The organism is Methylorubrum rhodinum, from assembly GCF_014199935.1.
Taxonomy (GTDB): Bacteria; Pseudomonadota; Alphaproteobacteria; order Rhizobiales; family Beijerinckiaceae; genus Methylobacterium; species Methylobacterium rhodinum.
This window is the reverse complement of sequence record NZ_JACHOP010000009.1, coordinates 1-56,832: the sequence shown is the minus strand read 5'-3', so window position 1 is coordinate 56,832 and position 56,832 is coordinate 1. Positions and strand designations below refer to the sequence as shown.

The following is a 56,832-nucleotide window of genomic DNA, read 5'->3' as shown; positions in this document are numbered from 1 at the left end:
AAGCCACCCCGCTTGGCGACGCGCCGAGGCCTCCCCCGCACAGAAGATCGCTCCACCGGCGGGCGACCCGTCCTGCCGCCAAGTGATCGGCGGCTTTCGGTCGCGTGAAACCGGTAGAGCCAGCTCACCTTTCGCCGAGATTTCTTCCGCTGATCGCTGTACCTCCCGCTCGGTGCGGTATCGAACCGCGCGGGGGCCGCGATAGCCCGAGAAACGGCGAAAGGCCGGCGATTCTCCGCGGCCGAGGGGCGATCCATGGACGACGACCTGCTCGAACTGATGCCCGACGAGGCGCCGCCTTCGGGTCCCCGTGCCGGCACCTGGACCATCGCGCTCGTCGACGACGACCCGGCGGTGCACGAGGGCACCCGCTACGCGCTCTCGGGCTACGAACTCGACGGGCGGGGCCTCGAGATCCTGTCCGCCCACTCCGCGACGGAAGCCCGTAAGCTGTTGGCGGAACGAAGGGATATCGCCATCGTCCTGCTCGACGTGGTGATGGAGACGGACGATGCGGGCCTGCGGCTCGTCGACTACATCCGGCGCGAGCTGAAGGACGAGACGGTGCGCATCATCCTGCGCACCGGGCAGCCGGGGCAGGCGCCGGAGCGGCGGGTGATCGTCGATTACGACATCAACGACTACAAGGCGAAGACCGAGCTGACCGCCGACCGGCTGTTCACCAGCCTGACCGCGGCACTCCGGGCCTACCAGCAGCTCAAGCGGCTGGACGAGACCCGGCGCGGGCTCGAGATCATCATCGACGCGGCCCCGATGCTGCTCGATCAGAAGTCGATGCAACGCCTCGCCGAAGGGGTGCTGACGCAGGTCGCCTCGCTGCTGAACGCCGAATGCGCCGGAATCCTGGTGTTGCGCGAGGGCAACGCAGACGCGACCGGGGGCGCGTTCAGCGTGCTGGCCGGATCGGGGCTCTACGGCTCCACCCCCGAATCACTTGACCCGAAAATTCGCCCCGTGGTCGAGGCCGCCTTCGCGGCGCGTCAACACAATTTCGGCGAGCACTTTTCCACGCTCTACGTCCGGACCGCGAGCGGCCGCGAGATCGTCGCGCTGATCGACGCCGACCGCCCGCTCTCCGACACCGACCGGGCGCTGATCACGCTGCTGACCGGGCGGCTGTCGATCGCCTTCGACAACGTGATTCTCTACGAGCAATTGCAGCGGGCCAACGTCACCCTGGAGCAGCGGGTGACGGAGCGCACCGCCGAGCTGATCCGGGCGAACCGGCGCCTCGCCCTGCAGCGCTCGGACCTGCGCCGGGCCAACAGCCTCAAGACCGAGATTTTGGGAACGATCGCCCACGATCTCAAAAACCCGCTGGCGGTGATCCTGGGCCGCTCCGAGATGCTGGCCGACCTGATCGGCCTGGAGCCCGAGGAAAAACCCGATTCGGGGGAGCGGTCGCCGCGGGCCGCGATGAACACCCAGGTCGAGCACGTGCGCGCCTCCGCCACCCGGCTGATCGGCATGATCGACAGCCTGATGGCGGATGCGATGAACGACGCCCTCGACATCACCCTGCGGCGCGAGGCCGTGGACCTCGCGGGGCTGGCCCGCGAGGTGTGCGAGGCCAACCGCCCGCTGGCCGAGGCAAAGGGGCAAAGCCTGACGACGCAGCTCCCCGACGCCCTCACGATGAGCGGCGACGCCGAGCGCCTGCGCGAGGCGCTCGACAACCTCGTCTCGAACGCGATCAAGTATTCGCAGCCCGGCGGCGCGATCGCGGTGTCGGTGCGCCGCGAGGACGGCGCGACCGTGATCGCCGTCACCGACGACGGCCCCGGCCTCTCCCCGGAGGACGCCGCCCGCCTGTTCGGCCGCTTCCAACGCCTCTCCGCCAAACCCACCGGCGGCGAGGGCTCGACGGGCTTGGGCCTCTCCATCGTCAAGCGCATCGCCGAACTGCATGGCGGCCGGGCCGAAGCGTTTTCCGACGGGCCGGGGACGGGGGCGACGTTTTTGATGCGGTTTCCGGAGGAGGCGGTGGGGGTGGTGTGAGAGCCATGACCTAGGGTGTATTGTCTTCGGCCCTCGTTCAGCCATTCTGCTATGGCGACTTCAAGAGCTGTTTCGTCGGATTAGACCAAAAAGCAAGCGAGATTTACGCATACTTTTTGATAGGGCTAGCACTAGATTAATTCTATGGCGCGGCGATGCCCTCGGCATCGACGTTGTGTCAACCTAGACAATATTCAGTTCACCAGCCTCTCAAACGCTGAAGCCGCTCTGCACCCCAGCAAAAGACAATTGTGCGAGGAGACAATCCCGTGAAAAATGCGCCCGCTGACTACGCCGGAACACAAAGGCGCCGCGTTGCCGGCGATAGGGGTAACCATGAAACGGACAACCGCGCTCATAGATTATGACAATATAATGAGCGTGAAAGAACGCAGTATTACCGATGTAATCACCAATCTTTCTGAAATGATACCACACCTTGTTTTTAAGATACAGGCATTAGTGCCCGACGTAGAGGAAGTTAATTTTCGGCTTTACGGCGGATGGTCTCTAAGAGATGGCCAGTCATCGCAACAGTGCGTCTGGCTCCTGAGCGAAATGGGAAGGTTCAATCGGCGACACGGATCAGTTCGCGCGAAATGCCGATTAGCGAGAGAATTGATTGCACAGACTGATTTGTCTTTGGTCGGAACATATCGCGATGGAGGGCAGAAGATGGTCGATGGCATGATCACAGCTGACTTAATTCACCTATCTAATGACGAGGAAATTTCACTCGTATTGGTTTCGGATGACGACGATTTTGTTCCGGGAGTAATCACAGGCTCTTGCCTAAGATCGTCCAAAAGCCCATTGATCGTTCTCCGGCCCAAAAGAAAGAAAGCCGAACCTCTAAATGATCATCATTATAAAGTTTGTCGTGTAGTCACCGCTGAGTTGTGAGGATGTCATGAGCGACTGGAAAGATAAAATACGAAAAGACCTTGTGCCTTTTGCAAATTCGAACACGAAGCTCGATTGTTTGGAAAATGGCGACGAATTCATAGTTACTTGGGTAGCAAGAAATAAGAAGCTCACTGCGTCGTTTAGAATTGTTGAAGAAAAAATAAATGTTACATTTGAATCGGTATCTATGAGCTATTCATCGTTCCTTGCGTCGCCATCGATGAGCGATATGCTTGGTATTGCGGGCATGATATTGCAAATGCACGAAGAGTCTTTCTTTGTCGATACAAAGGCTAAGAATCCGGAGTCCGTAGACAATTCTCGGTCTGCAATTCGGTTGCTAAGTGATGAAGTTATTAATCAAGAACAGGGGTCAACAAACGTACTATTCGTAAACGCTGATGCTGGCGCTGGCAAGACTGAGGTTCTTAAGCAACTCGTTTTCGATCAGGCAGACAAGTACATAAAGGGAGATGCGAATTTCTTGTACTTGTATGTAAATGCGCAAGGGCGTGCACTTGCAAAACTTGATGAGGCGCTTGCGACAGAAATACAAGATCTTCGTGCTTCAAACCTTACATATCACGTTGTGCCGACATTAACTCGTAACAACATTATAGTGCCCATCATTGATGGATTTGACGAACTGCTCGGCGTGATGGGTTACGAGGATTCGTTCAGCTCACTACGTCGTTTCCTCGCAGAGCTGCATGGGCAGGGATGCCTTATAGCATCGGCAAGAAGTACATACTTCCAACAGGAATTTCTTTCAAGAGCAAACAGGCCATCATCCGGGTTAGGTGGAATAACGATTAGTCAGATCGATATCCAGCCATGGCAGGATGAAGAATTGGATGACTTTTTAGATAAACGTTTTCACCAAGAACCTAATCCTCAATTAAAGCTTGAACCATTCAAGTCGGCGATGGTTAGGATTTTTTCTGCTGACAAAAATGCAATGCTTAAAACAAAACCGTTCTTTTTGTCTGCTGCTGCGGCACTCCTCTTGAGTGGTGTAAGCATAAATGAAGATGATCTCCTCGAGCAGCTCGTGGGAGGGTTTATTGAAAGAGAGCGGTCGGAAAAATTATTGGATAAGCACGGGAAGTCTCTGCTTTCAGTCGACCAGATTCGCCAATTTTTGCAGTTGGTAAGTGAAGAAATGTGGGCGGGAGAGGTTCGGTCCCTCGACCGAGAAACAATCAAAGAAATAGCAGATCTTGCTTTCGATGCAAATAAAATTGGCCCGGATGTGTCGCGAATCTTGCAGGAGCGGGCTAGCACCATGGCGTTCTTCACGAATAGTACCCACCGGGATGGTGTCGAGTTTGAGCATCAATTATTTTTTTCATACTTTCTTGGTGAAAGTATTGCTGCATTGGCAATTTCAAATTCGGACGAACTGTTTCGGACACTTGTTCGAGCGACGCTACCTGATGGAGTAGCATCTTCTGCCGCACGGAGGCTGGTGGCGACCGGTAGAGCAGCAGCTGATATTGTCAACGAGTGCAATGGCGTGGCTAGACGAGGCAGTATACGTCCTTTACATCTTAGGGAGAACGCCGGTGCTTTGATTGCCGAGTTTATACGAGAAGATGGAGTTGACGAACAATGTAATGAATATGAAGGCCTTCGATTCAGTGGAATCGTTTTTGCTGGGATCGTATTTCCACAAGTTGCCATAGTGAATTCGAGTTTTTTGGATGTTGAGTTTAGGCGATCTGATTTATCCAAGTGCGAAATAAAAAACTGTGTAGGCAAAGATCTTATATTGCAAGACATCACTGTAAATCCAAGTTATACTTCGCTAGACATAAATGGAGTTTCTCTAGACTCTAACGTGTTTGGACTGCGGGTACGTCAGGAAGGGCGCATTCGACCTATCTTCAGGCTGAGCGAAGTAAGGAAGGTTCTGTCGCAATGCTCGTTTCCCGGTATCAACGATGCTGAACCGATAAGAATTGACGATAACATATTGGCTTTAGTTGAAAAACTGTTTAGAAAGTTTGATAGATCGAACGTATTTTGGCCGACTGATGATGTAAATAGAAACATAACACAGGACGAAAATTGGGATAAGCTAATGGGTATTTTGATATCGTCCGGTCTGGTCGTTCAGGAAAGAGTTTCGGCTCAATCTGGTGCACCTAGGCCGCATCTCCGACTAACTGTTCCTTCGGAGGTGGTTGTTATGGGGCAAATTCAAAGTGGAAAAGTGCCAGAGCAAGTTCAGAATTTTTGGGACGATTTGAAATCCGAGTGGCCAGCTAACTAACCTAGAGGCATTGTCTCTGTTGAAATCTAGATAGCAGGTTCTCGGCGCCGGCCTTAAGCTGGCGCCGAGAACCTGAGATTAGGCGCCGTACACTGTGACGCCAACTCGTGACTTCCCAGCGATCTTACAAAGTCGGTAGGAAAACGATCTGTATCGAAAGTATACGGGATAGGAAAATATCCTTGACATTGCGCCGCTCCTCCGCCTAAACTCAACACCATCCCAAAAATCCAAACTCCGAAGAGGGCCAAAAAAGATGGCCTGGGCTCCCCGTCATGGTCCGGCCCAGCGCCGCGACGTGGCCGATCTTATGCGCGGCAGCGATCTGACCCCGCAGGAGATCGCGGCGCGCACCGGCGTGCCCTATTCCACCGTGTGCCGGTGGAACCTCGTGCAGAACTGGCGGCCGGCGGTGCTGCGGGCGCGCGAAGCGCATCGGCCCCAGAAATGGTCGAACGCGCGGGTCGCCGCGCTCGCGCGGGTGGCGCGGGTGCCCGGCGTCGATCCGGGCGACCTCGCCGAGGCGTTGGGCGCGCGGCGCGACCGGGCCGAGTCCCTGTTTCGCGCCTGCGGCCTGTCGGAGACGGTCGCGCCGCAGACCGCGCTCGGGCGGGCGCAGCGCGAGGGGGGCTTGCGGGCGGCGTTGCGCGTCCACGTCGCCCGGCAGATCGGCGAACTCGACGCCCTGCTCACCGCCCGCGGGCGCCAGGATGTTCTGATCCGGCTGGAGCGGGCGGGCCGGCTCGACACCGCCAAGATGCTGCGCAACCTCGTCGGCCTGAAAAAGCTCCTGGACGAGATCGAGCCGCCCTCCGAGGCGTCCTCCGAGGACGGCGCCGCGCCCGGCGCCGCGCCGCTCGACCTCGTGGCGATCCGCGCCGACATCGCCCGGCGCTACGAGATGTTCGCGGCGCAGGCCGAAGCGGAGGACGCGGCGCAGGAGCGGGCTCACGGCCGCGTGGAAAAGGGCGATCCGTGGGGCGAGGGGATCGCCGGACCCGAGCCGGCGGCGCCAGCGGCCGTGGGGGAGGTGGTGCGAGGGGCCGGGGACGACGCCGGGGACGGGGCCGGGCGAGGGAGTGGGCAAGGAGGGGCGTTCGAGGCGGCCTTCGAAGAGAGGTTCGCGCCGGCGCGGGAGGCGCCGGGGCCCCGCATCCGTGTGCCGTAGCAGCCCCCGCGCCGCGCGCCCGGATCGTCGGCGCCCCGCCCTATCCGACGCCGGCCCTCTCGCACGCACGGCGCTCCCGAACCATTGCGGCTCGACGGCGTGCTCGACAGCGTCGGCGCGTCCCGCGGCGAGGGCCGGACGCGCTAGCCGTCGGCGCGCGCGCGGGTTAGACCGGGCACCCGACCGTCCCGAGAGGCGAGGGACGGGGCGAGAGCAGGGACCTGAGATGGCCGACAAGGGCGTTCCGCACTTCCACAACCAGCCCGGCCTGCGGGTGGTCGCGGTGGGTTCGAAGGAGTTCATGTGCATCGGCGCGCTGCCGCCGTTCGACCATCCGCACGTCTTCCTCGACATGGGCGCCGACACCGAGATCATCTGCCAGTACTGCTCGACGCTGTTCCGCTTCGACGCCCGGCTGAAGCCCGGCGCGGCCGAGCCGGCTAGTTGCGTCTGGACCGAGGCGGCGGACGGCGTCGGCCGGGGCACGCAGGCCGCCTGACCGGCCCGTGGGCGGCCTTTCCGTCACGATCGTCGGCGCCGGCATCGGCGGGCTCACCGCGGCGCTGGCGCTCGCGGGCGCGGGACACGCCGTGACGCTGATCGAGCGGCGCACCGGCTTTTCCGAGGTGGGGGCGGGGCTCCAGCTCTCGCCGAACGCCAGCGCGGTGCTGATCGGGCTCGGCCTCGGCGCGGCCCTGCGCCGGGCCGCCGACGAGCCCCCCGGCGTGCGGGTGCGGGCGCTCAGTACCGGCCGGACCATCGGCGGCATTCGGCTGGGCGCCTCGATCCGCCAGCGGCACGGCGCGCCCTACTACGTCATCCACCGGGCCGACCTGCAGACGCTGCTGCTCGACGCCGTGCGCGGGCGCCCCGGCATCCGGCTCGGCGTCGGGCGCGAGATCACCGATCTGACGGAAACAGCGGACGGGATCGATCTCACCGTCTCCGGCATCGACGGGGGCCGGAGCGAGCGCCTGCGGGCCGACCTCGTCGTCGGGGCCGACGGGGTGCGCTCGAAACTGCGGGCCCGCTTCGACGCGCGGCCGCTGCGGCTGCACCGGCAGGCGGCGTGGCGCGCCCTGATCCCGCGCGAGGCGGCGCCCGACGCCTTCCAGGGCGACGAAACCGGGCTCTGGCTCGGGGCCGGGCGGCACGTGGTGCATTATCCGGTCGGCGGGGGAAAACGCCTCAACGTCGTCGCCATCGCCCCCGAGCGGGACGGCGACGAGGATTGGGGCCGCATCGGCGACCCGGCGGCTCTGCGCGACCACTTCCCCGACGCCGCCGCGCCGCTCGCCGAGCTGCTGGGCACGCCGGATGCCTGGGTGGTGTGGTCGCTGGTCGATCGCCCCGCCGCCCGGCCGATGGCGCGGGGGCGGATCGCGCTCCTGGGCGACGCCGCCCACCCGGTCCTGCCGTTCCTGGCGCAAGGCGCCGCGCTCGCCATCGAGGACGCGGCGGTGCTGGCCGCGCAGCTCGCCGCGCATCCGGACGTGCCGGTTGCGCTGTCCGCCTACGCCGGCCTCCGTGCGAACCGCGTCGCGGCGGTGCAGCGGGCGGCGCGGGGCAACGGCCGCGTCTACCACGCCGGCCGCCTCGTCGGCCTCGCCCGCGACGCGGTGATGGCGCGCCTCGGCCCCGAGGGCATGGCCGCGCGCTACGGCTGGCTCTACGGCTGGACCCCGCCCGCGGCTTGATCTGCCCCGCTCGCCCCGCTACCGCTGGCGACACGCGGACGTGGCGGAACCGGTAGACGCACGAGACTTAAAATCTTGCGGCCCCACGGCCATGCGGGTTCGAGTCCCGCCGTCCGCACCAATCCCTTGAAATTGCAAGGGCCGTCAGTAACATGCTGGCCGCACGGTGTTTTTCGGCGCCCTTCGCTGCAAAGGGCGTTACAAAGTGGCTGTTCCGATGACCTCCCTGAGCCGCGCCACGAACGGCGACTGGTTCGCCCGCAAGGGCGTCCCGAAAGACGTGCGTGCCGCCTACAAGACGGCCTTCGGTGTCGCTCAGGAGGAGCGTTTCCGTCGCCCTGGGAGCTTGTCCACAGGCGCTGCGAAGGCCGAGCTACGGGACTGGGACGCGACCGTAACGGGCCATTTTGACCCTCGGCCGCCCTCTGCATTGTCAAGCTGATTTGGATTGATCCTAGAGCACCGTCCTGGATATCGGATCCAGGACGGTGCTCTATGTTTCTGTGCCGCATCGTCTTTTTCCGAAAGCCGGAAACCACCTTTCGGAACGATGCTCTAGCGCTTCACAAAGCCTACATCGGCGGCCACGGCCTTGAGCCGGTCCGGCTCTCGCTCTTTACGTTCGCTGTACCGATCCACCAAGTAGTCGGCCCTCTCACGGGTCAGCAACGTGAACTTCACAAGCTCCTCGCACACGTCCACTACGCGCTCGTAGAGCGGTCCCGGCTTCATACGGCCAGCGTCGTCAAACGCCTTGAACGCCATCGGCACGGACGACTGGTTCGGGATCGTGATCATCCGCATCCAGCGGCCGAGCACGCGCAGGGCGTTCACGGCGTTGAAGCTCTGCGATCCGCCGGACACCTGCATCACGGCGAGGGTGCGGCCCTGGGTCGGGCGCACGCTGCCCTCGCTGAGCGGTAGCCAGTCAATCTGGCTCTTCATCACGCCGGTCAGGTTTCCGTGCCGCTCCGGCGAGACCCACACCTGACCCTCGGACCAGATCGAGAGCTGCCGTAACTCCTGCACCTTCGGGTGGTCCGCCGTCGTGTCGTCGGGCAGAGGCAGACCGTGGGCGTCGTAGATGCGAACTTCGCCGCCCATGGCTTCAAGGAGCCGGGCAGCTTCGTAGGCGAGGAAGCGGCTGAACGAACGCTCGCGCAGGGAGCCGTAGAGGATCAGGAACCGGGGGGCGTGTGCAAACGGCGTAGCCGTGCGCAGCCGCTCCGCTGTCGGCATCTCGAAGTGCACCTCTGAGAGGTTCGGCAGGCCGTCGGCGAACGGTTGCTGAGGCTTGTCCAAGACCGCATTTTCCTCTACGTTTCAATAAACGTTGAGATACTGCATCAATGATAGACAGCCTGCAAGCCGTGGAGGCCTTCGCCGCCCTCGGACAGGAACACCGTCTGCGCATCGTCCGGGCGCTCGTCACAGCTGGGCCGGATGGTCTGGCGGCCGGAGCGCTGGCCGGCGAAGTCGGCGTGTCCGGCACCAACCTATCGTTTCACGCGAAAGAGCTGAGCCACGCTGGGCTGATCCAGTCCCGGCGGGAAGGGCGCTCGGTCATCTACACCGCTGCCTATCCGGCTCTGTCCAACCTGATCGAGTTCCTGATGCGCGACTGCTGCCAGGGAAGGCCGGAGGTCTGCGCCCCGGCCGTGGCTGCGCTCGCACTCTGCTGCAGCCCCCCTGGAGACACCGATCATGTCTGAGCCGTTCGAGGTCGTGATCTACCACAACCCGGCCTGCGGCACCTCCCGCAACACCCTGGCGATGATCCGCAACGCCGGCATCGAGCCGCACGTGATCGAGTACCTGAAAGCCCCACCATCGCGGGCGTTGCTGGTCACGCTGCTTGATCGTGCCGGCCTGTCGGTGCGCGACGTGCTGCGCGAGAAGGGCACACCCTACGCTGAGCTGAACCTGAGCGACCCGACGCTGACGGACGCGCAGCTCCTCGATGCCGTCGAGGCGCACCCGGTCCTGCTCAATCGCCCGCTGGTGGTCACGCCCAGGGGCGTGCGTCTGTGCCGGCCGTCCGAAGCCGTGCTGGATCTCCTACCGGCGCAACAGGGCGAGTTCGTCAAGGAAGACGGCGAGCGGGTCGTGGACGAACACGGGCGCCGCGTCGCCACCGCCTGAGCCTCTTTCTCGACCAAAACAAGAAACGATCCCGATGCTCGCGCTCGCCATTTTCCTCGTCACCCTCGTGTGCGTCATCTGGCAGCCCAAGGGCCTCGGGATCGGGTGGAGCGCCCTGGCCGGCGCGGCGGTTGCCCTCGCCACGGGCGTGATCCACCCCGGTGACATTCCGGTGGTCTGGCGGATCGTCTGGGACGCCACGTTCACGTTCGTGGCGCTCATCATCATCTCGCTGCTGCTCGACGAGGCCGGGTTCTTCCACTGGGCGGCCCTGCACATCGCCCGCTGGGGCGGCGGCCGGGGCCGGCTCCTCTTCCCGCTGGTGATCCTGCTCGGCGCGGCCATCGCGGCGGTGTTCGCCAACGACGGCGCGGCGTTGCTGCTGACCCCGATTGTCCTGGCGATCCTGCTGCGCCTCAAGTTCCCTCCGGCGGCGGCGCTGGCGTTCATCGTCGCCTGCGGGTTCGTGGCCGACTCGACCTCCCTGCCGCTGGTGATCTCCAACCTGGTCAACATCGTCTCGGCCAACTTCTTCGACGTGAGCTTTGGCCGGTACGCCGCCGTGATGGTGCCGGTGAACCTCGTCTCGCTCCTCGCCACGCTGGTGGTGCTGTGGGTGTTTTACCGCCGCGATCTGCCGGCGTCGTACCCGGTCGGCGAGTTGGAACCGCCCTACCACGCAATCCGCGACCCGGTGGTGTTCCGGGCGGCCTTTCCGCTGCTCGGCGTGCTGCTGCTCGCCTACTTCGTCACCGCGCCGTTCGGCGTGCCGGTCTCGGTCGTCACTTGCGCTGGCGCGGCGGTGCTGCTCGGCTTGGCGCTGCGTGGGCGGGTCATCCCGATCCGCAAGGTGCTGACCGGTGCGCCCTGGCAGATCGTGCTGTTCAGCCTCGGCATGTACCTCGTGGTCTACGGCCTGCGGAACGCCGGCCTGACCGACGAGCTGGCCAAGGGCTTGGTCTGGCTCGGCGGGCAAGGGCCGTGGGTGGCGACCGTCGGCACTGGCATTGCCGCCGCGCTGCTGTCCTCGGTGATGAACAACATGCCGTCCGTGCTGATCGGGGCGCTGTCGATCCAGCAGGCCCCGGACGTCACACCGCTGACCCGCGAGCTGATGGTCTACGCCAACGTGATCGGTTGCGATCTCGGGCCGAAGTTCACGCCGATCGGCAGCCTCGCGACCCTGCTCTGGCTGCATGTGCTGGCCAGCAAGGGCCAGCGCATCACCTGGGGCCAGTACATGAAGGTGGGGCTGGTCATCACGCCGCCCGTGCTGCTGGTCACGCTGCTGGCGCTGGCGGCCTGGCTGCCCGTGCTCGGGACGCAGTAGCCCCGTGGACCAGGCGAAACGCTGGCCGGTGATCTCTGCCCTGGGCGTGGTGCAGATCCTCGCCTGGGGCTCGTCGTTCTACCTCCTCGGCGTGCTTGCCGCCCCCATCGCGGCGGACACGGGTTGGCCGCTCGCCTGGGTGTTCGGCGGCCTGACCCTCGGCCTGCTGGTCGCCGGTCTGGTGTCGCCACAGGTCGGACGCATCATCGGCGAACGCGGCGGCCGGCCGGTTCTGGCGGTCTCGGCTCTCCTGCTCGCGGCAGGGCTCCTCGTGCTCGGGCTCGCGCCGTCCCTGCCGGTCTACCTTGCGGCTTGGCTGCTGATCGGCCTCGGCATGGGGTGCGGCCTGTATGACCCGGCATTCGCCACGCTCGGCCGGCTCTACGGCGCCGAGGCGCGGCCGGCGATCACGACCCTGACCCTGTGGGGCGGGTTCGCCAGCACCGTGAGTTGGCCGCTGTCGGCGTTCCTGCTCGATCATGGCGGCTGGCGCTGGGCCTGCTTCGTCTACGCCGGCCTGCAGCTCGTGATGTCGCTGCCGCTGATCCTCGGCCTGATCCCGCCGGCACCTGCCCGGGCGGCTGGGACGAACGTCGGCCCTGCGTCCGTGGTCACTCTAGCGCCAGCGGAGCGCCGGCCGTTCCTTCTGATGGCCGGTGTGCTGATCCTCGGCGGCGGGGTGATGAGCCTGCTCTCGGCGCACGTGCTCACGCTGTTGCAGGCGCGGGGTGTGCCGCTCGCCTCGGCCGTCACCTTCGGCGCCCTGATCGGGCCGTCCCAGGTCGCGGCCCGCATCGTGGAAATGTCGTTGAAGGGTCGGCATCACCCGTTGTGGACCCTGACGGCGGCAATGAGCCTGGTCGCGCTCGGCGTGACGCTGCTGGCCCTCGGCCTGCCGCTGATCGCCCTGGCGCTGATCCTCTACGGCGCCGGCAACGGCATCTACTCGATTGCGCGGGGCACCGTGCCCCTCACGCTGTTTGGCCCAGAGCGCTACGCGCCCTTGCTCGGCCGGCTTGCGCGGCCGGGTCTGGTCGCCCAGGCGCTGGCCCCACCGCTCGGAGCCTACGCCCTCGCCCATGGGGGCGCGCATGCGACGTTCATCCTGCTCGCCGGCTTGGCCCTGCTCAACGTCGCCCTGGTCGGAGCATTGTGGCGGACACATTCTCGCTCGTGCTTCGGAGCGTGAAGGCAGCCTCATCGACGCTCGCGGCCCAGTCACTCAGACCGGCCCTCATCAACGATCATCCGGAGGGGTCTCGAAAGGGGCTCCTCCTTTTTCGTTCAAGCAACCATGACCATGACAATCGAACGCACCAGAGAAATCACCATCGCCTTCGACGGCGCCTGTCGCGGCAACCCTGGCCCAGGCGGCTAGGGGCCATCCTCAACACTCGCACGAACGCAGAGAAAATCGTTCAGGGCCGCGAGGCATCGACCACCAACAACCGGATGGAACTGTCCGCCGCCATCGCAGGGTTCAACACTCTCCGTCCCGGTGCCCTCGTGACCATGATCGGAGACAGCCAGTACGTCATCAAGGCCTTCACCGAGTGGCTCCCCGGCTGGAAGGCCAAAGGCTGGGAGGCATCGAACAAGAAGCCCGTCCTGAACGTCGAGCCGTGGCAGGCTCTGGAACTGGCCGTAGCGCGGCACCTGTCGGTGACATGGCAGTGGGTGCGGGGGCACCGATGCCACCGAAGACAGCGTTCAAGCTCCCCGAGCGACCGCCCATCTTGGGCGTTCAGGCCGTGAACCGGGCACGTTAAAAAAGTCGCTTATCCATCGTCACCCACACTTCGTCATTCATGAATTTGGATTGAATTGAAGACGCCTTCATCGATCTCAATCGCACTATCGGTCAATCACCAAGCTAGCCGCCCAAAATCCGAGCCCTGTCATTACGATCACACCCGCAAGCATCAAAGAGTTATTTCTTTGCGGACTTTCGTCAGCTCGTCGCGCGCGTAGTGCCAGCAATAACCCACCGACGACTAGAAAAAACCCGTACAACACCAACGAATCCTGCGAAAAAGCCAACTTGAAACTCCTTCTTTCCGTTCGGACCAGACGTCCACGCAAATTCGTAATGCTATGCGCTCCGAAAGGCGAGCCTACCGGCCGCCGACCTCCCTGCCCCTCGTCAACCGCTCCAAAAGCCGCTACAAAGCCCTCCGTTCGCGCTTGAAAAACGCGAGCAGAATCAACGGAATGTGCGGGTACGATGGGTCTCCCGCCGTCCGCACCGATGCCTTGAAACTACAGACGATGTCTCGGCGCCTTGCACCCGTGAGAACGCCAAGTCCGGCCGGCGGGGCCCGACCGCCGCCGATCGCCAAGGCGCGCGCTCTGCTCGACGAATTCGACGCGTGGCGATGGGTTCTCGCGATCGTCACGCTGACGCTCACGCTCACGACCTTCGCGCTTGCGCTCAATACCGGGCAGGCACATCTGAGGCACGCCTCGCAGCAGCGGCTCATCATCGCCGAGGCCGTGCTGCGCGCCGCGGTCGAGCGCGACCAGTATCTCCCCGCCGTCCTCGCCCTCGACACGGAGGTGCGCGCCCTGCTCGGCGATCTCGAGGCGCCTCATCGCGTGGCCGCCGTCAACGCGAAGTTCGAGGCGATCGCGCGGACGTCGCACGTCGCCGCCATCGACCTCCTCGTCACCGGGCACGGCGACGTGCCGATGGCGGCGGTGGCCTTCGCGGCCTCGCTCTGGATGCCGGACACCCGCAGGTACGGCTACCTCGACGGGAACGGCCGGATGAGCGGCTGACGTCGGCGCATCCGGCGGACGGCCGCCGCGGCGCCCTCGCGCGGGCAGGCGGCCACGGGTTTCACTCCGCGCCGTCTGGTACCAGAGCCGTTCGACCGGCCTGGAAAAATCGTCGGATGTGCAGGATCAGAGACGCGTGGTTTCGACAGGTCGAGACCTTTCGCGGATTCAAGATAGGGCCCCGGACAGGTCTTCGGGGTCCCGCCCCGAAGTCACTCCAAGGGGCACAGCCCTCCGGAAACCCGGAATCTTTCTCAGTCGAACAGTCCCTGAACGACCCTTCCGACACGCGAGCCCGGCCGACAGTCGGGCTCCGCCCCCGATCGGCGGCGCCCGGCGCGACCGCCCCGACCCTCGCCCGACCCTCGCCCGACCGACCGCAAACAGGAGCAGACCATGCCCAAAGGATCCGATCTTCTCGTCCGCGCACTGGAAGACGAAGGCGTCGAGCGCATCTTCGGCATCCCCGGAGAGGAGAACCTCGACGTCGTCGAGAGCCTTCGCACCTCGAAGATCGAACTGGTCCTCACGCGCCACGAGCAGGCCGCGGCCTTCATGGCGGCGACCTACGGCCGGCTCACCGGCAAGCCCGGCGTCTGCCTCTCCACGCTCGGGCCGGGCGCGCTCAACTTCACGACCGGCGCCGCCTACGCCCATCTCGGCGCCATGCCGATGATCATCATCACCGGCCAGAAGGGCATCCTGAAGGCCCGCCAAGCCCGCTTCCAGATCGTCGACGTGATCGCCTCGATGAAGCCGATCACCAAGATGGCCCGCCAGATCGTCTCCGCCTCCTCGATCCCGACCATCGTGCGCGACGCCTTCCGCGTCGCCATGGAGGAGCGGCCCGGCCCGGTGCTGCTGGAACTGCCCGAGGACATCGCGGCGGAGGAGGCGGAGGCCTTCGCCGTGCCCTCGCACCCCATCGACATCCCGGTCGCGCATCCGCGGTCCATCGAGCATGCGGCGCGCATGATCCTGGCGGCCGAGCGCCCGCTGATCATGCTCGGGGCCGCCGCCAGCCGGCCCCGCGCCACGGGCGAGCTCGCGGGCTTCGTGCAGCGCACCCAGATCCCGTTCTTCACCACCCAGATGGGCAAGGGCACCGTGGCGGGCGGCGCCCACCTCTACATGGGCACCGCCGCCCTGTCGGAGCGCGACTACGTCCACGAGGCGATCGACCAGGCCGACCTCATCATCGCCATCGGCCACGACACGGTCGAGAAGCCGCCCTTCTTCATGGGCCAGAGCGGCCAGAAGGTGCTGCACGTCAGCTACATCCCGGCCAATGTCGAGGAGGTCTACTATCCCGACGCCGAGGTGGTGGGCGATCTCGGGCCGAGCCTGAAGCTCATCGCCGAGCGGGTCGAGGGCCGGCTGGAGAACGCGGGCGCGCTGCTGCCGCTGCGCCAGCGCATCCTCGACCACATCACCGACCGGGCCGGCGAGGACCGCTTCCCCGTCACCCCGCAGCGGCTGGTGCGCGACGTGCGCCGGGTCATCCCCGAGGACGGCATCGTCTGCCTCGACAACGGGATGTACAAGATCTGGTTCGCGCGCAACTACCGCACCTACGTCGCCAACACGCTGCTCCTCGACAACGCGCTCGCCACCATGGGCGCGGGCCTGCCCTCGGCGATGATGGCGGCCCTGCTGTATCCGCAGCGCCGCGTCATGGCGGTCTGCGGCGACGGCGGTTTCATGATGAACAGCCAGGAGCTGGAGACCGCCGTGCGGCTCAAGCTCAATCTCGTGGTGCTGATCCTCGACGATTCCGCCTACGGCATGATCCGCTGGAAGCAGGCGGTGGACCAGTTCCCCGATTATGGCATGACCTTCAACAATCCGGATTTCGTGCTGTACGCCAAGGCCTACGGCGCCACCGGGCACAGGGTCGAGGCCGTGGACGATCTCGTGCCGACCCTCGACCGGGCCTTCGCCGCCGGCGGCGTCCACCTCGTGGCCGTGCCGATCGACTACTCGGAGAACACCCGCGTGCTCGTCGACGAGCTGAGCGAGAAGGTCAGGGACCTCACCCCGGCCGCCTAGAGCATCGGCCCGAAAGGTGGGAACCGGCTTTCGGAAAAAGCCGATACGGCACAACAACATAGAGAATCGTCTTGGATCCGAGATCCAGGACGATTCTCTAGGGCGCCGTCCGACGAAGGGAGACCGGTTCGTCGAAGGAAGGCGCGGCAAGACAGGAAACCGGAGACGCCGACCCGACGCGATCCGGTCGGAGCCCATCTCCGGATCATCGTTCCGCCGCTGCCTTCTTCGCCGAGCCGGCTCCGCTTCGGCTCCGGGCCGAGACCGACCGCCGACCGCCCCGGGAGCGACCCCGGGGCATGGACCCGCACGAATTGCGCTCAGGGGACCGTGCCATGACCTCGCTGAATCCGTTCACCTTCCAGACCACGCCCAACGTCCTGTTCGAGCCGGGCGCCTCGAAGAAGATCCCGGACATCGTGGCCGGCTTCGACGCGCGCCGGATCATGCTGGTGACCGACGCCGGCGTGCGCGGCGCGGGTCTCACCGGGGTCGCCGAGGACGCGCTGGCCGCCGCCGGGATCGCGGTCGACATCTACGACGCGGTCGTGGCCGACCCGCCCTCGACCGTGATCGAGGCCGCCGCCCGGCGCGCGCGCGAAGCCGGCGCCGACCTCGTGCTCGCGATCGGCGGCGGCTCGGCCCTGGATACGGCCAAGCTCGTGGCCTATCTCGCCAAATCCGACGAACCGCTCGACGCCCTCTACGGCGTCGGGCTGGCCAAGGGAGCCCGCCTGCCGCTGGTGCTCGTGCCGACCACGAGCGGCACCGGCTCGGAGGTGACGCCGATCTCGATCGTCACCACGCCGACCACCGAGAAGAAGGGCGTGGTCTCGGCCCGGCTCCTGCCCGACTGGGCGGTGCTCGATCCGGAACTGACGCTCGGCCTGCCGGCGCACGTGACCGCGGCGACGGGCATCGACGCGATGGTGCACGCGATCGAGGCCTTCACCAGCCGGCACCGGAAGAACCCGATCTCCGACCAGCTCGCCAAGCAGGCGCTGGCGCTGCTCTCGGCCAACATCCGCACCGCCTGCGTCGACGGCGCGAACCTGGAGGCGCGCTCCGGCATGCTGCTCGGCTCGATGCTCGCGGGCATGGCCTTCGCCAACGCGCCGGTGGCGGCGGTGCACGCGCTGGCCTACCCCGTCGGCGCGCTCTTCCACGTCCCGCACGGGCTCTCGAACGCGCTCGTGCTGACCGGCGTGATGCGCTTCAACCTCTCCCACGCCGAGGCGCTCTACGCCGAACTGGCGCCGATCCTCGATCCGCGGGCGTCCGAGCTGCCGGGGCCGGACGCCGCCGCGTCCTTCGTCCGCGCGCTCGAAGCCCTCTGCCGGGACTGCAAGGTGCCGGCGACGCTGGCCGAGGTCGGCGTGGGCGAGGGCGACCTCGAACGCCTCGCCACGGATGCGATGAAGCAGACGCGGCTGCTCGTGAACAACCCGCGCGAGGTGACCTACGCGGATGCCCTCGCGATCTATTCCGAGGCCTTGGGCGGAAAGGATCGCCAAGCCGCCTGATCGGCCGAGGATCGCCAAACCGCGGATCGCCAAGCCGTGCAGACCTTTCACGAACCGGACGGGAGATGACGGGGATGGACCCCTTCGAGACGATGCGGGCGATGGGAGACCTCTGGGGACGCGGTGCCCAGTCCTTCTGGGAAGCCCAGCGCAACATGGCGGGCGCGATGAACACGGCGATGCCGGGCAACCTCGCGATGCCCGACCTCGCCGCGATGCAGAAGGCGCAGGCCGCCTTCGAGCAGAGCTGGGCGAGCGCGCAGGCGATCGCCGCGAACGTCACCAAGGGATTCGACGCGGCCGGACAGGTCGCGCGCGAGCGGGCGGACCCGATCGCCGCCGAGGTGCTCGCCAAGGTCTTCGACCCGCGCGGCTGGCTCTCGGCCTCGAACGAGATCGACGAGGCCCTGAACCGGATGGCGCAGGGCCCTCAACTCGCCGACCTCTGGACCAACGAGCGCAAGTTCGCGGCCCTGTTCGCCGCCTGGACGGCCCTGCGGCGGGGCAACCTCGAGCACAACACGATCATGCTGGAGGCCTGGACCCGGGCGACCGGCGCCTTCGCCCGGGCGGTCAACGCCCGGGCCGAGGCCGGCCAGCCGCTCGAATCGGCGCGCGCCCTGATGACGCTCTGGATCGAGACGGCCAACGACGTGCTCGTGGAGACGCAGCGCTCGGACGCCTTCCTCAGGAGCCAGCGCGAGACCCTCAAGGCCGCGACCGACCTGCGGCTGGCGCAGCAGGCGGTCGCGGAGGTCTTCGCGGAGATGTACGGCGCGCCCTCCCGCTCCGAGATCGACGACGTGCATCGCAGCCTGACCGATCTGCGCCGCGAGGTGCGCGCCCTCAAACGCGCGGAGCGTACCCGCAGGACCACCGAGAACAGGACCGCCGAGAACGGGACCGACGGCGGCGGGAGGGCCGACACCCGGGCGAGCGCGAAGCCGGTGGGCGGGGGCGACGCGGCGACCACGACGGAAGGGACAGCGGAATGAGCAAGCCGACCAGCCCGCCGGCGAGCCCGGTCGCCATCACCCCCATCGACGCGCTGGCCGAGGTCTCGGCGCTCGGCAAGCGCATCGCCGAGGGCACCAAGCTGTTCGGCGAGGTGCGCGACGAGGCGGTGCAGATCGGCACGACGCCGAAGGACCTCGTGTGGAGCCAGGACAAGGTCCGGCTCTACCGCTACCGCCCGCTCGCCGAATCGAGGGGGCTGCCCCCCGTCCTGATCGTCTACGGGCTGATCGGACGCTACACGATGGCCGACCTCCAGGAAGACCGCTCGCTGGTGCGCAACCTGCTCAACCTCGGGCTCGACCTCTACGTGGTCGATTGGGGCCATCCGGGCCGGGCCGAGCGCTTCGTCACCATGGACGACTACGTCGACGGCTATGTCGGCGCCTGCGTGGATGTCGTCAGCGAGCTTTCGGGCCGCGAGACGATCTCGCTGCTCGGCATCTGCGAGGGCGGCGTCTTCACCACCTGCTACGCGGCGCTCTATCCCGAGCGCGTGAGCGCGATGGTGCTGACCATCACCCCGATCGACTTCCACGCCGACAAGGATTCGGACCGGCCGGGCCACGGCTTCATCAACGTCTGGACGCGCGCGCTGGCGCCCGAGGACGTCGACCGCCTGATCGAGGCGCAGGGGTCGCTGCCCGGCGCCCTCATGGGCTCGATCTTCTCGCAGATGACGCCGATGCGCACCCTGACGAAGTACAATCTCGACCTGCTCGACGCCCTCGACGACAAGAAGAAGTTCCTGAACTTCCTGCGCATGGAGAAGTGGATCGCCGACCGGCCCGACCATCCGGGCGAGGCGGCCAAGCAGTGGCTCAAGGACCTGTACCAGGAGAACAAGCTCGTCGCGAACCGCTTCGAGCTGGGCGGGCGCACGGTCAGGCTGTCCGACATCACCTGCCCCGTCCTGAACGTGTTCGCGCAGGACGACCACATCATCCCGCCCGAGACCTCGAAGGCGCTCAAGGGCCGGCTCGGCACCGACGACTACACCGAACTCGGCCTGCCCGGCGGCCATGTCGGCGTCTTCGTCGGCGGCAAGGCACAGAAGCTGCTCGGCTCCGGCATCGCCGACTGGCTGAGCCGCCGCGGATGACCCCGATCACGACGGCGAGGCGCATGCGATGGTCAGCCTGAAGAACAAGATCGTCAGCGCCGACGAGGCCGTGGCGATCATCCACGACGGCGACATGGTCGCCGTCTCCGGCTTCGTCGGGATCGGCACGCCCGACGAGCTGATCCTGGCGCTCGCCCGCCGCTTCGAGGCGGGCGGCGCGCCGAAGGATCTCGGCCTGATGTTCGCCGCCGCGCCCGGCGACGGCCGCGAGCGCGGCCTCAACCGCCTCGCCCTGCCCGGCCTCGTCCGGCGCGTGGTCGGCGGCCACTGGTCGCTCGTGCCGAAGCTCGGCGCCATGGCGCTGGAGGGGCAGATCGAGGCCTACAACCTGCCGCTCGGGGTCGTCTCGCATCTCTATCGGGAGATCGCGGGCAGGACGGCCGGCCACGTCACCAAGGTCGGGCTCAGAACCTTCGTCGACCCGCGGCTCGGCGGGGGCAAGCTGAACGCGCGGACCACGGAGGATCTCGTCGCCCTGGTCGAGCTGAACGGCGAGCCCTGGCTGCACTACCGGCCCTTCCCCGTGAACGTCGCGCTGGTGCGCGGGACCACGGCCGATCCCCACGGCAACGTCACGATGGAACGCGAGGCGCTGACGCTGGACAACCTCGCCGCCGCCATGGCCGCGCACAATTCCGGCGGCTTCGTCATCGCCCAGGTCGAGCGCATCGCCGAGGCCGGCTCGCTCAACCCGCGCGAGGTCCAGATCCCCGGCGTGCTCGTCGACTGCGTCGTGCTGAGCGAGCCCGAGAACCACCGCCAGACCTACGGCACGGCCTACAACCACGCCTATACGGGCCGCCAGCGCGTGCCGCTCGACCGGATCGCGCCGATGGCCCTCGACGCCCGCAAGGTCATCGCCCGCCGCTGCGCCTTCGAGCTGCCGCCCGGCGGCGTGGTCAATCTCGGCATCGGCATGCCGGAGGGCGTCGCGGCGGTCGCGGCCGAGGAGCAGGTGCTCAAGTATCTCACCCTCACGGCCGAGCCCGGCGTGATCGGCGGCCTGCCCCAGGGCGGCCTCGATTTCGGCGCGGCGCTGAACCCGGCCGCGGTGCTGCACCAGAACCAGCAGTTCGACTTCTACGACGGCGGCGGCCTCGATCTCGCCTGCCTCGGCCTCGCGCAGGTCGACGCGGAGGGCAACGTCAACGTCAGCCGCTTCGGCAAGCGGCTCGCGGGGGCGGGCGGCTTCATCAACATTTCGCAGAACGCCAAGGCGCTCGTCTTCGCGGGCACCTTCACCGCCGACGGCCTCGACGTGGCGATCCGGGACGGCGAGGTCCGCATCCTGCGCGAGGGCCGCTCGCGCAAGTTCGTCCCCGCCGTCGAGCAGATCACCTTCTCCGGCGCCTACGCGGCCGAGCGCGGCCAGCCGGTGCTCTACGTGACCGAGCGCTGCGTCTTCCGGCGCACGGCCGCCGGCATGGAACTCGTCGAGGTCGCGCCCGGCATCGACATCGCGCGCGACATCCTCGGCCAGATGGCGTTCGCGCCGATCGTGAGCGATCCGCGGCCGATGGACGCCCGCCTGTTCCGCGACGTCGCGATGGGGCTGGAGCCGATGCTTCTCGGGCTGAGCCTCGCCGAGCGGATCGCCTACGACCCCGATCGGAACACGCTGTTCGCCAATTTCGAGGGCTTCCGGGTCCGCGGCATCGAGGACGTCGAGCTGGTCCGCCGCGAGTTCGAGCGCACCTGCCGCGAGATCGGCCGCAAGGTGCACCTGATCGTCAACTACGACGGCTTCGAGGTCGATCCGGGCGTCAGCGACGCCTACTTCTCGACCATCGCCTATCTCGAGGGCCGGTACTACGAGACCGCCTCGCGCTACACGACGAGCGCCTTCCTGCGGCTGAAGCTCGGTGCCTCGCTGCAGATGCGCGACCTCGCCCCCCACGTCTTCGAGACGCGCGCCGAGGCGCAGGCCCGCAGTACGGCCGCGACCCGCCGCGACGCGGCCTCGCCGAAGGAACCGCTGGATGTCTGACACGGCCCTGTCCCTGAAGAACCCGAAGCTCTTGGTCGAGGCCTGCCGCATCGGCGGCGCGTGGTCGCGATCCGGCGACGGCGTCATCGCCGTGACCGACCCGGCGACGGGCGCGCGCATCGCCCGCGTTCCGAACGCGGGCGGCGCGGAGGCGCGGGCCGCGATCCATGCGGCGTACGCCGCCTTTCCGGCGTGGCGGGACAGGACCGCCGCCGACCGGGCCGCGATCCTGCGCCGGCTCAGCGCGCTCGTCAGCGAGAACCAGGAGGATCTCGCCCGCCTCGTCACCTGCGAGCAGGGCAAGTCGCTGGCCGAGGCCCGCGCCGAGGTCGCCATGTCGGCGGCCTACGTGCTGTGGTTCGCCGAAGAGGCGCGGCGCGTCTACGGCGAGACGATCCCCTCGCCCTGGCCGGACCGGCGCATCCTGGTGACGAAGGAGCCGGTCGGCGTCGTGGCGGCGATCACGCCCTGGAACTTCCCGTCCTCGATGATCGCGCGCAAGCTGGCGCCGGCGCTCGCGGCCGGCTGCACCATCGTGATCAAGCCCTCCGACCTGACGCCGCTTTCGGGTCTGGCCTGGGGCGTCCTCTGCGAGGAGGCCGGCGTGCCCGACGGCGTGGTCAACGTCGTGACCGGCGACGCCAAGGCCATCGGGGCCGAGATGACCGGCGATCCGCGCGTCCGGAAGGTGACCTTCACCGGCTCGACGGCGGTGGGCAAGCTGCTGCTCGGCCAGGCCGCCGGGACGGTCAAGAAGGTCTCGATGGAGCTTGGCGGCAACGCCCCCTTCATCGTCTTCGACGACGCCGACCTCGATCGCGCCGTGGCCGGCGCCATGCTCGCCAAGTATCGCAACTCGGGCCAGACCTGCGTCTGCACCAACCGCTTCCTGGTCCAGGACGGCATCCACGACGCCTTCGCCGAGCGATTGGCCGCGGCGGCGGCGAGCCTCAAGGTCGGCAACGGCCTCGACGAGGGCGTGATGCAGGGCCCCCTCATCACCATGGCGGCGATCGAGAAGACCGAGGCCCATATCCGCGATGCCACCGACAAGGGCGCGCGGATCGTCGCGGGCGGCCGGCGGCACGCGCGCGGCGGCCTCTTCTTCGAGCCGACCGTCCTCACCGGGGCGACGCCCGACATGGCGGTGGCGCGCGAGGAGACCTTCGGCCCGCTCTCGGCGCTGTTCCGGTTCGAGGACGAGGCCGAGGCGGTGCGGATGGCCAACGACACCGCGTTCGGGCTCGCCTGCTACTTCTACACGCGCGACCTCGGCCGCGCCTTCCGGGTCTCGCGGGCGCTCGAATACGGCATGGTCGGCGTCAACGAGGGCATCATCACGACGGAGGTGGCGCCGTTCGGCGGCGTCAAGGAATCGGGCCTCGGCCGCGAAGGCGGCCGCCAGGGCATCGAGGACTATCTCGACACCAAATACATCTCGCTGGGCGGCCTGTGAGGAACACCGAAACCGGCTCCGCGCGACGACGGAGCGTGGACCGGCCTCACCGCGTTCGAACGCGATCGCGCGAGCGATCCGTCGTCGTCAAGTGATCGTTCTCGTGATGGTTTTTGGGGAAAGTCGGGGATGGCGGAGCAGATCGAGGTCGGTTCGGGCGAGGACCGGCCCTACGTCCTGGCCGAACGCGGCATCGCGGAGGCGCGCGCCGCCTACGAGCGCTCGCTCACCCTGGGCCAGGAGAGCCTGGCTCATTGGGAGAGCCTGACGGCGCAGTGGCTGCTGGGCCTGCGCGAGATCGGTTACCGGCTCTGCCAGGACTCGGACGTGAACATCCGCGCGATCTTCGACCTCGCCGAGCAGCAGGTGCGGGCCCGATCGGCATCGGAGATCTGCGCCCTTCAGGTCCGGTTCGTTCAGGAGCAGTCGGAGCGCCTCGTCCATCAGGCGAAGGAGGTCGAGACCCTCGTGAGCGCCCTGATGCGGTCGTTCCACGACGAGATCCGGCAAGGGCCGAGGAGATAGGCCGGACGATGCGATCCTCGCCAGCCGTTTTCCGACAGGGGGACTTTCTCAGCTACGCCGAGCAACAGTTCCACCGGATCGCCTATACCGAGTGGGGAGACCGGAGCAGCACGCACGTCGTCGTCTGCGTCCACGGCCTGAGCCGCCAGGGGCGCGACTTCGACGCGCTGGCCGCGGTGCTCGCGGAACGCGGCTGCCGGGTCGTCTGCCCCGACCTCGTCGGCCGGGGCCGCAGCGGACGCCTGGAGAACCCGGACCACTACGCCCTGCCGCAATACGCGGCCGACATGGCCACGCTCATCGCGCATCTGGGCGTGCGGCAGATCGACTGGATCGGAACCTCGCTCGGCGCGCTGATCGGGATGGTGCTCGCCGCCACACGCGACACGCCGATCCGGCGTCTCGTGGTCAACGACATCGGCCCGTTTCTCCCCTGGAGCGCCCTGCGCCGCATCGGCAACGACCTGCTCCACGCGCCGAGGGCCTTTCCGAACCTGGACGCTGCCGAAGCCTATCTGCGCACGATCCATGCGCCGTTCGGCCGGTTGACGGACGCGCAGTGGCGTCACATGGCGGTTCACAGCTTCGTGTCCGATCCGGCCGGCGGAGTCCGCCCCCATTACGATCCCGCGATCGCGCACAACTTCCGTCCGGGGCTGGTCTACAATGTCGGCCTGTGGCGATACTGGGATCGGATTCGTTGTCCGGCCTTGCTTCTTCGCGGCGAGCGATCGGATCTCCTGTCACCGCAGACTGCCAACGAAATGACGCGCCGAGGCCCGGGCGCGACGCTCGTCGAGATCGCCGGATGTGGCCACGCCCCGGCCTTGATGGACGAGCAGCAGATCGACCTGGTGTCGAACTGGATCGTCTGAACGGCAACGCCCCGGACCCGATCACGCTTGCGCACTGCCGCACTCGCTCGGCAGCGAGGGCGTGCGATCCGTCGAGCCAAACGACGGCGGCTGCGGGGTGGATGGCTGCGAGGCGGTTTCGTGCGGTTTTCGGCGATCCGCGGCACGGTATCGTCATTCGCCGCTCGATGCTGCGCCCCTGCGCTTGACATCGCCCGGGTCTCGGCCGCTTGAGGCGCCATGTCCGAGAGCCTCGACGCCTTCGCCCGCCACAAGCTCGCCGGCCTCGAATCGGCGGCGCTCCGCCGTCGCCTCGTGCCGACCGCGCGGGGCCCCGCGGCGGCCGCCGAGCGGGGGGGGCGCACCCTCGTGTCGTTCTCCTGCAACGACTATCTCGGTCTCTCCCACGATCCGCGCGTGATCGCCGCCGCCGCCGAGGCTCTGGCGCGCTACGGGGCCGGATCCGGCGCCTCGCGGCTCGTCACCGGCAACGGCCCGCCGCTCGTCGCCCTCGAGGAGCGGCTCGCCCGGCACAAGGGCAAGGAGGCGGCCCTCGTGTTCGGCTCCGGGTATCTGGCCAATCTCGGGATCGCCCCGGCGCTCGTCGGCCCCGGCGACCTGATCCTGATCGACGAACTCGGCCATTCCTGCCTGTTCGCCGGGGCGCGGATGTCGGGGGCGCGGGTGGAGGTCTTTTCGCACAATGCGGTCGAGCCGATTCGGGCAGGCTTGCGCAGGCATCGCGGCTCGGTCCGCCGCGCCCTGATCCTCACCGAGCGGGTCTTCAGCATGGACGGCGACCGGGCGCCGCTCCCCGAGATCCTGGCGCTGGCCGAGGCGTTCGACGCCTGGACGCTCGTCGACGACGCCCACGGCCTCGGTGTGGTCGAGCCCGGCGCCCGGGCGCCGCTGGAGATGGGCACGCTGTCGAAGACGCTCGGCTCCTACGGCGGCTATCTCTGCGCCTCGCGTCCCGTCATCGACCTGCTGACGAGCCGCGCCCGCAGCCTCGTCTACACCACCGGCCTGCCCCCGGCTTCCGCCGCCGCCGCGCTCGCGGCGCTGGACATCGTCGAGACCGAGCCGGAGCGCGCCGCCCGCCCGCTCGCGCTCGCCCGCCGCTTTACCGCCCGCCTCGGCCTGCCCGAGGCGCAGAGCCCGGTCGTGCCGGTGCTGGTGGGCGCGGCGGAGGCCGCGCTCGCGCTGTCCGAGGCCTTGGAGGCCCGCGGCTTTCTCGTCGTGGCGATCCGCCCGCCGACGGTGGCGCCGGGCACCGCCCGCCTGCGGGTCGCCTTCTCGGCGGCCCACAGCGAGGCGCAGGTCGATGCGCTCGCCGACGCCCTCGCGGAGCTGGCGCCGGACAAGCGCTGATCGCGCCTGCCGCCCGCCGGGCGCGTCGCTCACGCCTTCGCGAACGGCCCGTCGAGGGGCGCGAGCCGCGGCTCGGGCGCGAGCGGTCCCATGGTCGGGCGTCGGGGCCGGGTGAGCGCCTGGGCCAGCGCGGCGAGGTCGGGCGCGGGCGCCGTGCCGGTTCCGAACAGGTGCGTGTCGAGGGCGTCGAGGCTTTGGGCGATCTCCGGATCGTCGCGCCACAGGGCGGCGAGTTCGGGATGCGCCCGCATCGCCTCGCCGAGCGCCGCGCGGAAGGCGCGGGCGCCGTTTCCGGCGGCCGCGCGCTTCAGGGCGCGGACCTGCCCCCGGTCGAGGCGCAGGCGCCCCTGGCCGGTGCTGGTGCCGAGCAGGGCGATCCCGAGACCGAAGGCAGCGAACGCCGCCGCGGCCAGGACCGGCCAGCCCGCGGGGGCGGGCGGCTTCAGGTCCTCCTCGCGGTCGGCCAGCCCGCCGCCGATCTGGCGAGCCGGGATCTCGGCCTCGCGCATGGTGCGCGACACGGTGTCGAACCAGGGGATCTTGATGGCGTCCAGCGGGATCACCTCGGGCACGCCGGGCTTCACGTCCCACTGGTAGGTCGCCCGCGCCACCGGGCCGGTGGGGGTGATGATGGTCTCGCGCTTCACCGGACCCGCGAAGGTGGCGATGCCGCGGGTGCGCATGACGGGCCGCGGCGGCAGGCCCTCGGCGAGCATGCCCTGCGCCTCCAAGACGACGATGCGCCGGGCCGTCTCGCCCATCTTGATCGTCTCGGGGTCGGGGTCCCAGTGGTCGGTGATCGCCACGTCGCGGGCGGGCAGCCACCACGGCTCGGCCACGTCCGGCCCCCCGCCCTGGCCGGTCCAGGTCGCGACCGGGAACGGCACGGGCTCAGACCGCACGTCGATCTGCTTGCGCTCGCCGTTGTCGTTGATGGTCAGGCGGTGGATGAACGGATCGATGGTGAAGGTGCCGGTGTGCTGCGGAAACACCGCGATGGTGCGCTCGAACTCCAGCGCCATCTGCCCGTCGGGCATCCGGGTGCGGCCCCAATGGTCGCGGCCGAGCTGGGTCCAGGAAAAATTCACGAGCGCGGGCTGGCGCACTTCCTCGAGCAGGATCTGCGTGCGGTAGACCCCGCGCAGGCGCAGCAGCACCATCTCGCGGGCGTAAGCCGCGCCGCCCGCGGGGAGTTCGGGGGTGACCGTGAAGGTGAGGTCGCCGGGGTCGATGGCGCGGGCGGGGGTGGTGAGGGCGAGGAAGGCGAGAAGAAGAAGCGCCAGGATGCGCCTCTCCTCCCCCTTGCGGGGAGGAGCCGGAGGTGGGGGTGGTTCAGGATGCGGCGCCGCGGTGCCTTCTGCCCGACCCCCACCCCTACCCCTCCCCGCAAGGGGGAGGGGAAATCCGCGGAAAAACCCGAAAAGAATCACCAAGGGTTGCTGCCTCCCGGGATCGCGGTGCCGGCCTCGAGGCGGCGGGCCTGCTCGGCCTTGAGGCGCAGCTTGAGGAAGCGGCCCGGCTCGTCCGGCAGGGTCTGGAGCCAGAGCCGGTCGGGGTGGATCTCGTGCGCCTCGAAGCTTTTCGTCACGCGGCGCGCCTCCTTTTCCGGCGCGGCGGCGACCATGGCCGAGCCCGCGCCCTGGCGCCCGCGGCCGGCGGCGTCGCTGGCCGAGCCGCGGGCCTGGCCCTTGCCGGAATCCATCGATTGCTGCTCGGACTTGCCGCGCCGCGCCACCGGGCTGGTGCCGGGCAGCGAGGCGGAGGAGCCCGCCTCCTTGTTGCCGGCCAAGCCCTCGCCGCTGGCGGTGGCCTTCACGTCGTCGTTCTCGTCCTGGTTGGCGGTCTTGCCGTAGCGGGCGCCGTACTGGGCCGAGGCGTTGGCGATGCCGCCGCCCTGGCCGCGATCCAGCTCCTCCTGCAGCGCCTTGGCGACGAGCGAGCGGTTGGCCTGGGCGTCGGCGTCGCGCGGGTTGTAGGCCAGCGCCTCGTCGTAGGCGTCGAGGGCGCCCTTGAGATCGCCGGAGCGGGCGAGCGCGTTGCCGAGATTGTAGGCGCCGCGCTTGCCCTGCGTCTTGTAGATCGCGATCGCTTCCGCGTAGCGCCCGGCCTCGTAGAGAGCGGCGGCGCGCCAGGCCGGCTGGTCGAACACCGAGAGGGCGGCACTCGGCAAGCCCGCCGCCAGCAGGGCGCGGCCGAAGGTGGTACGCGGCTCGGAGGTCAGCAGCAGGCCGAGGATGCCGAGGCCCGCCAGCGCCAGCCCACCGATCCGGGCGGCCTTGCGCCAATGGCGCGGGAAGGCGCCGGGGGCGAGCCGACCCAGCGGGCGGGCGGCGAGCAGCGTGCGGGGATCGAGCGGCGCCGTCATCACGCGCTCCGGCGGAACAGGAGGAGGACCGGCACCAGCGCCAGCAGCAGCAGCCAGCGGCCCAGATCGGCGAAGGCGAGCACGCCGTAGCCGCCCGCGGCGAGGTGCTGCGCCGTCGAGGCGCCGACCCGGTCGAGCACGGGCTGGGGGCCGTCGATGTCGGCGGCCTTGCCCCCGCCCGCGGACGCGAGCCGGTCCAGCGCCGTGCGGTCGGTCGGCGGCGCGCCGGGCGGGAGCGCCTTGGCGGCGGGCACGAACAGGCCGTGGAGCTGCCAGCCCTTGGCCCGGATCGCCGCCGCCTCGCGCTCGGCGGCCTGCCCGATGCCGTCGCCGTCGGTGATCAGCACCACGTCGGCGGCGACGACGTTGGCCTCGTCGAGCGTCCGGCGGGCGAGCGCGAGGCCGCGCTCGGGATGGGTGCCGCGGTCCGGCACGGTGTCGGCGTCGAGGGCGAACAGGGTGGTGCCGATGGCCTCGCGGTCGGTCGTCGGCGAGACGGCGGTGTAGGCGTCGCCCGCGTAGATCACCAGCGCCACCGAGCGGGTGCCCGCGGCCTCCGCGACGGCTTCCGCGGCCTGACGCGCCTCCTTGAAGCGCCCGCCGTCGGTGACCGAGCGGGAGAGGTCGAGGACGATCACCGTGGCGTCGAGGTTGCGGAAGGTCGCGGCCTCGGGCCGCTCGACCGCCGGGCCGGTGAGTGCCAGCGCCAGGATGCCGGCGGTGAGAGCCGCCGCGAGATTGGCCTGCCGCCGCCCGCCGAGCACCGCGCCGCGGCGGGCATGCAGCGCCATCAGGGCCGGATCGACCGCCTTGGCCCAGTCGCCGAGCGGGGCCGAGCGCCACGCCGCCCGCAGGGCCAAGAGGGCGACGATGGGGATCGCCAGGAACCAGAGCGGGCGGAGCAGGGTGAGGCTCTCGATCATAGGCGGCGCCTCGTCGCCAGCAGCGCGCAGGCGCAGAGGAAGGCGAGCGCCGCGGGCCAGGGCCAGAGGTCGCGGCGCAGCGGCAGCGGCGGGGCCTGGGCGCGCCCGCCCTCCAGCTCGTCGATGGCGGCGGCGACGCTTTCCAGGTCGTCGGTGGTCTTCACCCGGAAGGCGCGGCCGCCGCTCGCCTCGGCCATCGCCCGCAGGGTCTCGACATCGACCACGTCCTGCTCGTTGTTGGGGTTGTCGGCCATGTCGATCGGCCCGAGCGCGATGGTGTAGACCCGCACGCCGAGCTCTTTGGCGAGTTGCGCCACGTCCTTCGGCGCGGTCTGGCCGGCATTGTTGGCCCCGTCCGAGAGCAGCACCACGACCTTGTCGCGCGACGGCGGCGGGCCGCCGCCCTCCGCGCTCGCGACCTGGGCCGGGGCGAGACGCTTCAGCGCCAGCCCGAGCCCGTCGCCGATGCCGGTGGAGCGGCCGACGAGGCCGATCGTGGCCTCCTCGAGCGTCCGGGCGACGCTCGCGGTGTCGAAGGTCGGGGCCGCGGCCACGAACGCCTGATCGGCGAACTCGACGAGGCCGATCCGGTCGCCGGCCCGGCGGCGGATGAAGTCGGCACCGACGCGCTTGACCGCGGCGAGCCGGCTCACGGTCTCGCCGTCGAGGGTAAAGTCGCGGCGCTCCATGCTGCCCGAGAGATCGAGCGCCAGGATGATCTCGCGCCCCGAGGCGGGCAGCGCGGTCGCCGGCAGGACGAGGCGGGGCCCGCTGAGCGCCACCACCAGGGCGGCCCACAGGGTGCCGGTGAGCCAGAGCCGGCGTTTTCCCCGCGCGGCGATGGAACGGGCGCTCTCGGTGTCGCCGACGAGCGAGGGCGGCACCCGCAGCGCCCCGCTGCCGCCCTCCTTCTCAGGCGGGATCAGCCGGGCGGCCAGCAGCGGCAGGGGCAGCAGCAGCAGCGCGAGGGGGCTCGCGAAGTCGAAGGCCGAGACGAGGGCGGTGAGCCAGGCGGGCATCGGGTCAGGCCCTGATCCGCGAGAGGAGCCGGGTCAGGCCGTCATCGATTCTTTCCGGGTCGGTCGAGGCGGGGCGCCGGTAGAGGCCGTCCGTAAGGGCCTGTCCGGGGCCGTTGCGAAAGAAATCGGTGGCGAAGGTGGTGTCCAGCGTCTCGGCCCAGGCGGGGCCGCGGGTTCGGGCGGCGTCCTCGCCCTTGAGGGTGCGTACCAGCCGCCGCAGCAGCCGCGCCTGCGCCACCCGCCGGGGCTCGGGCGGGAGGTTTTTCGCGAGCGCGAGTTCCCGCAGGGCGGCCCGACGCACCGAGGTGCCGCGCCGTGCCCGGACAATGCGGATGAGGCCGACCAGCAGCGCGAGGCCGAAGCCAAGGGCGATGGCGGCCACGACCTCGGGCTGCACCGCGCCGCCGCCGCCGGTGGGGAGGTGGAGGGGGCGCAGGGTGGAGAGGTCGAGGGGAGGGGGGCTGCCGTTCATGGCTGCGACGCCGCCGCTGCATCCCCTCTCCCCGCACGCGGGGAGAGGGCTTCGGCGACCCTGTCGTCGCCGAAGCGAGGCGGCAGCCGAAGGTGAGGGGGCGGCACCGGATGAGGCTCAGGCGGATACGCCCCCTCACCCCCGCTACCGCTTGTCGCGACGACGACGAGGTCGTCGCGACCCTCTCCCCGCGCGCGGGGAGAGGGGGGTGCCTTGTCCTCACAGCACCGCATCGAGCCGCTCCATCAGGGGCGCATAGCTCTCCGGCCCGCCCTCGACATCGATGCGTAGGCCCTCGACGCCGCAGGCGTGGAGGCGGGCCAGCCGCTCCTCCGTGTCCGCCCTGGGCGGGGCGGCACGGCCGGCCTCGACCGTGCCGCGGCGGCCGTCGGGCATGGCGTAGGGGTAGAAGCCCGGCGGGCGGGTGCGCTCGAAGGCGTCGCTGACCAGCAGAAGGCGGATCGACAGCCGCTCGGCGAGAGCCGTGAGCAGGCTCTCCAGTTCCGGGCCCGGCGCGTCGAGGGCGGTGGCGATCACGAGGTGGCCGCCGGACGGCAGCAGCGAGCGGGCGAGCGCCAGCGTGTCGGTCAGCGGCGGGTCGTCCTTGGCGGGGCTCGCCAGCGCCGCCGCGTGGGCGTGGGCGAGCGCGCCGGTCACCGCCGTCATCGCCCGCTCGCCCCCCGTTGGCCGCACCACGGCGGGCTCGCCCGCGGAGGCCACGATCAGGCCGATGCGCCCGCCGTCGCCGACGATGCGCCAGCCGAGCAGCGCCAGCGCCTCCGCCCCAGCGACCGAGCGAAGGGCCCGGCGCGTGCCGAACAGCATCGAGGGCCGGAAATCGGCCAGCAGCACCACGGCGCGGTCGCGCTCGTCGTGGTGGGTGCGCACGTGCAGCGTGCCGGTGCGGGCAGTGGCGTTGCGGTCGATGAAGCGGCGGTCGTCGCCCTCCGACCACAGCCGCACGTCGTCGGGCTCGGAGCCGCGTCCGCGCTTGCGCGTGACGATGCCGCCGGGGAGCCCCGCGATGGTCTTGGTCGAGGGCGAGACGCCGCGCCGGGCGAGGTGGCGCAGGCTCATCAGCCCGGCCCCCGAGAGGTGGATGCCGGGGGTGTCCAGCAGTTCGGTCGCGGGGGCGGCGGAGCCCGCCATGTCAGAGGGCCCGCGTCCGCTCGACCAGTCCGGCGACGATGCCCCGCGTGGTGCGCCCCTCGGCGGCGGCGCGCCACGTCAGGCCGATGCGGTGGGCCAGCGCGTCGGCGGCCAGCTCCGCAATGTCCTCGGGGACGACGTGGTCGCGGCCGTGCAGGTAGGCGCGGGCCTTGCCGGCCACCATCAGGGCCAGCGTGCCGCGGGGCGAGGCCGGGTGCTCGATCGCCGCGCGCAGCTCCGGCGCCACCGCGTCGGTGCGGGTGCCGGCGACCAGCCGCACGAGGTAGTCCTTGAGCGCGGGCGAGACGTAGGTGGCGAGCGCGGCCTCGCGGGCGGCGATCACCTCGGCCACCGAGAGCTTCACCGGCATCGCCTCGGCATGGTGGTTCAGCTCGCCCTCGACGAGGTCGAGGATGCGGCGCTCGCTCGCTTCGTCCGGCATCTCGACGACGACGTGGAGCAGGAAGCGGTCGAGCTGCGCCTCGGGCAGGGGGAAGGTGCCGGCATGCTCGATCGGGTTTTGCGTGGCCACCACCATGAACGGGTCGGGCAGGCGGTGGGTGTGGCCCGACACCGTGATCTGGCCCTCGGCCATGGATTCGAGGAGCGCCGACTGCACCTTGGGCGGCGCGCGGTTCACCTCGTCGACGAGGATCAGCGAGTGGAACAGGGGGCCGGGCAGGAACTCGAACTCGCCCTGGTCCTGGCGCCAGACGGTGGTGCCGGTGAGGTCGGCGGGCATCAGGTCGGGCGTGCATTGCACGCGGGCGAAGGAGCCGTCGAGCCCGTCCGAGAGGCGCTTGACCGCGCGGGTCTTGGCGAGCCCCGGCGCACCCTCGATCAGCAGATGGCCGCCGGTGAGGAGCCCGATCAGCAGGCGCTCGACCAGCTTGTCGGCGCCGATCAGCCCGTGGGCGAGACCGTCGCGGAGCTGGAGCAGGCGGTCGCGGACGCCGTTTGCGGCGGCGGGGACGGGCGCCGTCGGGGGCGCCGCGGCGAGGGCCTGACCGCTCATGCGAAAAGGGCCGCGCGGGCGGTCGCGACGGTCGAACCGCCGTTCGCAGGATGGGCGGCCTGCCTCATGAGCATCTCCTCAGGCTGATCTTATTCTTTGGGCTTATTCTTAAGGTGCCCACATTGGTTCCGGTGTGCCCGCTGCCGCCGCGCTCCGTCAATCCCGCGCAGGCCGCAGGCGGCGAGGTAGGGCGATTTGCCCGTGGGACGCCGGGCTTGCGGCTTCAACAGCGCGCGAGGCTTGGAGAAAAAGCGTCACGCCAGCGTCACGCTTCTCCGCCAGCGGGGGCGCCTCACCGACACGGACGACCCATGCCCGGCCCCTTCCCCTTCCCCACGCCCGAGGCCCTCAACTCGGCGATCAGCCTCGCCACCGCCTTCGGGCTCGGCACCCTGATCGGGGTCGAGCGGCAGTACCGGCAGCGCACCGCGGGCCTGCGGACGGCGGTGCTGGTGGCTTTGGGGGCCGCCGCCTTCGTCGATCTCGGCATGCGGCTGACCGGCGGCGACGGAGCCACCCGCGTCGTCGCCTACGTGGTCTCCGGCATCGGCTTCCTGGGCGCGGGCGTCATCATGAAGGAGGGCATGAACGTGCGCGGCCTCAACACGGCCGCCACGCTCTGGTGCGCGGCCGCGGTCGGCGCCTTCGCCGGGGCGGACCTGCCGCTGGAGGCCTGTTTCGTCACGGTGGCGGTGCTGGCCGGCAACACGCTGCTGCGCCCCCTCGTCAACCTGATCGACCGCATCCCGATCGACGAGAGTGCGACCGAGGCGACCTATGAGGTGCAGGTGACGGTCGCCCCCGACCTTTCCGGCCCGGCCCGCGACCTCCTGGTCGAGCGCCTGGAGGCGGCGGGCTATCCGGTCGGCGCCATCGAGGTGGAGGAGCGCGGCGAGGAGGCGGTCGACGTCATCGCGACGCTGACCGCGACCACGGTTCAGGCGAAGGAACTCGACGCGGTGACGAACGATCTGGCCGCGCGGCCGGACGTGCGCCACGCGACGTGGTCGGCGCAGACGGGAGACTGACCAACCCTTTCGGCCTTCACGACGCCGCCGCGATCTCCCGCTCCACCGTGGCCGGATCGAGCACGTAGCGGCGCGAGCAGAACTCGCAGGTGATCGCGATGCTGCCGTCGTCGGCGATCATGTCGCGCCGCTCCTGGGGGCCGAACGAGCGGATCATGCCCATCACCCGCTCCTGCGAGCAGCGGCAGCGTTCCACCAGCTCCTGCGGCTCGAACACCCGCACGCCGCGCTCGTGGAACAGCCGGTAGAGCAGCCGCTCGCTCGACACGCCCGGGTCGATCAGCTCGTGGTCCTGGATCGTGCCGACGAGGCTGCGCGCCTCGGTCCAGGCGTCGTCCTCGGCGGGCTGGCCGGTGAGGATGTCGTGGCCCTCCGGCGCGTCGCCGGGGGGCAGGTCGGCCTGGCGCAGGCGGTCGGGGGAGGTCGGCAGGAACTGCACCAAGAGGCCGCCCGCGCGCCAGCGGCTCTCGTCCGCCCCCATCTGCTCGGCCACCGCGAGGCGCACCAGCGTCGGGATCTGCTCGGACTGGCGGAAATACTGGTGCGCGGCCTCCTCCAGGCCCTGGCCGTCGAGGGGGACGACGCCCTGGTAGCGGCTCTGGGCCGAGCCCTGGTCGATCGTCATGGCGAGATGCCCGCGGCCCATCAGCTCGGGCGCCCGCGCCTTGGGGCCGAGCGCCGCCACCGCGTCGGCCTCGAACCGGGCGGTGGCGCGCAGGCGGTCGGGCGCCTCGAAATCCACCACCAGCATCCCCACCGGTCCGTCGGTCTTGGTCTGGAGCTGGAACCGGCCTTCGAGCTTCAGCGAGGCGCCGAGGAGCGCCGTCAGCGCCGCCGCCTCGCCGATCAGCCGGGCGACCGGATCGGGATAGCCGTGGCGGCGCAGGATCGTGTCGATCGACGGCCCGAGCCGCACCGCCCGCCCGCGCAGGTCGAGCGCCTCGACGGCAAACGGCAGCACGGCGTCGTCGCCGCCTTCGAGCGCGGTCGTGGGGGTGGGGGCGTGTCCGGCGCTCATGGGCAATCGTGTCCGTCTGCGGCTTGGGTCCTGCGGGGTGGGGGCGCGGCGCGAGGGGCAAACGAGCCCGCCTCGGGAGCGAGGTCCCCATATGGGGCCTGACGCGCCGCAACGCGAGCCCAGCCACCGATGCCCCTCTCCCGCGAAAGGAATCTTAGGAACCCGCCGCCAATATCCCCGCCGAGGGACAGGCCGTCCCAACCCGACGGGGCCAGCCCTTGACCGCACCCACCATCCTGGTCGCCGACCCCGACGAGGAGACCCGGCTCGCCCTGGTCGAGGCGGTGCAGCGGATCGACCCCGACGCGGTCGTGATCGAGGCCGCCGACGGGGCCGCCCTCGACCGGCTGCTCGCGCAATCCAAGGTCGACGTGCTGTTCGTCGACGTCGCCCTGCCGCAGACCAACGGCGCCGACATCGCCCGCTGGCACCGCACCGGGAACCCGCAGGGGCTCATCGTCCTCGTCACCGACATGCTGGCGCCGCGCTGGTCCTCGGTCGCGACGCGGCTCGGCGCCTACGACGTCATCCTGAAGCCGCTGCGCGACACCCACATCGCCCGCGTGCTCGACGCGGCCCGCGTCATCGCCCGCCGGCTCGACCTGCTCGTGGTCGATCCCGGCCGCACGACCCGCGCGCTGATCCGCAAGCTGCTCGGCCAGAGCCATTTCACCTTCAACATCATCGAGGCGGCCGGCGGCCACGAGGCGGTGCGGGTGAGCGAGCGGCGGAGCATCGACCTCGCCATCATCGAGATGAATCTGCCCGATTATCCGGCCCTGGAGGTCGCCTGCCGCATCAACGACCGCCATCCCGGCGCGCGTCTGCTGATGACGGGCGCGGCGATGGAGGATGGCATGCGGCGCCAGCTCGCGACCTTCGGCGCCTCGGGCTTCCTCAGGAAGCCGTTCCGCTTCTTCGACGTGGACACGGCCGTGCACGAGAGCTTCGGGCTCTGGCACCCCTACCTCATCAACGCCCTGCGCCGCGAGGAAGCCCTCGCCGAGGCGCCCGCCGCGCGGGCCCTCCGGCAGGCCGGCTGAGACGCGTGCCGGCGCGGCTCCAGTCCCGGGCGCAGCTCGACGCCCTCGTCGGCCGGATCGAGCAGGCCCTGCGCGACGGCGACCGAATGCGGCAATCGCAGCTCGTGCTGGAATCGGCCGGCCTGCTGACGAAACGCTGGTCGCGCCTGCCGGTGGCCGAGAAACCCGCCTTCGACGCCCTGCTCCACGGCCTGTGCGGGCAGATCGACACGCAGGCGCGAAAGACCTTCGCCGAGGGGCTCGCCGACCTCCGGCTCGGGCCGCCCCGCACCACGCGGGCGCTGGCCGGGGACCCCGCCGCCACGGTCGCCGCGCCGCTGCTGACCCGCTGCACCAGCCTGCCGCCGGATTTTTTGGCCGAGGTGGCCGAGCGAGCAACCGAGGCCCACGGCCTCGCCCTCGCGGCACGCTCCGACCTCGCCCCCTCCGTCACCGACACGCTGGTGCGCCGCGGCGGGCGCATCGCCGCCCGGCTCCTCGACAATCCCGGTGCGCGCTTCTCGGAGGTCGGCCTCGCCGGCCTCCTGACCCATGCCCGCGAGAGCGAGGCCGTGACCCTGCGCCTCGCGCTCCGGCCGGACCTGCCGCCCGAGCACCGCCCGGCGCTCCTCGACCTGACCCGTGCGCGGGCGCTCGCCGAGCTCCGGTTCGATCTCCACCGCGGCGACGACCCGGACCCCGAGCGCCTGATCGAGGCGGTCGCCGAGACCCTGGCATCCCCGATCTCCGAGCCGCGGCTCGCGCGCTTCGCCTCGTCCGACGCCTTCGTGCGCCAGCGTTTCGCCGCCGCCCCACCCGGACCGGTCCAGCTTGAACGCTGGGCCGGACTGCGTCGCACCGAGGACGTGCTCGCGGGCCTCGCCCGCGGCGCCGGCCTGCCGCTTTCTCCAACCATCGCCGCCTTCGACGCCGCCGACCCCTCGGCGCTCGCCGCGATCCTCGGCGGGCTGGAACACCCGTGGTCGCTGCTCAAGGCCTTGCTGATCCTGCGCCACGGCGATGACGTCCCCGCCGCGACGACAGGGCTGGCCTATGAGCGCCACCGCCGCCTGGGGCCGCTCGCCGCCCGCCGGCTGGTTCGGTTCGGGGCGCTGCGGGGTGGGTACTTGGCGTTTCCCGATGCGGACGTGGCGTAGGCAGTTCGCCGGCGATCACTTTCACATACCCGCAACGCGGTCAGGATCGAGCGCTTCTCCTCCCCCTTGCGGGGAGGAGGTAGGAGGTGGGGGTGGTGCGGAAGGCACCGCAACCGCCTCATCCTGAACCACCCCCACCCCTGACCCCTCCCCGCAAGGGGGAGGGGAACCCGCGCTCGACGCCGTCCTTTCACGATTGACAAAGATATATCTTAGACGCATCACGTGAGCGAATGTCACAACGTCAGCGGGGATCGTCATGCGACACGCCATGGATCACGGCCACGGCCCGCATCGCGGGCGCCGGCACGGGCCTCCCGGTTGGGACGACGAGGGGCCGGGCGGCTTCAAGCGGGGACCGCGCGGGCGGCGGCGGATGTTCGATGCGGGCGAGCTGCGCCACACCCTGCTCCTGCTGATGGAGGGGGGCGAGCGGCACGGCTACGACCTGATCCGCGAGATCGAGGGGCTCACCGGCGGCGCCTATGCACCGAGCCCCGGCACGATCTACCCGACCCTGACGCTTCTGGAGGAGCTCGGCCATGTCGAGGCCAGGGCCTCGGAGGGCTCGCGCCGGCTGTTCGCGATCACGCCGGACGGCACGGCCCATCTGAGCGCCCACCGCGCCGAGGCCGAGGCCGCCCTGGAGCGCCTGCGCGCGCTCGCCGTGGGCGAGGGCCCCTCCGCCGCCGACCCGGTCTGGCGGGCGATGCAGAACCTCAAGACCGTGCTGGGCCAGCGCATGGCCGGCCAAGCGGACAAGGCGTTCGGGTTCGCGGTCGCCGACATCATCGACGAGGCGGCGCGCAAAATTGAGCGCCTCTGAATCGGCGCTCGCCCGGCCCAGCCCGGCGTTCCGGCTCCGGCTCCGGCTCGCGCCGTTCTTCTGCCTCTCCGTTACCTTCGGGGCGACGCTCGGCTTCCTGGCGAGCGGGGCGCCGCTGATCCTGCGCGTGCGCGGGGTCGAACTCGCCGATCTCGGCCTCCTGCAACTCATCAACCTGCCGGTCGGCCTCACCTTTCTCTGGGCACGCCCGGTCGATCGCCTGCGCCTGCCGGGCCTGCCGCACCGGCTCGGCTGGATCGTGTCGATGCAGGGGCTCGGCATCGCGCTGCTGGCAACCCTGAGCTTCGGCGAGGCGTGGCCGCTCTCCGCCTTGTTCGGGCTGGCGCTCGCCACCTGCTTCTGCCTCGCCACCATGGACGTCGCCCTCGAAGCCCTGGTGGTCGAGACGGTGGGGCCGGAGCGGAGACCGTATGTCACCTCGGCCAAGCTCGGCGGAGCCTCGCTCGGCGGCATCGTCGGCGCCGGTGTCCTGGTCGCGGCCTACGACCGGATCGGCTGGCAGGCCGCGGTGCTGACGGTCGCGGGGCTGAACGCGCTCTGCCTGTTGCCGATCCTGTTCTATCCCGAAGCCCGCCTGCGCCTTGGCGCCGCCGCGGCCGAGCGCCGGCTCGGGCTCGGTCGCCTGCGCATTCTCGCTGGGCGGGTGATCGTGCTCGGCCTCTACTTCGCCGCCCTGTTCACGCTGACCAGCGTCAACAGCCTCGCGCTGATCGATCTCGGCGTGCCGCTGGCGCAGGTCGGGCTCGTCACCGGCAGCTTGGCCGCCGGCATCAACCTCGTGATGGCGCTCGTCTCCGGGGTGCTGGTGCGCCGCTTCGGCCTCGTGCCCGTCGTCACCATCTCCGCGCTCGGCGTCGCCGCCGCGGGTCTCGCGATGCTCGCCGCCTGCGCGATCGGTTCGGGCGGGCTCGGCATCGCCGCAGCCGTGTTCGGCACGCTCTGCGCGGGCGGGCTCGGCGTGCCGGTCTTCACCATGATCTACCGCTGGGCGGAAGGCCCGCAGCCGGCCACCGACTACGCGCTCCTGTTCGGCGCCGCCTTCTTCGCCGCGATGCCGCTGCGGGTCGCCGCCCCGGCGCTGGCGGGCGCCGTCGGCTGGCCCCTCTACTTCGCCCTGTGCCTGCCGTTCTACGGGCTCGCCGTGGCGCTCCTGCGCGGCGCCTTCCTGCGCACGCTCGACGCCGACCGGGCGGCGGCAAAGGCGGCGGCAAAGGCGGTGGCATGAGGGCGCCCCTGCACCGCCGGGGCTGGCCCGCGGGCCGGCCCTCCGTTATCCGCGGTTCCGCGGCGTCCTCGTTCGACTCCTAAGACACCAGGCGACACCCTCTCCCATGCTGAAGGACTTCTTCGCCTATTACCGGCCCTACCGGACCCTGTTCCTCGTCGATTTCGGCTGCGCCGTGCTGTCGGGCCTGCTCGAACTCGGCTTCCCGATGGCGGTGAAGGCCTTCGTCGACGTGCTGCTGCCGCGCCAGGATTTCGGGCTGATTATCTTGGCGGCAGCCGGCCTCGCGCTCCTCTACGTGGCGAATGCCGGGCTGATGGTGGTGGTGACCTACTGGGGCCACGTGCTCGGCATCAACATCGAGACGACGATGCGCGAGCGCGCCTTCGCGCACCTGCAAAAACTCTCGTTCCGCTTCTTCGACGGGCAGAAGACCGGCCACCTCGTCGCCCGCGTGACGAAGGACCTCGAAGAGATCGGCGAGGTCGCCCATCACGGGCCCGAGGACGTGTTCATCGCCGTGATGACGCTGCTCGGCGCCTTCGCCCTGATGGCCTACGTGCATCCGCAATTGGCGCTCGCCACCGCGGCGATCCTGCCTCTCATCGCCTTCGTGACGATCCGCTACGGCGGGCGCATGACCCGCAACTGGCAGGCGCAGTACGGCCGGGTCGGCGCCTTCAACGCCCGCATCGAGGAGAATGTCGGCGGCATCCGCGTGGTCAAGGCCTTCGCCAACGAGCCGCACGAGCGCGCGCTCTTCGCCACCGACAACGCCCGCTACCGCGCCGCCAAGTTGGAGGCCTACCGGCTGATGGCCGCGGCGCTGTCGATCAACTACCTGGGCCTGCGCCTCGTCCAGATCGTGGTGCTCTTGGGCGGCGCCTACTTCGTCGTGCGCGGCGACCTGACGGCCGGCGGCTTCGTCGGCTTCCTGCTGCTCGTCGGCGTGTTCTACCGGCCGCTCGAAAAGATCGGCGCCGTGGTCGAGACCTACCCGAAGGGCATCGCCGGTTTCCGCCGCTACCGCGAGCTGCTCGCGACCGAGCCCGACATCGCCGACCGGCCGGGCGCGATTCCCGCGCCGCTGCTCAAGGGCGACATCAGCCTCAAGGGCGTCAGCTTCGGCTACTCGTCCGACCGGCCGGTGCTGCGGAACGTCGATCTCGACATCCGGGCCGGCGAGACGGTGGCCTTCGTCGGGCCCTCGGGGGCGGGCAAGACCACGCTGCTGTCGCTGATCCCGCGCTTCTACGAGGCGGAATCCGGCCGCATCACCATCGACGGCCACGACATCCGCGACCTGATGCAAGGGTCGCTGCGGAGCCGCATCGGCATCGTGCAGCAGGACGTCTTTCTGTTCGCCGGCACCATCCGCGAGAACATCGCCTACGGCCGCCTCGACGCCGACGAGGCCGAGATCATGGCGGCGGCCGCCCGCGCCCGGCTCGACGGCCTCGTCGCCTCGATGCCGGACGGGCTCGACACGGTGATCGGCGAGCGCGGGGTGAAGCTGTCGGGCGGGCAGAAGCAGCGGCTGGCCATCGCCCGCGCCTTCCTCAAGAACCCGCCGATCCTGATCCTCGACGAGGCGACCTCGGCGCTGGACACCCAGACCGAGCGGGAGATCCAGGCCTCGCTCGCCGAACTGGCGCAGGGGCGCACCACGCTGGTCATCGCCCATCGCCTCGCCACGATCCGCCACGCCGACCGCATCGTCGTGGTGGCCGAGCACGGCATCGCCGAGCAGGGCCGGCACGAGGCCCTGCTCGGGCTCGACGGCTACTATCGGCGCCTGCACGCCGCCCAGGTCGGCGACCTGTGGGAGAATCCGCCGCGCGACGCCGCCGAGTAGAACGGAAGACGCCGGAGCCGAGGGTTCGGCTCCGGCGCTCGGACGTGTCGCGGCGGTTGGGCGTCAGGCGACGACGAAATCGCCCGCGTTCAGCGAGGCCCGGTTCTCGAGGGTGGCGAACTGCACCGCGGCCCCCGCGCCCGAGCCGTCCGCGTCGTAGGACAGCGCGCCCGTGGAGCTGTCGTAGACGATACGGTCGCTCGCATCGACCGTCCCGCCCGCCCCGACATCCTTGAACGCGTCGGCATCGAGGTCGCCCGCGGTCAGCGCGGTGAAGACCGACGCCGAGAGCCGGATCGTGTCGCCGCCCGAGAAGTCCGCGATGGTGTCGACGTTGCCGCTGCCGATCGCCGTCGAGAACACGAAGGTGTCGTCGCCGTCGCGGCCGGTGAGACGGTCGGAACCGGCGCCGCCGTCGAGGACGTTGTCGCCGATGTTGCCGACGAGGCTGTTGGCGAACGCGTTGCCGGTCAGGCTGAAGCCCTGTGCGCCGGTCGCGGACAACAGTTGCAACCCCTCGATCTCCTGTCCGGCGGCCAGGGCGTAGCTCGTGGAAGCCAGCACCGTGTCGCTGCCGCCGCCGGCCGCCTCGATCACCTGATCGCCGGCATTGTCGACGATGTAGGTGTCGTTGCCGCCCCGGCCGTTGAGGCGGTCGGCGCCGGCACCGCCGTTGAGGACGTTGGCGCTGTTGTTGCCGACGAGGCTGTTGGAGAACGCGTTGCCGGTCAGGTCGAAATTGCCGGTCGTCGCGGAGAGCAACTGCAACCCCTCGATCTCCTGTCCTGCGGCGAGGGCGTAGCTCGTGGAGGCCAGCACCGTGTCGCTGCCGCCGCCGGCCGCCTCGAACACCTGATCGCCGGCATTGTCGACGATGTAGGTGTCGTTGCCGCCCCGGCCGTTGAGGCGGTCGGCGCCGGCACCGCCGTTGAGGACGTTGGCGCTGTTGTTGCCGACGAGGCTGTTGGCGAACTCGTTGCCGGTCAGGTCGAAGTCGCCGGTCGTCGCGGCCAGCAACTGCAGCCCCTCGATCTCCTGTCCGGCGGCGAGAGCGTAGCTCGTGGAGGCGAACACCCGGTCGGTGCCGCCGCTGGCCGCCTCGATCACGCGATCACGGGCATTGTCGACGAGGTAGGTGTCGTCGCCGCCTCCGCCGAGGAGGCCGTCGGCCCCGGTCCCACCGTCGAGCGTGTCGTTGCCCGCCCCGCCCACGAGGAAGTCGTCGCCGGCCGCGCCGATGACGCTGTCGTCGCCCTGGCCGGCATTGATGTAGTCGGCCTCGCCCGTGCCGGTGAGCGTCTCGCCCGTCTCCGTGCCGAGCGTCGCCGTGCGGAACAGGTCGCCGCGCTGCACGCCGCTGACGAGGTCGCGCACGTCGAAGGTCACGCCTTCGGCCGCCACGAAGGTGATGCCCTCGTCGTCGGCGCGGCTGACCGGCCCTGTCAGTCCATCGGCTCCGTTCTCGGACTGGATCCGGACGGCGAGGCCGCCGTCCTGGTTCGTCAGCGTCCCGCCGTCGTTGACGCTGCCGTTGCCGACCTCGGCCGAGGTGAAGCTGAGGCGCACCTGCCCGGACGTGGCGCGACCCACCTCGATCCGGTCCGCGCCGGCCCCGAGATCGATCCGGTCGGTCCCGTCCGTCGAGACGTTGAGCACGGCCACGTCGTCGCCGCCGCCGCCCAGGATCCCGTCGTCGCCGAGGTTCCCCGCCAGCCGGTCGTTGCCGCCTCCGCCCACCAGGAAATCGTTGGCTTCGCCGCCCACGACGAAGTCTCCCCCCTGGCCGGCGTTGATGTAGGTCGGGCGGTCCTCCTCGGAGGACCCCAGGAGATCGTTGCCGGCGGTGCCGAGCTGGACCGTGGCGAACTGATCGCCGCGCTGCGTGCCGCTGACGAGGTCGCGCACGTCGAACGTGCCCGCCCCACCCTCGTAGACGAAGACGACGTCCTCGTCGGTGTAGCGCGAGACCGGCCCGGTCAGCGTGTCGCCGGACCCCTCCGCCTGAACGCGGACGGCGAGCCCGCCGTCCTGGTTGGCCATGGTTCCGGAATCGTTGGAATTTCCGTTCCCCACCTCGGCCGAGGTGAAGGTGACCCGGGTCTGACCGGATTCGGGCGTCTCGATGACGATGGTTTGCGGCATGGCGGCGTGCTCCCTGCGGGCGACGGCCCGTTGAAGAAATGTCATTTGCTGGTTCTTTGCCGGCACGGCACGTGTTGATATTGAAATATGATAGTTTAGATGCCGGGCTTCGCAGTCTGCGCGACGCCCCGAATATGGAAATGCCGCATCCTCGATCCACTCAATTGAAATTGATGGATGAAAGATGCCGATGCGGACGTGGCGTTCCTGTCCGGATTCGAGAGCGACCGGAAAACGGTCGGTCAGGATGCGCGCGAATGCGCGAGGAGGGGAAACCGTTCCCGCTCGCGGTCGAGGCTGACGGCCGCAGGCTCGGCCTGAGCCGCCGGCGTCACGGCGGCTCCGGGCCGCCCCTCCGGGAGAATGTTCGATTCGGCGCAGACCGTTTCCGGCCGATGCCGCGGATCGGTCAGCGCGGCGGCGCGGCGGCCTCTGCTAGCAGGCCCTCGACGAAGGCGGAGAGGCCGGTGCGGCGGCTGCGCTTGAGCCGCTCGGCGGCCAGGATCGCCTGGAGCGCGCGGAAGGACTCGTCGAGGTCGTCGTTGACGATGACGTAGTCGTACTCGCTCCAGCGCTGCATCTCGTTGCGGGCGTTGGCGAGCCGCCGCTCGATCGTCTCGGGGGAATCCTCGGCGCGGCGCTCCAGCCGCTGGCGCAGCTCGGAAAAGCTCGGCGGCAGGATGAAGACGGTGACGACGTCCTCCTGCAGGCGCTGCCGCACTTGCCGCGTGCCCTGGTAGTCGATGTCGAAGATCATGTCGCGCCCCTGCGACAGGGTCTTCTCCACCGGGCGGCGCGGGGTGCCGTAGAAATTGCCGTGGACCTCGGCCCATTCGAGCAGGTCGTCGCGGGCGCGCAGGTCCTCGAACGCCTCGCGGTCGATGAAGCGGTAATGGCGCCCGTCGATCTCCGAGGGGCGGCGCGCCCGCGTGGTGACCGAGATCGACAGATCGAGGCCCCAGCCGCCGTCGGCCGCGATCGCCCGGGTCAGCGTCGTCTTGCCCGCCCCCGAGGGCGAGGACAGGATCAGGATCAGGCCGCGCCGCCCGGCCTTTGTGTCCTGCCCGCCCTCCGTCCGACCCTGATTCATACCCTGGCTCACTCGACGTTCTGCACCTGCTCGCGGAATTGCTCCACCACGGCCTTCAAGTCGAGTCCGATCCGCGAGAGCGCGATGTCGTTCGCCTTGGCGCAGAGCGTGTTGGCCTCGCGGCCGAGTTCCTGCGCCAGGAAGTCGAGCCGGCGCCCGATGGCGCCGCCCGCCGCCAGCAGATCGTTCGCCGCGGCGACATGGGCGCGAAGCCGGTCGAGTTCCTCGCGCACGTCGGCCTTGGCGGCGAGCAGCACCGCCTCCTGATGCAGCCGGTCGGGGTCGAGCCCGGTGCCGTCGGTGAGCGCGGCGATGCTGGCCGTGAGCCGTGCCTTCACGGCCTCCGGGCGCCGGGCCGGGCAGTCCTCGGCGCTTTTCGTCAGCCGGGCGATCTCGGCGAGCTGGCCCCCCACGATCTCCCGGAGCGAGGCGCCCTCCGCCCGGCGGGCGGCGGCGAGGTCGGCGACCAAGGCCTCGGCCCCCTCGGCGAGGTCGCGGTTCAGCGCCTCCGGGTCGGCCGGGCCTTCCGCCTCGACCTCGACGACGCCGCGCACCGACAGGAGCCCGTCCAAGGTCGCCGGCGCGATGCCCGCGGGCCGCGGCACCCGCGCCACCGAGGCGGCGAGGTCGGCCAGCAGCGCCTCGTCGATCCGCACCCGCGCCGCATTCTCGGGGCGCGTCAGCGTCAGGCCGAGCTGGCACTGGCCCCGCGCCAGCGCCTTGGAGAGCGCCGCACGGGCGGCCTCGCCCGCCGCCTCGAAGCCGTTCGGCACCCGCACCCGGATGTCGAGCCCGCGCCCGTTGACCGTGCGGATCTCCCACAGCCACTGCACCGCGCCGGTGGTGCCGGCGGCGCGGGCGAAGCCCGTCATGCTCGCGATCGAACCGCCCAAGCCTGCCCCCGTCGCGACGCTTGCGGCGACACGCGCCGCGGAACCGGCCCACCTGGGCGCGGTTCACCCGAATACGCGCTTTGGGTCGGACGACGCAACGCGGGAACAATTGGGGCCGGGGGTGCACCGCACCAACGACGTCCCGGCCGCGACTGCCCAACAAACGGGCACGGCCAAATCTCGCGCAGTCGCCTGTCGTTGAAGCAGGCACGAATACTGTGCATCGTCTTGACGCTTACTGCGCGAGTTTCTAGCTTCGGACTCGAGAGCGAGTGCCGGATCTTCGCCGGAGCTTCTTCGCGGGGACCGACCCATGACGAACCCTTTCGACATCAAGAACCGCTTCCGCGCCCGGCTGCGGGCCGCCGACGCGCAGAAGAACCGTCTGCGCGCCCGGCTGTTGGAAGAGGGCACGCGGGCGCTGGCGCCCGTCACCGAGGCGCTGACCCTGATGGGGGAGGTGCTGGAGGAGGACGGGGTCGCCCACGGCCGGATCGACTGCCCGAGGCCGGAGGTGGACCACGACGATTTCGTCGGCTTCACCGCGACGCTCCGCAACGCCGCCGACAAGGAATTGCGCATCTGCGTGAAGTACGGACCGGTGCTCGGCGGGCGCAACTACGTCGCGGTGACCGGGCTCGGGGCCGAGTACGGCGAGCGTCTCGCGGCGCTGGCGAGCAACGGGGCGCCGAGCCTCGGCCGCTCGGTCGGCAGCGACATCCATGTCGAGGCGGACCGGGGCCGCGACCTCGCCGAGATCCTGCGCGAGATGGTGGAGGATTTCTTCGCCGGCCATCCCGAGCCGGCCATCCGCACCGGCACCGCCGAGAGCCGGGCGCGGCTGGCGCTGGTGCAGTAGGCCCGACGCCCCGGCTTTGCAGGAGCGGACCCGCCGCCTGTCCCTCACGGGGCGGGCGGCATATCCGTGCCGACCCCGCGCCGGCGGCGCGCATTCCCTCGTCCCGCATGCGGGACGAGGGAGGAGCCGGCCCTCTCCGAAGCGATCAACCGGAAGTGAGATCGGGGGCCTGCGCCGCCAGGCTCCGCGCCCGAGCCGCGCGGGCCATGGCGATCAGTTCGTGCGCGGTGAGGCTATGCTGAGGAAGGCTCTCCTCGGCGGGCGTCACGGCGGCGGGCTCCGGCCCCTCCGGCTGCGGCGGGGGACGCAGGTCCCGGCTCGACCAGAGGGATCGGATTCGCGTCGCCTTCCGGGGTGCTGCCAGCGCCATGCCGTCTCCGCTTTCGGGCTTTTCTCGGGGTTGCCGGGGAAGGCAAATAGTCAAGCTTCACCGCACGAACATTCTTGACGGGCGCGCAAGTGGTGCTTCGCGGCGCAAAAAAAGCGCGCGGGTCGCCGGCCGACCGGCGCAACGATGCAACCGTGCCGCGCTCATTCCTGAAATTTGTTTCCACCTGACCGGACCATTGCTCCCCATGTCCGGGCGGGCGAAGAAGGTCCGGTCGGTTCGGCCCGCCGCCGCCGCCGGCGCATCGGCCCGAACGCTCTTGCCGGCTTTCGATGGATGCCGATGCCGCACGAGAACCCGAGGCGCCGCCCTTGATGCCGACCGACGCCGAGCTGGCCTCGCCGATCCCATCCTCCGCCGGGACCCTCGCCGCACACCGCCTCTCGGACCGGTGGCCGGTGCTGCCGCTGCGCCTCGCGCTGGCGCTGGCCTTCGGCACGCTCGGGATCGTCTCGACGCTCGCGCTCGCGCTCCTCGTCCACGGGCAGGCGACCGTCCGGCTGGAGCAGGAGGTCGGCGCGCAGCTCGACGAGCTGACCGCCCACATGGCCCGCACCCTCGATCAGGGCATGTTCGAGCGCTGGCGCGACGTGCAGGTGGTGGCCGCCCTCGACACCCTGCGCGAGCCCGACGCGCCGCTGCCGGCCAAGCGCGCCGTGCTGGAGCGGCTGCAGACCACCTATCCGGCCTATTCCATCCTGCTCCTCACCGATGCGGCAGGCCGCATCGTCGCCACCAGCAACGGCCTCATCGAAGGGGCGGACGTGTCGGCCCGCGACTACTTCCTCGCCGGGCGCGAGCGGCCCTTCGCGGGCGACGTCCACGAGGCGAAGCTGCTCGCCAAGCTGCTGCCGCAGGCGGGCGGCGAGCCCCTGCGCCTCGTCGACCTGGCCGCCCCCGTCCGCGCGCCGGACGGCGCCTTCGCCGGAATCGTCGCGGCCCATCTCGACTGGGCCTGGGTGCGCGAGGCGGTGGCCGCCTTCGAGCGCACCCTGACGCGCCAGCGGGCCGGCACCGAGATCCTGCTCCTGTCGCGCGACGGCCGCGTGCTGCACGGACCGCCCGACCTGCTCGACCGGACCCTGCCGTCCAAGACCCTCGCGGGCGCGCGGCGGCTCGGCGGCGACGCCGCCGGCCCGCGGATCGGCCCCTGGCCGGACGGCCGGGACACGTATCTCTTCGCCACAGAGCCGACGCGGGGCTTTCGCGACTATCCCGGCCTCGGCTGGACCGTCGCGGCGCGGGTCGATGCGGGCCGCGCGCTGGCTCCGGTGCGGGAGCTGAGCACGGCGATCACCGTCTCCGGCCTCGCCGTGGCGCTCGTCGGCGCGCTGCTGACGTGGCTTCTCGCCGGGCGGCTCGCGCGCCCGCTCGACGCCGTCTGCGCCCAGGCCGAGCGGCTCGGGCGCGGCGAGCCCCTCGCCGTCCTGCCGGCGACCCCGGTGCGGGAGATCCGCGACCTCGGCCAGGCCCTCGACGCGGCGGCGCGGGAACTGCGCCAGCGGGATTCGGCGCGCCGCCTCCTCGTGGACGAGTTGAACCACCGGGTGAAGAACACGCTCGCCACGGTGCAATCCTTCGCGCTCCAGAGCTTCCGCGGGCTCGACGGCGCGGCGGCGCAGCGGCGCGACGCCTTCGAGGGGCGGCTCCTGTCGCTCTCGGCGGCCCACAACATCCTGACGCGGGAGCACTGGGCCGGGGCGGGTCTGCGCCCGGTGATCGACGAGGTGCTGCGGCCGTTCGAGGCCGGGGGCTCGCGCTTCACCCTCTCGGGTCCGGACCTGCGCCTGCCGCCCCGCGTCGCCCTGGCGCTCGGCATGGTGCTGCACGAGCTGTGCACCAATGCGGCCAAGCACGGCGCGCTGTCGCGTGCCCAGGGCCGGGTCGCGCTCGGCTGGGAGGTCGGCCCCGCGGAGAACGGCCTGCGCCGGCTCCACCTCGTCTGGCGCGAGACCGGCGGCCCCCCGGTGGCGACGCCGAGCCGGCGCGGCTTCGGCTCCCGCCTGATCGAGCGCGGGCTGGCCTCCGAACTCGGCGGCAGCGCCCGGATCGGGTTCCCGGCCGAGGGCGTGGTCTGCGAGATCGTTGCGCGTGTCGAAGAGGTGTGAGGCAGCCGTCTCGGGTCGGGCGCGGCGGGTTTCGCAAGGGCGAGGGCGATCGCGTGCAGGCCGTTGAGTTTCACGCACCCTTTTCTTTGGCTCGTTCGAGGCGGGACCAATTTCCATCCCGTCGTGTATATATCACGCGATAAGTTTTTACTTTTTCTTGAATTTCATTGGGCTTGTCGAGGCGATGGAACGTCAGCCAAACCATATCGAGGCCTTGTTTTTCAGCCTCTGACTTGATGGAATGATCCATCATCTGGCGGGCAAGATGTTCCAGCTTCGGCACTTCGTCGGTCACGGGCACCTGAATGCTTGCGTGCAGAAATTTGTGAACGATCTGCTCGCCGCCCTTCGTTCTTTCGATGAAGGTCGCTGGCTCAGTGCCGAGTGCGTACTGGATGGCACCGCTCGCCGACGGAACCGATCGCGTCCACGGAACGATGGCGATCAAGCCAATCATGAGAGCCGAAATGATCATGAATATTTTCATCTTTGCCCTTGGGATAGAGAGGGCGTGGGCGGCCACTCGAAGTTTTAATTTGCGAGTCGAGAGTGTTAAAGGCGCGCCCACAACAGATGAAATATAAACAATTTTGGTTTTTGGATTTAAATCTTGAAAAACGAGATCGTTAAAACTGTCGCATTCGCAGCGATACCCGGCAGCCTATGCCCCTCCGACACTTGAGATCGCCGTCCATCGTTCGCACCGAACCCTACTTCGTCTTCCCGTCCTGCCCGTCCCCGGCGCCGCAGATGGCGCGCAGCGTCTGCCAGTCCGCCTCGCTCAGGAGCGAGGCCTCGCCCGTCTTGCCGGGGGTCGCCCGGATCGTGGCCGCGCGCTCGGCGGTGTAGGGGTGCGAGCGCAGGAAGCCGGTGAGGCCGCCGGGCTTCTCGTCCTCCGCGCGGGTGATGCGCTCGAGGATGGCGGCGAGCGCCCGCCCGTCGCCGCCGGCCCGGTCGACGGCCGCGACCGAGGCCGCGTCGGCCGCGCGCTCGGCGTCGCGCGAGTAGCCCGCGGCGATCGCGGCCTGCCCCACAGCCACCAGCACGGTCGAACCGGTGAGGTCGCCGAGCACGAGGCTGAGCAGGAACGAAGTGCCGCCCGCCCGGATCACCGAGCGGACCGGATCGCGGGCGGAGACGTGCCCGAACTCGTGGGCGAGGATGCCGGCGAACTCGTCGGCGCTCTTGGCCTTCCCGAGGAGGTCGGACAGGATGATCACCCGCGCGCCGGGCAGCGCCAGCGCGTTGGCCAGCGAATGGCGGCGCACGCTCACCTGCGGCGGCGACAGCGACATGGTGGCCGAGAGCCGCGCCACGAGACCGTCGAGCACGGCCGTCGCCGCCGGGTCCTCGCAGAGCGGGGGATCGCCCAGCAGGCCGACGATCTGCGTCTCGACCGCCGCGCCCAGGCGCGCTTCGACCGTCCGCGGCACCAGCGGAGCCAGCAGGTCGGCCGCCGCCGGCACGCCGTAGATCGCGGTGAGCAGGACCGAGACGCCCGCGGCGAGCGACCAGAGCACGAGGCGTGGGAGCCCGCCCTCGCGCTCGCGCCGGTGCAGGCCGGGACAGCGGGCCGCGAGTGCGTCCGCAAAGGCCGCATCCTCGAACTCGACGCTGCCGGGACTGTCCGCGTGGCCGATCCGGGCGAGCGGCGGCGCCGTCTCGGCGGCGCGCAGGTCGAGCAGGCTCCAGTCGAGGCGCACGGCCTCGCCGACGATCTCCAGCCGCTCGCCGAGGCGCAGCCGCACCGGATGGGCGCGGGCGCTGCGCCCGTCGAAGTACAGGCCGGTGGCGGTCGGCGGCGTGTTCACCCGGCTCTAAAACCCGATTTCCAGGGCGCCGCCGACATCGAGCGCGTCGGCGAGCCCCTCGTTGAGGCCGCTCGCGGGCGTGCGGGCGGAGGCCAGCACCGCCTCCAAGGCAGCGACGTTCTCGATCCCGGTCGTGTCCGCCACCGCGCGCCATAGGCGCAAGGTGACGACGCGGACATAGAGCACCGCGGCTCCCAGCAGCGTGCCGAGATAGAGCAGGCCCCCGCCCGCGATGGTGGCGGCCTGCATGCCCGGATTCGCCTTCGGATCGGCCACCAGCGGCACGATCACCGCGAGCACGATGCCGACCACGATGAAGAAGCCGACGATGGAGAGGAAGTAGAGGATGTAGGGCCAATAGAACTGGCGCGCCTTCAGGTGCGAGACGAGGCGCGCCTCGCCGAGATGCGTGGCGGCGAGGAAAGCGCGGGTCTCCCGCGCGCGGTAATACGGGGTCAGCCAGACGACCGCGAGGATCGCGAAGCCGAAGGCGGCCATGCCGGCCACCATGAAGAACTCCAGCGCCGTGCCGGCATATTTCGGATTGAGGACGAAGCTGTTCGATTTGCCGTTCGGATCGGGAAGATACAGGTCGGACGGAAGGTCGAAGCCGGCCGCGCTCAGGAGCCCGAACCCGCTGACGAGGATCGGCAGGACGGCGAACAGGTAGAACATCAGCCAGGGCCACAGCACCGAGCGCCCGGTGGCTGTGGAGCGCAGCCGGCTCTCGCCGATCAGGGTGTGGCCGATGCGGTAGCGCTCCAGGCCGGCCCGCATGAACGGGAAGGCGAGGCCGAGCGTCAGGATCGTGAGAAGCCACCACAGGCTCGCGCGCACCATGTAGGCGAAGGCCGATCCGTCCTGGCCGAGGCGGATGCCGCGCCAGCGGGTGCGCGAGGCGCGGTAGCGGCGCCCGCGGAAGATCGCGTATTGCCCGAGCAGGAACAGGAAGACCGCGGACAGGAACGGCACGAGCGGTTCGAGGCGCGGGACCGCGAAGCCGAGGATGAACAGGACGAGGTAGACCGGCACCAGGATGGCGAGCGCCACGAGGAAGCCGAGAAACAGCTCCTTGCCGCGGCCGAGATACTCGGCGGGGCTGCCGGCCACGACCGTGCGGCTCCAGAAGAAGCGCCGCAGGTTGGTGATGTACCAGAAGCGGTAGATCGAGAAGGTGACCAGCGAGAGCAGGAAGCCCTTCACGACGAGGCCGGTCAGCCCCGCGGCGCTGCGGTCGAAGGCGACCGTTCCCGTCGGGCCGAGCCGCCCGTCCTGCTGAGTCATGCCGTCCGCCCCCAGGCTCGATCTAGGCGGTAGACTAGCCGGGCGCTTGCAACATGCACGTGAAAAGGCGCCGCCCTCCCCGAAAGCCGGGGATGACGGCGCCTCTTGGGTCGTGATGGTATCCTCCGCTCAGCAGCAGCGGAAGCCCGAGCTGTTGCCGACGCCGAAGCGGGCGTTCTCGCGGTTCCGAAAGAACTCGCGCTCGGTCATCGGCGTCTGGTCCGGGTGGGTTTTTCGGATGTGGGCGACGTAGGTGCCGTAATCGCCCTGGCCCACCATCAGCCGCGCCCCGTCGCAGACGCATTTGTTGAACGCCTTGAGGCGGTCGCGAAAGTTCTGCGCCGGGGCCATTGCGGTCATGCTCTCACTCCGCCGGGGCGAGCTTGGGATCGGCTTCGAGCGCGGTCCAGCGGTCGGCGCGGTAGGCCTTCAGGCAGGCCATGACGCCGAACACCACGATCGCGACGACGAGGCAGACGAAGAACACGGCGAGCACCGTATCGACGCGGTCGTTGAAGACGATCTTGTGCATGTCGTCCATGCTTTTGGCCGGCGCCAGCACCTTGCCTTCGGCGATGGCGGCCGAGAAGCGGTCGGCGTGGCTGAGGAAGCCGATCTTCGGGTCGGGGGAGAAGATCTTCTGCCAGCCGGCCGTGAGGGTGCAGATGCACAGCCACACCGTCGGGATGATCGTGACGAAGGCGTAGCGCTCGCGCTTCATCTTGAAGATCACCACCGTGGCGAGCGTGAGCGCCACCGCCGCCAGCATCTGGTTCGAGATGCCGAACAGCGGCCAGAGCGTGTAGATGCCGCCGAGCGGGTCGGTCACGCCCTGGTAGAGGAAGTAGCCCCAGGCGGCCACGCACAGAGCGGTCGCCACCAGGCTCGGGGCCCAGGCCGAGGTGTCCTTGAAGCGCGGCGACAGGAGGCCGAGCAGGTCCTGCAGCATGAAGCGCCCGGCCCGCGTGCCGGCATCCACGGCGGTGAGGATGAACAGCGCCTCGAACAGGATCGCGAAGTGGTACCAGAAGGCCATCATCGCCTTGCCGCCGATGGCCGACGAGATGATGTGGGCCATGCCCACCGCCAGCGTCGGGGCGCCGCCGACGCGCGAGATGATCGAGTGCTCGCCGACGTCCTTGGCGGTCTGGGCGATCACCTCCGGCGCGATCGGGAAGCCGAGCTTGGTCACGGCGGCGGCGGCCGTCTCCGGTGTGGTGCCGACGAGGCCGGCGGGCGAGTTCATGGTGAAGTAGACGCCCGGATCGATCACGCTCGCGGCCACCAGCGCCATGATCGCGACGAAGCTCTCCATCAGCATGCCGCCGTAGCCGATGAAGCGGGTGTCCATCTCGTTGTCGACGAGCTTGGGCGTGGTGCCCGAGGAGATCAGGGCGTGAAAGCCCGAGACCGCGCCGCAGGCGATGGTGATGAACAGGAACGGGAACAGCGAGCCCGCCCAGACCGGGCCGGTGCCGTCGACGAACTTCGTCATCGCCGGCATCTGCATGTGCGGGGCGACGACGACGATGCCGAGGGCCAGCCCGACGATGGTGCCGATCTTGAGGAAGGTCGAGAGGTAGTCGCGCGGGGCGAGCAGCAGCCACACCGGCAGGATCGCGGCGACGAAGCCGTAGCCGATCAGCATCCACGTGAGCTGGGTGCCGGTGAAGGTGAAGGCCGGGCCCCAGACCGGGTGCTCGTTGATCTGCCCGCCGCCGAGGATCGCGGCCATGAGCAGGACGAAGCCGATGATCGAGACCTCGCCGATCTTGCCCGGCCGGATGTAGCGCGCGTAGAGGCCCATCAGGATCGCGATCGGGATCGTGGCGGCGACCGTGAAGGTGCCCCACGGGCTCTCGGCCAGCGCCTTGACGACGATCATCGCCAGCACCGCCAGCAGGATCACCATGATCATGAAGGTGCCGAACAGCGCGATCACGCCGGGGATGACGCCGAGTTCGGCCCGGATCAGCTCGCCGAGCGAGCGCCCGTCGCGGCGCATCGAGATGAACAGGATCATGAAGTCCTGCACCGCGCCCGCCAGCACCACGCCGGCCAGGATCCACAGCATGCCGGGCAGGTAGCCCATCTGCGCCGCGAGCACCGGGCCGACGAGGGGGCCTGCACCCGCGATCGCCGCGAAGTGGTGGCCGAACAGCACGGTCTTGTTGGTGGGGACGTAGTCGAGGCCGTCGTTGTGGCGGTGGGCCGGGGTCTCGCGCTTCGGATCGAGGCGCATCACCTTGTCGGCGATGTAGAGCGAATAGTAGCGGTAGGCGATCAGGTAGACGCAGACCGCGGCCACCACGACCCACAGCGCGTTGATCGATTCCCCGCGCTGCGTCGCCACGATGGCGAGCGCCGCCGCGCCGAGCGCGCCCACCAGGGCCCAGGGCCCATGTTTCTGTACCGCGCCCATCTGAACGCCTCGCTCCGTGATGGCCGCGTTCTTTGTTCGGGCGGCCTTGACGGGCCCTGTTTGGCTTAATTTTTTCGCGAGGGCCAGTTGCAGGGGCTACACACGCGGCGATCCTTCAAGGGGCAAGGCGCGTCTTCCCCTCGCGTGCCTTCGGCCTCATTCCAGCACGATGACGCGGTTGGGCAGTTCGTTGCCCGCGCCGTCCTCGGGAAGGGCCGCCTCCAGCACGCCGCCGACCCGCTCCACCGCCGCGACGAGGCCCGGCCCCAGCTCGCCACGCCCGGCCGCAGCGAGGAGGTCGGCCAGCACATTGCGCCACTCGCCGTCGGGGATGCGGGCGCGCACCGCGGAATCCGCGACGATCTCGGCATAGCGCTCGGCGAGCGCGACATAGATCAGCACCCCCGTGCGCCCCCGCGTGGCGGTGAGACCGTGCGCGACGAATTCGTGGCGGGCGGCGGCGCGGGCGCGCTCGTGGCGCCAGGGGCGCGGCGTCAGCGCGATCCGCACCCGCTCGTTCAGCGTGGCGGCGAGCGCCACGAGCACGCCGCCGGCCTGGGCCAGAGCGATCTCGGCGGCGGACAAATGCGTCAGCAGGATCAGCGGCCAGGGGAGAGCGAGCGCCACCGCCAGCGCGAGCGCCAGGGCGGGCGAGCGGTAGAGCCCCGCGCGGGCAGCCACCAGCACGACGATCTCGCCCGCGGTGCCGGCCTCGGCCCGGCCGATCGCCTGCCCGATCCGGGCGCGCTCAGAATTGGTGAGGATGCCCGCGCTACCAGTCACCGGAGGCTCCCCCGCCGCCCGACGAGCCGCCCCCGCCGGAGAACCCGCCGCCGCCCGAAAACCCGCCATCGGAGAAGCCGCCGCCCCAGCCGCCGGAGGAGCCGGGGATGACGACGATGCCGCCGCCGCGCCCGCGCCGCCCGCCGGAGTTCATCCGCGCCAGGACGATCACCAGAACGACGATGACGAGAATCCAGAACACGACCGTGACCGGATCGACCGAATCCGCGCGCACCGGGGCGCGACGCTGCCATTCCTCGGCATCGCCCGACAGGATCGACAGGATCGCATCGGTGCCGGCCTCGACGCCGCCGGAAAAGTCGCCCTGCTTGAAGCGCGGCGTGATCGCCGTGGTGACGATGACCTTGGTGAGCGCGTCGGTGAGCGCGCCTTCCAGCCCGTAGCCGACCTCGATGCGGACCTTGCGCTCAGATGGCGCCACGAGGAGCAGGACGCCGTTGTTCGTCTTGGCCTGACCCAGCTTCCACGCCCGAAACAGGCGGTTGGCGAAGTCCTCGACCGTCAGGCCCTGGAGCGAGGGCAATGTGGCGACGGCGACCTGATCGCCGGTCTTGTCGTCGTGCGCCTTGAGCTTGCCCTCGATCCGCGCTTTCGCCTCGGGCGAGAGGATGTTCGCGCCGTCGACCACGCGGCCGGTGAGTGCCGGCAGGGTCGGCTCGGCGGCGATCGCCGGCCCCACGAGGACGAGCAGCAGCACGGCCAGCGGCGCGACCAGCCGGGCGAGAAGATCTTTTGCGCGAAGGCTCACCCGGCGGCTGGCGCTAGAACTTCACGTTCGGCGCGCGCTCCGCGCCCGGCGTCGAGGTGAAGGTCTCCATCGGCTTCGCCTCGGGGTAGAACCACGAAGCGATCCAGCGGCCGGGGATGGTGCGAATCTCGGTGTTGTAGGCCTGGACCGCCTGGATGTAGTCGCGCCGCGCCACCGCGATGCGGTTCTCGGTGCCTTCGAGTTGGGACTGCAAGGCCAAGAAATTCTGGTTCGACTTCAGGTCCGGATAGGCTTCGACCGAGGCGAGCAGGCGTCCGAGCGCGCCCGATAGCTGGTTCTGCGCGTCCTGGAACTGCTTGAACTTCTGCGGGTCGCTCACCGTCGAGGCATCGACCTGGACGCTGGTGGCCTTGGCGCGGGCTTCCGTCACCTTGGTCAGCGTCTCCTGCTCCTGCTTGGCGTAGCCCTTCACCGTCTCGACGAGGTTAGGGATCAGGTCGGCCCGGCGCTGGTACTGGTTCTGCACCTCGCTCCACGAGGACTTCGCCTGCTCCTCCAGGCTCGGCACCCGGTTGATCGCGCCGCAGCCCGACAGGCAGAGCGCCAGCCACAGGGCGGCGAGCGCGCTGGCGATCCGGCCGAGCACGGGCGCGCGCAGCGCCACGGGGGGCTGGAGGCTGACGGACATGGGCAAAGGGTCTCCGAAGCGAGGCTTTTGTCGGAGAGGGAGATAGGTGCGGCGGGCCGCCGCGGGAAGGCGGGGCGGTGAAGTTCGGGTGAGAGAGGGGCTTTCGGCTCGCCGTCTCACCCCCGCCGTCATTCCGGGGCGCCGCAGGCGAACCCGGACCCGAAGGGGCGCGCCGGAGGCGTGCAATCCACGACTGGCCGCGACGGTCCGACTTCGGCCGGGCTTCCCGCATCACGGGTGATGGGGTGGACGGCCCCCGACGGCATCGTGTGTGCCAGATTGAGGTCGTTGCAGATCTCAAGCGAGGAGGCCGTCCATGGAG

At 69.6% G+C, this 56,832-nt stretch carries 49 protein-coding genes and 1 tRNA gene; 30 read left to right on the top strand and 20 right to left on the bottom strand.

Going from position 1 to position 56,832, the window contains the following annotated elements:
* Positions 1–255 precede the first annotated feature (255 nt).
* From HNR00_RS12310 to HNR00_RS12280, 7 genes are all read left to right on the top strand, one after another.
* Positions 256–2,019 (top strand): ATP-binding response regulator, encoded by a 1,764-nt coding sequence (locus HNR00_RS12310; RefSeq protein ID WP_183569639.1) that lies wholly within the window; start codon positions 256–258, stop codon positions 2,017–2,019.
* Positions 2,020–2,295: 276 nt separating this feature from the next.
* Positions 2,296–2,922: a PIN domain-containing protein gene (locus HNR00_RS12305; RefSeq protein WP_183569637.1), complete on the top strand. Its 627-nt coding sequence runs from the start codon at positions 2,296–2,298 to the stop codon at positions 2,920–2,922.
* A gap of 7 nt (positions 2,923–2,929) precedes the next feature.
* Positions 2,930–5,200: an NACHT domain-containing protein gene (locus HNR00_RS12300; protein WP_183569635.1), complete on the top strand. Its 2,271-nt coding sequence runs from the start codon at positions 2,930–2,932 to the stop codon at positions 5,198–5,200.
* A 256-nt stretch (positions 5,201–5,456) separates the two neighbouring features.
* Positions 5,457–6,368, top strand: a complete 912-nt coding sequence (locus tag HNR00_RS12295; protein WP_183569633.1) for a hypothetical protein — start codon at positions 5,457–5,459, stop codon at positions 6,366–6,368.
* A 226-nt stretch (positions 6,369–6,594) separates the two neighbouring features.
* Positions 6,595–6,867 carry a zinc-finger domain-containing protein gene (locus HNR00_RS12290; RefSeq protein WP_183569631.1) on the top strand — a complete coding sequence of 91 codons (273 nt, stop codon included), beginning with the start codon at positions 6,595–6,597 and terminating at the stop codon, positions 6,865–6,867.
* Positions 6,868–6,874: 7 nt separating this feature from the next.
* Positions 6,875–8,065 carry an FAD-dependent monooxygenase gene (locus tag HNR00_RS12285; RefSeq protein WP_183569629.1) on the top strand — a complete coding sequence of 397 codons (1,191 nt, stop codon included), beginning with the start codon at positions 6,875–6,877 and terminating at the stop codon, positions 8,063–8,065.
* Between the two features lie 34 nt (positions 8,066–8,099).
* Positions 8,100–8,186, top strand: a tRNA-Leu gene (locus tag HNR00_RS12280).
* Positions 8,187–8,620: 434 nt separating this feature from the next.
* Here the strand turns inward: HNR00_RS12280 and arsH are convergent.
* Positions 8,621–9,367 carry an arsenical resistance protein ArsH gene (gene arsH, locus HNR00_RS12275; RefSeq protein WP_183569627.1) on the bottom strand — a complete coding sequence of 249 codons (747 nt, stop codon included), beginning with the start codon at positions 9,365–9,367 and terminating at the stop codon, positions 8,621–8,623.
* Positions 9,368–9,414: 47 nt separating this feature from the next.
* Here arsH and HNR00_RS12270 point away from each other — a divergent pair, with 47 nt between their 5' ends.
* The 15 genes from HNR00_RS12270 (at position 9,415) to HNR00_RS12200 (ending at position 26,217) form a co-directional block, all read left to right on the top strand.
* Positions 9,415–9,777, top strand: coding sequence for an ArsR/SmtB family transcription factor (locus tag HNR00_RS12270; RefSeq protein WP_183569625.1), 363 nt, complete (start codon positions 9,415–9,417; stop codon positions 9,775–9,777).
* Complete coding sequence (arsC, locus tag HNR00_RS12265) at positions 9,770–10,207, top strand: arsenate reductase (glutaredoxin) (RefSeq protein WP_183569623.1); 438 nt, start codon at positions 9,770–9,772, stop codon at positions 10,205–10,207. Before HNR00_RS12270 ends, arsC begins: the two co-directional genes overlap by 8 nt.
* Positions 10,208–10,241: 34 nt before the next feature.
* Entirely contained in the window at positions 10,242–11,537 is a 1,296-nt protein-coding gene (locus HNR00_RS12260) for an arsenic transporter (protein WP_183569622.1), read from the top strand.
* Positions 11,538–11,541: 4 nt separating this feature from the next.
* The gene (locus tag HNR00_RS12255; protein WP_183569620.1) at positions 11,542–12,726 is read left to right on the top strand and encodes an MFS transporter; all 1,185 of its coding nucleotides are present in this window, start codon (positions 11,542–11,544) and stop codon (positions 12,724–12,726) included.
* The gene (locus tag HNR00_RS12250) at positions 12,690–13,292 is read left to right on the top strand and encodes an RNase H family protein (RefSeq protein ID WP_210306454.1); all 603 of its coding nucleotides are present in this window, start codon (positions 12,690–12,692) and stop codon (positions 13,290–13,292) included. Before HNR00_RS12255 ends, HNR00_RS12250 begins: the two co-directional genes overlap by 37 nt.
* Positions 13,293–13,826: 534 nt before the next feature.
* Positions 13,827–14,315 (top strand): hypothetical protein, encoded by a 489-nt coding sequence (locus HNR00_RS12245; protein WP_183569848.1) that lies wholly within the window; start codon positions 13,827–13,829, stop codon positions 14,313–14,315.
* 396 nt (positions 14,316–14,711) lie between these two features.
* Positions 14,712–16,364, top strand: a complete 1,653-nt coding sequence (locus tag HNR00_RS12240; RefSeq protein ID WP_183569618.1) for an acetolactate synthase large subunit — start codon at positions 14,712–14,714, stop codon at positions 16,362–16,364.
* A gap of 344 nt (positions 16,365–16,708) precedes the next feature.
* The gene (locus tag HNR00_RS12235) at positions 16,709–17,887 is read left to right on the top strand and encodes an iron-containing alcohol dehydrogenase (RefSeq protein WP_183569819.1); all 1,179 of its coding nucleotides are present in this window, start codon (positions 16,709–16,711) and stop codon (positions 17,885–17,887) included.
* A 74-nt stretch (positions 17,888–17,961) separates the two neighbouring features.
* Positions 17,962–18,882, top strand: a complete 921-nt coding sequence (locus HNR00_RS12230; RefSeq protein WP_183569616.1) for a poly(R)-hydroxyalkanoic acid synthase subunit PhaE — start codon at positions 17,962–17,964, stop codon at positions 18,880–18,882.
* Positions 18,879–20,003, top strand: a complete 1,125-nt coding sequence (gene phaC, locus HNR00_RS12225; RefSeq protein ID WP_183569615.1) for a class III poly(R)-hydroxyalkanoic acid synthase subunit PhaC — start codon at positions 18,879–18,881, stop codon at positions 20,001–20,003. The genes HNR00_RS12230 and phaC overlap by 4 nt, the downstream gene beginning before the upstream one ends.
* A 28-nt stretch (positions 20,004–20,031) precedes the next feature.
* A complete protein-coding gene (locus HNR00_RS12220; protein ID WP_183569613.1) occupies positions 20,032–22,011 on the top strand; it encodes an acyl CoA:acetate/3-ketoacid CoA transferase in 1,980 nt (659 codons plus the stop codon).
* On the top strand, positions 22,004–23,467 hold the full coding sequence (locus HNR00_RS12215) for an NAD-dependent succinate-semialdehyde dehydrogenase (RefSeq protein WP_183569611.1): 1,464 nt from the start codon (positions 22,004–22,006) through the stop codon (positions 23,465–23,467). Before HNR00_RS12220 ends, HNR00_RS12215 begins: the two co-directional genes overlap by 8 nt.
* Before the next feature lie 129 nt (positions 23,468–23,596).
* A complete protein-coding gene (locus HNR00_RS12210; RefSeq protein ID WP_183569609.1) occupies positions 23,597–23,992 on the top strand; it encodes a phasin family protein in 396 nt (131 codons plus the stop codon).
* A gap of 8 nt (positions 23,993–24,000) precedes the next feature.
* Positions 24,001–24,867 (top strand): alpha/beta fold hydrolase, encoded by an 867-nt coding sequence (locus tag HNR00_RS12205; RefSeq protein ID WP_183569607.1) that lies wholly within the window; start codon positions 24,001–24,003, stop codon positions 24,865–24,867.
* 219 nt (positions 24,868–25,086) lie between these two features.
* Positions 25,087–26,217 (top strand): aminotransferase class I/II-fold pyridoxal phosphate-dependent enzyme, encoded by a 1,131-nt coding sequence (locus tag HNR00_RS12200; protein WP_183569605.1) that lies wholly within the window; start codon positions 25,087–25,089, stop codon positions 26,215–26,217.
* Positions 26,218–26,246: 29 nt separating this feature from the next.
* On the opposite strand, the gene HNR00_RS12195 is transcribed toward HNR00_RS12200, so the two are convergent.
* From HNR00_RS12195 to HNR00_RS12165, 7 genes are all read right to left on the bottom strand, one after another.
* Positions 26,247–27,500: a BatD family protein gene (locus HNR00_RS12195; RefSeq protein WP_183569817.1), complete on the bottom strand. Its 1,254-nt coding sequence runs from the start codon at positions 27,498–27,500 to the stop codon at positions 26,247–26,249.
* Positions 27,501–27,643: 143 nt separating this feature from the next.
* On the bottom strand, positions 27,644–28,582 hold the full coding sequence (locus HNR00_RS12190; RefSeq protein WP_183569603.1) for a tetratricopeptide repeat protein: 939 nt from the start codon (positions 28,580–28,582) through the stop codon (positions 27,644–27,646).
* Positions 28,582–29,505 carry a VWA domain-containing protein gene (locus tag HNR00_RS12185; RefSeq protein ID WP_183569601.1) on the bottom strand — a complete coding sequence of 308 codons (924 nt, stop codon included), beginning with the start codon at positions 29,503–29,505 and terminating at the stop codon, positions 28,582–28,584. Before HNR00_RS12185 ends, HNR00_RS12190 begins: the two co-directional genes overlap by 1 nt.
* Positions 29,502–30,524, bottom strand: coding sequence for a VWA domain-containing protein (locus tag HNR00_RS12180; RefSeq protein WP_183569599.1), 1,023 nt, complete (start codon positions 30,522–30,524; stop codon positions 29,502–29,504). The genes HNR00_RS12185 and HNR00_RS12180 overlap by 4 nt, the downstream gene beginning before the upstream one ends.
* 4 nt (positions 30,525–30,528) lie before the next feature.
* Complete coding sequence (locus tag HNR00_RS12175) at positions 30,529–30,996, bottom strand: DUF4381 domain-containing protein (protein ID WP_183569597.1); 468 nt, start codon at positions 30,994–30,996, stop codon at positions 30,529–30,531.
* Between the two features lie 219 nt (positions 30,997–31,215).
* The gene (locus HNR00_RS12170; protein ID WP_183569595.1) at positions 31,216–32,145 is read right to left on the bottom strand and encodes a DUF58 domain-containing protein; all 930 of its coding nucleotides are present in this window, start codon (positions 32,143–32,145) and stop codon (positions 31,216–31,218) included.
* 1 nt (position 32,146) lies between these two features.
* The gene (locus HNR00_RS12165) at positions 32,147–33,160 is read right to left on the bottom strand and encodes an AAA family ATPase (protein WP_183569593.1); all 1,014 of its coding nucleotides are present in this window, start codon (positions 33,158–33,160) and stop codon (positions 32,147–32,149) included.
* A 311-nt stretch (positions 33,161–33,471) separates the two neighbouring features.
* On the opposite strand from HNR00_RS12165, the gene HNR00_RS12160 reads away from it, so the two are divergent.
* Positions 33,472–34,188, top strand: coding sequence for an MgtC/SapB family protein (locus tag HNR00_RS12160; protein WP_183569591.1), 717 nt, complete (start codon positions 33,472–33,474; stop codon positions 34,186–34,188).
* Positions 34,189–34,204: 16 nt separating this feature from the next.
* Here HNR00_RS12160 and HNR00_RS12155 read toward each other — a convergent pair whose 3' ends face one another.
* Positions 34,205–35,206 (bottom strand): Hsp33 family molecular chaperone, encoded by a 1,002-nt coding sequence (locus HNR00_RS12155; protein ID WP_183569589.1) that lies wholly within the window; start codon positions 35,204–35,206, stop codon positions 34,205–34,207.
* Between the two features lie 218 nt (positions 35,207–35,424).
* Here HNR00_RS12155 and HNR00_RS12150 point away from each other — a divergent pair, with 218 nt between their 5' ends.
* From HNR00_RS12150 to HNR00_RS12130, 5 genes are all read left to right on the top strand, one after another.
* Positions 35,425–36,249, top strand: coding sequence for a response regulator (locus HNR00_RS12150; RefSeq protein WP_183569587.1), 825 nt, complete (start codon positions 35,425–35,427; stop codon positions 36,247–36,249).
* 5 nt (positions 36,250–36,254) lie between these two features.
* Complete coding sequence (locus HNR00_RS12145) at positions 36,255–37,385, top strand: DUF2336 domain-containing protein (RefSeq protein WP_183569585.1); 1,131 nt, start codon at positions 36,255–36,257, stop codon at positions 37,383–37,385.
* A gap of 259 nt (positions 37,386–37,644) precedes the next feature.
* Positions 37,645–38,211 carry a PadR family transcriptional regulator gene (locus HNR00_RS12140; RefSeq protein ID WP_183569583.1) on the top strand — a complete coding sequence of 189 codons (567 nt, stop codon included), beginning with the start codon at positions 37,645–37,647 and terminating at the stop codon, positions 38,209–38,211.
* Positions 38,198–39,457: an MFS transporter gene (locus HNR00_RS12135; protein WP_246390566.1), complete on the top strand. Its 1,260-nt coding sequence runs from the start codon at positions 38,198–38,200 to the stop codon at positions 39,455–39,457. Before HNR00_RS12140 ends, HNR00_RS12135 begins: the two co-directional genes overlap by 14 nt.
* A 106-nt stretch (positions 39,458–39,563) precedes the next feature.
* The gene (locus HNR00_RS12130) at positions 39,564–41,312 is read left to right on the top strand and encodes an ABC transporter ATP-binding protein (protein ID WP_183569581.1); all 1,749 of its coding nucleotides are present in this window, start codon (positions 39,564–39,566) and stop codon (positions 41,310–41,312) included.
* 63 nt (positions 41,313–41,375) lie between these two features.
* Here the strand turns inward: HNR00_RS12130 and HNR00_RS12125 are convergent, their stop codons facing one another.
* The 3 genes from HNR00_RS12125 to HNR00_RS12115 all read right to left on the bottom strand — a co-directional run bounded on the left by HNR00_RS12125 (position 41,376) and on the right by HNR00_RS12115 (position 45,416).
* The gene (locus HNR00_RS12125) at positions 41,376–43,499 is read right to left on the bottom strand and encodes a beta strand repeat-containing protein (protein ID WP_183569579.1); all 2,124 of its coding nucleotides are present in this window, start codon (positions 43,497–43,499) and stop codon (positions 41,376–41,378) included.
* Positions 43,500–43,863: 364 nt separating this feature from the next.
* On the bottom strand, positions 43,864–44,544 hold the full coding sequence (gmk, locus tag HNR00_RS12120) for a guanylate kinase (RefSeq protein ID WP_183569577.1): 681 nt from the start codon (positions 44,542–44,544) through the stop codon (positions 43,864–43,866).
* An 8-nt stretch (positions 44,545–44,552) separates the two neighbouring features.
* Positions 44,553–45,416: a YicC/YloC family endoribonuclease gene (locus tag HNR00_RS12115; protein ID WP_183569575.1), complete on the bottom strand. Its 864-nt coding sequence runs from the start codon at positions 45,414–45,416 to the stop codon at positions 44,553–44,555.
* A 334-nt stretch (positions 45,417–45,750) separates the two neighbouring features.
* On the opposite strand from HNR00_RS12115, the gene HNR00_RS12110 reads away from it, so the two are divergent.
* The gene (locus HNR00_RS12110; protein WP_183569573.1) at positions 45,751–46,296 is read left to right on the top strand and encodes a hypothetical protein; all 546 of its coding nucleotides are present in this window, start codon (positions 45,751–45,753) and stop codon (positions 46,294–46,296) included.
* Positions 46,297–46,998: 702 nt separating this feature from the next.
* A complete protein-coding gene (locus HNR00_RS12105; RefSeq protein ID WP_183569570.1) occupies positions 46,999–48,792 on the top strand; it encodes a sensor histidine kinase in 1,794 nt (597 codons plus the stop codon).
* A gap of 70 nt (positions 48,793–48,862) precedes the next feature.
* On the opposite strand, the gene HNR00_RS12100 is transcribed toward HNR00_RS12105, so the two are convergent.
* The 8 genes from HNR00_RS12100 to HNR00_RS12065 all read right to left on the bottom strand — a co-directional run bounded on the left by HNR00_RS12100 (position 48,863) and on the right by HNR00_RS12065 (position 56,510).
* On the bottom strand, positions 48,863–49,267 hold the full coding sequence (locus HNR00_RS12100; protein ID WP_183569568.1) for a hypothetical protein: 405 nt from the start codon (positions 49,265–49,267) through the stop codon (positions 48,863–48,865).
* Positions 49,268–49,502: 235 nt separating this feature from the next.
* Positions 49,503–50,603, bottom strand: a complete 1,101-nt coding sequence (locus tag HNR00_RS12095; RefSeq protein ID WP_183569566.1) for a M48 family metallopeptidase — start codon at positions 50,601–50,603, stop codon at positions 49,503–49,505.
* Positions 50,604–50,609: 6 nt separating this feature from the next.
* Complete coding sequence (locus HNR00_RS12090) at positions 50,610–51,887, bottom strand: DUF898 family protein (RefSeq protein WP_183569564.1); 1,278 nt, start codon at positions 51,885–51,887, stop codon at positions 50,610–50,612.
* Positions 51,888–52,016: 129 nt separating this feature from the next.
* Positions 52,017–52,238: a YbdD/YjiX family protein gene (locus HNR00_RS12085; RefSeq protein WP_376770381.1), complete on the bottom strand. Its 222-nt coding sequence runs from the start codon at positions 52,236–52,238 to the stop codon at positions 52,017–52,019.
* A 13-nt stretch (positions 52,239–52,251) separates the two neighbouring features.
* The gene (locus tag HNR00_RS12080; protein WP_183569560.1) at positions 52,252–54,309 is read right to left on the bottom strand and encodes a carbon starvation CstA family protein; all 2,058 of its coding nucleotides are present in this window, start codon (positions 54,307–54,309) and stop codon (positions 52,252–52,254) included.
* 156 nt (positions 54,310–54,465) lie between these two features.
* The gene (locus HNR00_RS12075) at positions 54,466–55,092 is read right to left on the bottom strand and encodes a TPM domain-containing protein (RefSeq protein WP_183569558.1); all 627 of its coding nucleotides are present in this window, start codon (positions 55,090–55,092) and stop codon (positions 54,466–54,468) included.
* Positions 55,082–55,828, bottom strand: coding sequence for a TPM domain-containing protein (locus HNR00_RS12070; protein WP_210306458.1), 747 nt, complete (start codon positions 55,826–55,828; stop codon positions 55,082–55,084). Before HNR00_RS12070 ends, HNR00_RS12075 begins: the two co-directional genes overlap by 11 nt.
* Before the next feature lie 46 nt (positions 55,829–55,874).
* The gene (locus HNR00_RS12065) at positions 55,875–56,510 is read right to left on the bottom strand and encodes a LemA family protein (RefSeq protein ID WP_183569554.1); all 636 of its coding nucleotides are present in this window, start codon (positions 56,508–56,510) and stop codon (positions 55,875–55,877) included.
* Positions 56,511–56,832: the final 322 nt, after the last annotated feature.

Excerpts from the sequence above, each read along its gene's own strand:
- HNR00_RS12065 (WP_183569554.1), bottom strand. The coding sequence starts at position 56,510 with ATGTCCGTCAGCCTCCAGCCCCCCGTGGCGCTGCGCGCGCCCGTGCTC.
- HNR00_RS12215 (WP_183569611.1), top strand. The coding sequence starts at position 22,004 with ATGTCTGACACGGCCCTGTCCCTGAAGAACCCGAAGCTCTTGGTCGAG.
- HNR00_RS12155 (WP_183569589.1), bottom strand. The coding sequence starts at position 35,206 with ATGAGCGCCGGACACGCCCCCACCCCCACGACCGCGCTCGAAGGCGGC.
- HNR00_RS12205 (WP_183569607.1), top strand. The coding sequence starts at position 24,001 with ATGCGATCCTCGCCAGCCGTTTTCCGACAGGGGGACTTTCTCAGCTAC.
- HNR00_RS12175 (WP_183569597.1), bottom strand. The coding sequence starts at position 30,996 with ATGAACGGCAGCCCCCCTCCCCTCGACCTCTCCACCCTGCGCCCCCTC.
- HNR00_RS12230 (WP_183569616.1), top strand. The coding sequence starts at position 17,962 with ATGGACCCCTTCGAGACGATGCGGGCGATGGGAGACCTCTGGGGACGC.
- arsC (WP_183569623.1), top strand. The coding sequence starts at position 9,770 with ATGTCTGAGCCGTTCGAGGTCGTGATCTACCACAACCCGGCCTGCGGC.
- HNR00_RS12310 (WP_183569639.1), top strand. The coding sequence starts at position 256 with ATGGACGACGACCTGCTCGAACTGATGCCCGACGAGGCGCCGCCTTCG.
- HNR00_RS12080 (WP_183569560.1), bottom strand. The coding sequence starts at position 54,309 with ATGGGCGCGGTACAGAAACATGGGCCCTGGGCCCTGGTGGGCGCGCTC.
- HNR00_RS12200 (WP_183569605.1), top strand. The coding sequence starts at position 25,087 with ATGTCCGAGAGCCTCGACGCCTTCGCCCGCCACAAGCTCGCCGGCCTC.
- HNR00_RS12105 (WP_183569570.1), top strand. The coding sequence starts at position 46,999 with ATGCCGACCGACGCCGAGCTGGCCTCGCCGATCCCATCCTCCGCCGGG.
- HNR00_RS12305 (WP_183569637.1), top strand. The coding sequence starts at position 2,296 with ATGCGCCCGCTGACTACGCCGGAACACAAAGGCGCCGCGTTGCCGGCG.
- HNR00_RS12185 (WP_183569601.1), bottom strand. The coding sequence starts at position 29,505 with ATGATCGAGAGCCTCACCCTGCTCCGCCCGCTCTGGTTCCTGGCGATC.
- HNR00_RS12115 (WP_183569575.1), bottom strand. The coding sequence starts at position 45,416 with ATGACGGGCTTCGCCCGCGCCGCCGGCACCACCGGCGCGGTGCAGTGG.
- HNR00_RS12295 (WP_183569633.1), top strand. The coding sequence starts at position 5,457 with ATGGCCTGGGCTCCCCGTCATGGTCCGGCCCAGCGCCGCGACGTGGCC.
- phaC (WP_183569615.1), top strand. The coding sequence starts at position 18,879 with ATGAGCAAGCCGACCAGCCCGCCGGCGAGCCCGGTCGCCATCACCCCC.
- HNR00_RS12190 (WP_183569603.1), bottom strand. The coding sequence starts at position 28,582 with ATGACGGCGCCGCTCGATCCCCGCACGCTGCTCGCCGCCCGCCCGCTG.
- HNR00_RS12270 (WP_183569625.1), top strand. The coding sequence starts at position 9,415 with ATGATAGACAGCCTGCAAGCCGTGGAGGCCTTCGCCGCCCTCGGACAG.
- HNR00_RS12220 (WP_183569613.1), top strand. The coding sequence starts at position 20,032 with ATGGTCAGCCTGAAGAACAAGATCGTCAGCGCCGACGAGGCCGTGGCG.
- HNR00_RS12260 (WP_183569622.1), top strand. The coding sequence starts at position 10,242 with ATGCTCGCGCTCGCCATTTTCCTCGTCACCCTCGTGTGCGTCATCTGG.
- HNR00_RS12170 (WP_183569595.1), bottom strand. The coding sequence starts at position 32,145 with ATGGCGGGCTCCGCCGCCCCCGCGACCGAACTGCTGGACACCCCCGGC.
- HNR00_RS12290 (WP_183569631.1), top strand. The coding sequence starts at position 6,595 with ATGGCCGACAAGGGCGTTCCGCACTTCCACAACCAGCCCGGCCTGCGG.
- HNR00_RS12140 (WP_183569583.1), top strand. The coding sequence starts at position 37,645 with ATGCGACACGCCATGGATCACGGCCACGGCCCGCATCGCGGGCGCCGG.
- HNR00_RS12300 (WP_183569635.1), top strand. The coding sequence starts at position 2,930 with ATGAGCGACTGGAAAGATAAAATACGAAAAGACCTTGTGCCTTTTGCA.
- HNR00_RS12165 (WP_183569593.1), bottom strand. The coding sequence starts at position 33,160 with ATGAGCGGTCAGGCCCTCGCCGCGGCGCCCCCGACGGCGCCCGTCCCC.
- HNR00_RS12125 (WP_183569579.1), bottom strand. The coding sequence starts at position 43,499 with ATGACATTTCTTCAACGGGCCGTCGCCCGCAGGGAGCACGCCGCCATG.
- HNR00_RS12160 (WP_183569591.1), top strand. The coding sequence starts at position 33,472 with ATGCCCGGCCCCTTCCCCTTCCCCACGCCCGAGGCCCTCAACTCGGCG.
- HNR00_RS12090 (WP_183569564.1), bottom strand. The coding sequence starts at position 51,887 with ATGACTCAGCAGGACGGGCGGCTCGGCCCGACGGGAACGGTCGCCTTC.
- gmk (WP_183569577.1), bottom strand. The coding sequence starts at position 44,544 with ATGAATCAGGGTCGGACGGAGGGCGGGCAGGACACAAAGGCCGGGCGG.
- HNR00_RS12180 (WP_183569599.1), bottom strand. The coding sequence starts at position 30,524 with ATGCCCGCCTGGCTCACCGCCCTCGTCTCGGCCTTCGACTTCGCGAGC.
- HNR00_RS12240 (WP_183569618.1), top strand. The coding sequence starts at position 14,712 with ATGCCCAAAGGATCCGATCTTCTCGTCCGCGCACTGGAAGACGAAGGC.
- HNR00_RS12100 (WP_183569568.1), bottom strand. The coding sequence starts at position 49,267 with ATGATCATTTCGGCTCTCATGATTGGCTTGATCGCCATCGTTCCGTGG.
- HNR00_RS12110 (WP_183569573.1), top strand. The coding sequence starts at position 45,751 with ATGACGAACCCTTTCGACATCAAGAACCGCTTCCGCGCCCGGCTGCGG.
- HNR00_RS12085 (WP_376770381.1), bottom strand. The coding sequence starts at position 52,238 with ATGGCCCCGGCGCAGAACTTTCGCGACCGCCTCAAGGCGTTCAACAAA.
- HNR00_RS12210 (WP_183569609.1), top strand. The coding sequence starts at position 23,597 with ATGGCGGAGCAGATCGAGGTCGGTTCGGGCGAGGACCGGCCCTACGTC.
- HNR00_RS12130 (WP_183569581.1), top strand. The coding sequence starts at position 39,564 with ATGCTGAAGGACTTCTTCGCCTATTACCGGCCCTACCGGACCCTGTTC.